The sequence below is a fragment of the Ralstonia sp. UBA689 genome (assembly GCF_002298975.1).
Lineage (GTDB): Bacteria > Pseudomonadota > Gammaproteobacteria > Burkholderiales > Burkholderiaceae > Ralstonia.
The window spans coordinates 57,672-114,191 of record NZ_DBMV01000010.1 but is presented as its reverse complement, the minus strand read 5'-3'; the positions used below and the strand labels follow the sequence as shown (position 1 = coordinate 114,191).

Genomic DNA, 56,520 nt, shown 5'->3' with positions numbered 1-56,520 from the left:
CCAACCGCTTGATGATCCGGCTCAGCGCGGGCTGGGTGACGTGCAGGACTTCCGCCGCACGCCCGAGGCTGCCGGCGGAAACGATGGTGGTAAAGGCGCGCAGCTGGCGCAGATCGAAAGTCATGCCAAAAGGTAATGACTTTAACGAAATAATTCAATATCGCGTTAAGAACTACGGATTCCATACTGGCAGCCTGTTTCAAGGAGACTGCCCGTATGACCCGCACCTCGCTCGCACTGACCACCGTGCGCGACGCCACCATCGAGCTGCTGCGCCGGCTCGGCATGACCCACGTCTTTGGCAATCCCGGCTCGACCGAGCTGCCGATGTTTCGCGATTTTCCGGAGGACTTCCGCTACATCCTGGGCTTGCAGGAAGCCGTGGTGGTCGGCATGGCCGATGGCTACGCGCAGGCAACGGGCAACGCCGCGCTGGTGAACCTGCACTCGGCCGCCGGTGTCGGCAACGCCATGGGCAACATCTTCACGGCCTTCAAGAATCGCACGCCGCTGGTCATCACGGCCGGGCAGCAGGCGCGCTCCATCCTGCCATTCGATCCATTTCTTGCCTCCAACCAGGCAACCGAGCTGCCCAAGCCGTATGTGAAATGGAGCATCGAACCGGCACGCGCTCAAGATGTTCCGTTGGCGCTGGCCCGCGCGTATCACATCGCCATGCACGAGCCACGTGGGCCAGTGCTGGTGTCGATTCCCGTCGATGATTGGGACCACGTAACGGAGCCGGTGGCCGAACACGAAGTTGCAACAGTGGTACGGCCGGACGCGGTCACGCTTGCTCGCATTGGCGACGTACTGGACGCGGCGCAGCGGCCGGCGTTCGTAGTGGGCGCTGCAGTGGACCGCGCGGGGGCCTGGGATGCCGTCGTGCAACTCGCCGAGGCGCATCACGCGCGGGTGTTCACTGCACCGATGGCGGGGCGAGGCGCATTTCCGGAAGACCACCGGCTGTTCGCCGGCTTCCTGCCGGCGATGCGCGAGAAGATCGTCGCGCTGCTGCAAGGGCATGACGTGGTCTTCGCGCTTGGCGCTCCGGCGTTCACGTATCACGTGGAAGGACACGGCCCGCACGTGCCGGCGGGCGCAAAGCTGGTGCAATTGATCGACGATCCGGCCACGGCCGCGTGGACGCCTGAAGGCATCTCTGCCGTCGGCAACATCCGCCTGGGCGTGCTTGACCTGCTCGCCAGATCCGCACCGCCAGCCCGGCCGCTGCCGCCGCCGCGCGCCAAGTCGCCGCGCGCCGAGCCGGGTTCGCCCATGTCGGCAGCCTTCGTTTTGCAAACGCTCGACGCCGTGCGTGGCCCGACAGACATCGTCGTTGAAGAAGCGCCGAGCGCCCGGTCCATCATGCAGGCCTATCTGCCGATGCGCCGTTCGGGGGCGTTTTACACCATGGATAGCGGCGGGTTGGGGTACGGCATGCCCGCTGCCGTGGGTGTCGCTTTGGCCAAGCAAGGCTCGCGGGTGATCGGCCTGATTGGCGATGGATCAAGCATGTATTCGATCCAGGCGCTGCGCAGCGCCTCGCTGCTTGAGCTTCCCATGACATTCGTGATCCTGAACAACCGCCGCTACGCTGCCCTGCAGGAGTTTGCGCCGGTGTTCGGCTTTGCCGCCAACGATGTGGTGCAGGGCACCGACTTGAACGGCATCGACTTCGTTGGTCTGGCTCGCGCCATGGGCTGCACTGGCGAGCGCGTGACCGACCCACACATGCTGGAAGCGACGCTGCGCACCGCGCTGCAATCCGCCGGCCCCACCCTGATTGAAGTGGAGATCGCCTGATGACGAATACGACCGTTGCACCGCTGGAAGCGGCGCAGACCATCTCGATGCTGATCAACGGCGAGCGTGTACAAGCAGCCGATGGCGAGGTTTTCGAGCGACGCAACCCGCTTGATGGCACCGTGGCAACGCGTGCACCGGCCGCCACGGTTGATGACGCACGTCGTGCCGTCGATGCAGCGGCCGCTGCATTTCCCGCCTGGGCCGCAATGGGCCCGACCGAACGCCGTGCGCTGCTCATGCGCGCTGCGCAGGCGCTCGAAGCCAAGGGCGCAGCCTTTGCCGCCGCCATGGCCGCTGAGACGGGCGCCTCTGCGTTGTGGGCCGGCTTCAACGTGCATCTGGCTGTCGGCGGCCTGCAGGAAGCCGCCGCCATGATCACGCAGATCGCGGGCGAGATCATCCCGTCCGACGTGCCGGGCAGTCTGGCCATGGGCGTGCGCCAGCCTGCAGGCGTAGTGCTGGGGATCGCACCGTGGAATGCACCGGTCATCCTTGGGGTGCGAGCGATCGCGTTGCCGCTGGCATGCGGCAATACCGTCGTGCTAAAGGGCTCGGAAGTTTCCCCTGCCACGCATGGCCTCATCATTGAAGCGCTGCAGGAAGCCGGTTTGCCAGACGGCGTCGTCAATTTCGTGACGAACGCGCCGGCCGATGCGGGCGCCGTGGTGGAGGCCATGATTGCGCACCCCGCCGTGCGGCGCGTCAACTTCACGGGATCTACGCGCGTGGGTCGCATCATCGCGCAGACGTGCGCAACGTATCTCAAGCCCGCAGTGCTCGAGCTGGGCGGCAAGGCGCCACTGCTGGTGCTGGCCGATGCGGACATCGATGCCGCCGTGGCCGGCGCAGCCTTCGGCGCATTCGCCAATTCGGGGCAGATCTGCATGTCCACGGAACGCATCATCGTGGACGAATCCATTGCCGATGTGTTCGTCGCCAAGCTCGCGGCGAAGGCAGCGTCGCTGTCGCTGGGTGACCCGCGCAAGGGGCCGGCGGTGCTGGGTTCGGTGGTCGACATGAGCACGGTGGAGCGGTGCAACCATCTCATCGACGACGCGCTTGCCAAGGGCGCCACGCTGCTGTGCGGTGGCAAGGCCACCAGCACGCTGATGCCCGCCACGCTGCTCGACCACGTTACGGCCGGCATGCTGATCTACGCGGAAGAGTCGTTCGGCCCCGTCAAGTGCATCGTGCGGGTGAGCGGCGACGATGCCGCTGTGGCCTGCGCAAATGACAACGCGTATGGCCTGTCCTCCGCCGTTTTCAGCCGTGACGTGGCCCGCGCCATGATTGCGGCGCGACGCATCGAATCGGGCATCTGCCATATCAATGGCCCGACTGTGCACGACGAGGCGCAGATGCCGTTTGGTGGCGTCAAGGCGAGCGGCTTCGGCCGTTTCGGTGGCCGCGCTGGCGTGGCCGAGTTCACCGAGTTGCGGTGGATGACCGTGCAGACCACACCGCGCCATTACCCGTTCTGAGCCGATGATGGAGATTGCGATACTCGGCGCCGGCGCAATGGGCTCGCTGTTCGGTGGGTTGCTGGCCGAAGCGGGCGAACGCGTCACGCTGCTCGATATCAACGATGCGCATATCGAGGCGATCGGCATGCACGGCTTGCGGCTCGATACCGACACGGGCGAGCGCCACATCCGCAACCTGCACGCCATGCGTCCTGGTATGGCGAAGCAGACGCCAGACCTGCTCATCGTCTTCACCAAGGCGATGCACACGCGCGCCGCGCTTGCGAGCGTACGGCATCTCGTCGGGCCATCAACGCATGTGCTGACGTTGCGGAACGGCCTGGGCAATGTGGAGGCGCTGGCTACGACGGTGCCGCGCGAGCGGATCTTCGTCGGCGTGACGACATGGCCGGCCGACCTAGCAGGCCCCGGCCACGTGCGTTCGCACGGTGCCGGCGCGATACGCATGATGGCCGCCGATGGCGCCAAGGGGCCCGCGCTTGCACGGGCGGTGCAGGCGCTGACGCAAGCCGGCTTGAATTGCCGCGCTGATCCGAACGTATGGGGCGCGGTGTGGGAAAAGGTCGCCTTCAATGCTGCGCTCAATCCGCTTTGCACGGTATTGAATCGACCCGTCGATGCGCTCGGCGCGTCGGAGGATGGCCCGGCGCTTGCGCTGGCCATCGTGGATGAAGTGCTGGCTGTGGCGCGCGCGAGTGGCGTCGCCGTCGATGCCGCCACGGTGAGCGACAACGTGCTGCATGCCATCGTCGCGCATCGCGGGCACAAGCCCTCCATGTTGCAAGACGTTCTGGCGGGCCGCCCGACCGAGATTGAATCGATCAACGGCGCCGTAGTGGCAACCGCGCGCCGGCATGGCGTGCCCGTACCGCACACCGAGACGCTCATGCAGCTTGTGAGGTTGGTACAGGCGCAGGCCGTGAGGCCGCAAGCCCCGTAGCGCCGCGGCTGGAACACGCCCGGCCTCGTCAATCCAACGGCGCGCAGACGCCTGCTCAAAGGAGACAACCACATGATGTGCAATTCCAGATTGGAGGCTGTACCCGGCATTTGCGTCCGGGCGCTTCCATGGTGTCGGGCGTTCGAGCTCGCGACATTCCCACGGAGGCCGGCATGAGTCAGAACCAGACCATCGTAGACATCGGCACCGTGCTTGACGACGGACTGTTCTCGTTGGCGCAGAAGGCTGCGGTGCTGCTGGCCGCCTTCGCCATCGTCATGGACGGCTTTGACGGCCAACTGATCGGTTTTGCCATCCCGGTGCTGATCAAGGAGTGGGGCATCACACGCAATGCATTTGCGCCGGCGGTGGCGGCCGGGTTGATCGGCATGGGATTCGGCAGCGCGCTGGCCGGTTTGTTTGCCGATCGCTTCGGGCGGCGCTGGGCGTTGATCGGCAGCGTGTTCGTGTTTGGCGTGGCGACGTGTTCGATCGGGTTTGCGCCCAACGTAGCGACGATTGCCGCACTGCGGTTCATCGCGGGCCTCGGCATTGGCGGCGCACTACCGAGCTCGACAACCATGACGGCCGAGTTCACGCCCGCCCGCCGGCGCACGCTGGCGGTGACGGCAACCATCGTCTGCGTGCCCTTGGGCGGGATGCTCGCGGGGCTGTTCGCGGGTCACGTGCTGCCGCTGTATGGGTGGCGCGGGCTGTTCTGGATCGGCGGCGCGCTACCACTGCTGCTGGGCGTTGTGCTGATGGCTGCGCTTCCGGAGTCGCCGCGTTTCCTGGCGCGTCGACAGTCGAACTGGCCGCAACTGGCGCGTTTGCTGGCGACGATGGAGCGTGATGTTCCGGCCAACGCCGCCTTCACGGATCTGGCAGGGCAGAAGGTCATCCAGCACGCGAGTTTCGGTTCGTTGTTTGCGCCGGGGCAGGCCCGCGACACGGTGGCGCTCTGGGCAGCGTTCTTTATGTGCCTGCTGGCGGTGTACGCGGCGTTCAGCTGGCTGCCGACCATGCTGGCGTCAGAAGGATTGAGCGTAGGCGTTGCGGGTTCCGGGCTGACGGCATACAACCTGGGCGGTGTGGTCGGCGCGTTGGTGTGCGCTGTTGCCATTGCCCGATGGGGCTCGCGCTGGCCCATGGCCATCTGTTGCGTGGGCGCTGCCGCGAGCGCATTTGCCCTGCAAGGCGTGGACGCCAAGCTGAACACCAATCTGCTGATCCTGGGTCTGTGCTTGCACGGGTTGTTCGTCAACGCCGTGCAGTCGACGATGTATGCGCTATGCGCTTATGTCTATCCGACGGCGGTGCGCGCCACGGGCACGGCCTCGGCTGTGGCCTTTGGGCGCCTCGGCGCAATCCTCAGCGCATTTGCCGGCGCAGTCGTCATCACGGCGGGCGGCGCCTCAGCCTATCTGGCGATGCTCGGGACTGCGATGTTGGTGGTGCTTGCCGCGCTGCTGGCCATGCGCGAACAGATACAGCGTCTGACCGAGCGGGCGGCTCGATCGAGGGCTGGCACCCCAGTCCCGCACGGCAGCCCTGTCAAGCCGTAACGGCCGTGTTCGCCGGGAGCGGTGCTACATCAGAATGATGTCGTACTGCTCCTGGCTGGCAGCCGACGACTCCACCTGCAGCGAAATCGGCTTGCCGATGAAGTCCCCCAGCATCGCCAAGTGCTGGCTTTCTTCTTCCAGGAACAGGTCGATCACCGCCTGCGAGGCCAGGATACGGAACTCGCGCGGGTTGAACTGCCGCGACTCGCGCATGATCTCGCGCAGGATGTCGTAGCACACCGTGCGCGGTGTCTTCACCTGGCCCTTGCCCTGACACACCGGACACTGCTCGCACAGTACGTGCGCGAGCGATTCGCGCGTGCGCTTGCGCGTCATCTCCACCAGGCCGAGTTGCGAGAAGCTGTTGACCGTGATCCGCGTGCGATCGCGCGCCAGCGCCTTGCGCAGCTCAGCCAGCACCGCGTCACGATGCTCGGACGACTCCATGTCGATGAAGTCGATGATGATGATGCCGCCCAGGTTACGCAGCCGCAGTTGTCGTGCGATTGTATGCGCGGCTTCCAGGTTGGTCTTGAAGATCGTGTCGTCGAAGTTGCGTGCCCCCACGTAGCCGCCGGTGTTGACGTCGATGGTCGTCATCGCCTCGGTCTGGTCGATCATCAGGTAGCCGCCCGATTTCAGATCGACCCGGCGCGACAGCGCGCGCTCGATCTCCGCCTCGATGTTGTACAGGTCGAAGATCGGCCGCTCGCCGGTGTAGTGCGTCAGGCGCCCCACCACGGCGGGCGTGTACTCCTGCGCAAACTCGATGAGCTTCTGATGGTTCTCGCGCGAATCGACCTGGATGCTGCGCGTTTCGTCGGTCACAAAGTCGCGCAGCACGCGCTGGGCGAGGTTCAGATCCTGGTACAGGATCGATGGCGCGGGCAGGGTGGTGGCGTTATGGCGGATGGTCGCCCAGATCTTGCGCAGGTAGGCAACATCGTTGGCAAGCTCTTCATCCGTCGCTTCTTCGGCGATGGTGCGCACGATAAAGCCACCGCGCTCGTCGGCTGGCACCATGCCGGTCACGCGCGCACGCAGCGCCTCGCGTTCGGTCTCGTTGCCGATCTTCTGCGAGATGCCGATGTGCGGGTCCTGCGGCAGATACACCAGCGTGCGGCCCGCAATGCTGATCTGCGTGGACAGTCGCGCGCCCTTGGTGCCGATCGGGTCTTTGATGACCTGCACCATCAGGGCCTGGCCTTCGAAAAGCGTTTTCTCGATGGCAATCTGCGGCGTGGGCGGCGCGTCCTTGGCATCGCGCGGGTGCCAGATGTCGGCCACGTGCAGGAAAGCCGCGCGCTCCAGGCCGATGTCGATAAAGGCCGACTGCATGCCCGGCAGCACGCGCACGACCTTGCCGAGGTAGATGTTGCCGACCAGGCCGCGCGTAAGCGTGCGCTCGATGTGGAGTTCCTGAACGGCGGCCTGCTGGACGATGGCCACGCGCGTTTCTTGTGGCGTGATATTGACGAGAATGTCTTCGGACATGGAGGGACACCAGGAGAGCGGGTTTCAGCACCCGCCTCTGGGCTGGTCATGCTCGCCCGAAGCGTGTCTTGGAACCGGCCCTCGCACACCTGTTGGCGTGCGGGTTATAGCGTGATGCCGGCTTGCGCGAGCAGTGCGGCGGTCTCGAACAAGGGCAGGCCCATGATACCCGAATAGCTTCCCGAGATATGGGCGATGAAGGCGGCTGCGCGGCCTTGGATGCCGTAGGCGCCAGCCTTGCCGAAAGGCTCGCCGCTGGCGATGTAGCGGGCGATGTCGGTATCGGTTAGCACGGCAAAGCGCACGTCGGAGATGGACAGCGCGTGCATCGGCGTGCCATCGGCCGTGACGACCGTGACGGCGGTCAGTACGCGGTGTTCGCGGCCGGACATGCCGCGCAGCATGCGGTGGGCGTCGGCAGCGTCGGCAGGCTTGCCAAGGATCTCGCCGCCCAGGCAGACCGTGGTGTCGGAGGTGAGAATCGGCAGGGCGGGGAGGTGGCGCGCGATGCGGCGGCGTACGGCGGCCTGGGCCTTGAGCGCGCAGACGCGCTGGACGTAGTCGTCGGGAGTCTCGTCGGGGAGCACGGTTTCCAGCGCTTCGGCATCTTCATCGCCGTCAGCCAGCAGCAGCTCGAAGCGTGCGCCGATCTGGCGCAGCAGTTCCTGCCGGCGCGGGCTTTGCGAGGCGAGGTAGAGGTGCGGGCTGCCCGGCGTGTCCATGGTCATACGCGGTGGTACGGATGGTTTTGCGTGATCGACCACGCGCGATAGAGCTGCTCGGCCAGCAGCACGCGCACCATGCCGTGCGGCAGGGTCAGGCTCGACAGGCGCATCAGCATGCGCGCTTTTGCCTTGAGCGCCGGGTCCAGTCCATCCGCGCCACCGATCACGAAGGCGACGTCGCCGCCTTCCTGTTGCCAGCCGGTGAGGGATTCGGCCAGCGCGGCCGTGGTCAGGTCCTTGCCGCGTTCGTCCAGCGCGATCATGCGGCAGCCCTTGGGCAGGGCCGCTTCGATGCGCCCGGCTTCGAGCTGCATGACCGTGGCGGCAGTGCGGCTGCCGGAGCGCTGCTCGGGCTTGATCTCGCGCAGTTCGATGCGCAGCTCGGGCGGCATGCGCTTGGCATATTCAGAGAAGCCGTCCTCAATCCAGGACGGCATCTTGTGCCCGACGGCAATGATCAGCAACTGCATGGCAAGACTGCCCGCGTGATGTTACGAAGCGCGCTTGGCCGGAGCGCGCTTGGTAGCCGGCTTGGTGGCCGTTTTTGCGCCGGTTTTCGTAGCCGGTTTGCCCGTGCCGGTAGCGCGCTTGGTGGCGGGGCGGCTGGTGGTCTTTTTGGCGGAGGTTTTCGCCGGCGCGGCGGCCTTGGTCGGACGCTCACCGGCCAGCTTCGGCTTGGTGGTGCGGCGCTTGGCAGGTGTGATCTCCTCGGCACTGTCTTCGTCGTCGAAGCCTTCGCTGGCCTTGGGCAGGCCATGCCCAGCACCCGTGCCGCCGAGTTGGACGCGCACCGGCTTGTCGCCCCAGATTTCTTCCAGGTTGTAGTACTGACGCAGTTGCGGCTGCATGATGTGGACCACGGCGTCGCCGCAGTCGACCAGCACCCATTCGCCCACGTCTTCGCCCTCCACGGCGATGACGTGGCCGCCGGCTTCCTTGACGGCGTCACGCACGGACGCTGCCAGTGCCTTGGTCTGGCGGTTGGACGTGCCGCTGGCGATGACCGTGCGGTCGAACAGTTCGGTCAGGTGGGTCGTGTTGAAGACCTTGATGTCCTGCGCCTTGACGTCTTCGAGCGCGTCGACGATCACGCGTTGTAGTTTGCGAATATCCATACTGATTGAGAAGAACGTTGAGGGCGAGAAAAAGGTCAAAAAAAGGCGCTTGCTTGCTTAAGCGCGCGGTGCAAACACTAAGCGCTGACCGTGCCATTGGCACGGCGGTACAGCGAATGCGATTGGATCAGGTCGGCCACGCCAGCGGGCAGATCGGCGTCGCAGCGCTCGCCGGCGGCGAGCTGCTGGCGCAGGCGGGTGGACGACAGGTCGACGGCCAGGGTCTGGTCGATCCACATGCGGCCGGCGGGTGCGCATTGTATCAATGCTGTGTCGGCGCGGCGCGCATCGAGTTCTTTCTGGACGGGCACATGCAGCGCGTGCAGGTCGAAGCCGGGGCGTGTGGCCACGCACAGGTGCACGTATTCGAACAGGTCTTGCCAGCCGTGCCAGGTGTCCAGGCCGACGAGCTGGTCGGCGCCCATGAGCCAGGCCATCGATGTTTCCGGGCCGTAGAGGGCGCGCAGTTCGCGCACGGTGTCGATGGTGTAGCTTGGGCCGTGGCGCTCGACTTCCATGGGGCTGACATGCACGCGTGCACGGCCTGGCCGCACAGTCTGCGCGGCCAGTTCAGTCATGGCCAGGCGCAGCGGGGCAGGCGTGACCTCCGCGCTCTTCTGCCACGACATGCCGGTCGGAATCCACAGCAGCTCATCCAGGTCGAGCTGGGCGATGCACAGTTCGGCCAGGGCGATGTGGCCGACGTGCGGCGGGTCGAAGGTGCCGCCCAGCAAGCCGAGGCGATAGGGTCGGCCAAGGTTGGGATGCGTCATACCCACTCGCGCGCCGGCAGGAAGTCGGTATACAGCGCCGCTTCCGGCGAGCCCGGTTCGGGCTGCCAGTCGTAGCGCCAGTTGGCTGCAGGCGGCATCGACATCAGGATCGACTCCGCGCGGCCACCGCTTTGCAGGCCGAACAGCGTGCCGCGGTCAAACACCAGATTGAATTCGACATAGCGGCCACGGCGATAGGCCTGGAAAGCGCGTTCGCGCTCGCCGTACGGGGTGCCGTGGCGCCGCTCGGCGATGGGCAGCCAGGCGGTGAGGAAGGCGTCGCCGACGGAGCGCATCATCGCGAAGCTGCGCTCGAAGCCGAGTTCGGCAAAGTCGTCGAAGAAGATGCCGCCGATGCCGCGCGCTTCCTTGCGGTGCTTCAGATAGAAATAGTCGTCGCACCACTGCTTGAAGCGGGGGTACAGCTCGTCGCCGTACGGGGCGAGAGCGCCCTGGCAGGTGCGGTGGAAGTGTGAGGCGTCTTCGGCAAAGCCGTAGTAGGGCGTGAGGTCCATGCCGCCACCGAACCACCAGACGGGCTCGGCATCGGGGCGCACGGCGACGAAGCAGCGCACATTCATATGCACCGTCGGCACGTAGGGATTGCGCGGATGGAAGACCAGCGACACGCCCATTGCCTCGAAGCCGCGTCCGGCCAACTCGGGCCGGTTGGCGGTGGCCGACGGGGGCAGTGTGTCGCCCATCACGTGCGAGAAGCCGACGCCGCCGCGTTCGAGTAGCGCACCGCCTTCCAGAATGCGGGTGCGGCCGCTGCCACGCAGGCGTTCGGTGGGCGGCTTCTCCCACGCGTCGGTGGCGAACGTGCCGCCATCGAGCGCGCCGGCGGCAGTGGTGATGCGGTCCTGCAGGTCCAGCAGGTAGTCGCGGACGGCTTGGGTATCCATCAGGTCGGGAGGAGCCGCTGCGGCGGCAGAGTCATGCGGTTGTCACCATTGTAGCGGGCGGGCCGCTCGGGCAAGTCGGGGATCACCCGGGGTGACGACTGCCGCGCCGCCCCAAATTGGGGCATCGGCGCGGTTTCGAAGTGATTGATGTTAGCGGCGGATGGCGCGGTGACCGATATCGGTACGGTACTGGGCGCCGGCGAATTGAATCTGCTCGACCACGCCGTACGCTGCACGTTGCGCCGCCTTGACGGTGTCAGCCAAGCCCACCACGCACAGCACGCGGCCGCCAGTGGTGGTCAGCTCGCCGTCCTTGAGCGTGGTGCCAGCATGGAATGTGACGCTATCTTCCGTCTCCTTCGGGATGCCGGTGATGACGTCGCCCTTGCGCGGCGCATCGGGGTAGCCGTGGGCGGCCATCACCACGCCCAGCGCGGTGCGGCGGTCCCAATCGAGTTCCATGCCGTCGAGCTTGCCGTCGATGGCGCGATCCATCACGTCGTACAGGTCGGTCTTCATGCGCGCCATGATCGGTTGCGTTTCCGGGTCGCCCATCCGGCAGTTGAATTCGAGCGTCTTGGGGTTGCCCTCGGCGTCGATCATCAGGCCGGCGTAGAGGAAGCCGGTGTACGGGATGCCGTCTTTTTCCATGCCGCGGATGGTCGGCATGATGATTTCGCGCAGCGCGCGGGCGTGCAGCGTGGGCGTGACCACCGGCGCGGGTGAGTAGGCGCCCATGCCGCCCGTGTTGGGGCCGGCGTCGCCGTCCAGGAGGCGCTTGTGGTCCTGGCTGGTGGCCAGCGCCACGACGTTCTTGCCGTCGCACACGACGATGAAGCTGGCTTCTTCGCCGGCCAGGAATTCTTCGATCACCACGCGCGCGCCGGCGTCGCCCAGGCGGTTGTCGGCCAGCATCATGTCGATGGCGCCGTGGGCTTCTTCCGGCGACATGGCGACGACCACGCCCTTGCCCGCGGCCAGCCCGTCGGCCTTGATGACGATCGGCGCGCCTTCCCGGTCAACATACGCATGCGCCTCGGCGGCGTTGCTGAAGGTCTGGTACTTGGCGGTCGGAATACCGTGGCGATGCATGAACGCCTTGGCGAAATCCTTGGACGATTCAAGCTGTGCCGCGGCCTTGGTCGGCCCGAAGATGCGCAGGCCCTTGGCGCGGAACAGGTCGACGATGCCGGCGGCCAGGGGCGCCTCCGGCCCGACCACGGTGAAGTGGATGCCTTCGCGCTCGGCAAACGCGGCCAGCACTTCCGGATCGGTGATCGGCACGTTCTGCAGGCGTTTGTCGAGTGCCGTGCCGCCGTTGCCCGGGGCCACGTACACCACTTGTACCTTGGGCGAGCGTGCCAGCTTCCATGCCAGGGCGTGTTCCCGACCGCCCGAACCGACCACCATCACTTTCATGCTGTACCTGCTTAAAAATTCAAAATCCGATTCGAAATCTGGAAAACAAAAACGGCGATCGGTAAGATCGATCGCCGTTATGTACGCGGCCCGGTGTTATTCCCCGATGACCGCGTTGGTGAAGACTTCCTGCACGTCGTCCAGGTTTTCCAGGGCGTCGAGCAGCTTCTGCATCTTGAGCGCGTCGTCGCCAGTGAACTCGACTTCGGTCTGCGGTTTCATGATGACTTCGGCCAGTTCCGCCTTGAAGCCGGCGGCTTCCAGCGCGGTCTTGACCTTGGCGAAATCGTGCGGCGGGCAGATGACCTCGATCGAGCCGTCTTCATGGGTGACCACATCGTCGGCGCCAGCCTCGAGCGCGGCGTCCATCAGCTTGTCTTCGGGCGTGCCTGGCGCATAGATGAACTGGCCGACGTGGTCGAATAGGAACGCCACCGAGCCCTGCGTGCCCATGTTGCCGCCGTGCTTGTCAAACGCGTGGCGGACTTCGGCCACGGTGCGCGTGCGGTTGTCGGTCATGCAGTCGACGATCACGGCCGCACCGTTGATGCCGTAGCCTTCGTAGCGGATTTCTTCGTAATGCGCGCCCTCCAGTCCACCCACGCCGCGCTGGATGGCGCGCTGGATGTTGTCCTTGGGCATGTTGGCGTCGGTGGCCTTGTCCATGGCCAGGCGCAGGCGCGGGTTGGAGTCGGCATCGCTACCGCCCAGTCGCGCCGCCACGGTAATTTCCTTGATCAGGCGCGTCCAGACTTTGCCACGTTTGGCGTCGGCTGCGGCTTTCTTATGTTTGATGTTGGCCCATTTGGAATGACCGGCCATGAAACTCTCCGAGCGGAATGCGGTGGAATCTGGCGCGCAGATGGCGGTCTGACGCCACCTGCACACTCTATAATCGATCGTCAATTTTAGCATGCTGAACCCGCCGGCCGACCCGTCCATCCGGTCGAGCGCGGGCGCCGCCCCCGAAGAGTTTGATCCCCGCCAAAACGCCATGACCGATCCCATCCTCGTTGCCAAGAACTCAGAAGCCGAACTGGTGCTGCTGCCCCAGCTCGCCAACCGGCATGGCCTGATCACCGGTGCCACAGGCACGGGCAAGACCGTCACCCTGCAGACGATTGCCCAAGGCTTGTCGAAGATCGGCGTGCCGGTTTTTCTGGCCGATGTGAAAGGTGACCTGACCGGCATCTCCCAGCCTGGTCAGCCGAACGACAAGCTCAAGACGCGTCTGGAAGAGCGTGGCTTGCCCGAGCCGCAATGGGCCGGTTGCCCCGTCACCCTGTGGGATGTGTACGGCGAGAAAGGCCACCCGGTGCGCGCAACTGTGTCCGACATGGGCCCGCTGATACTCGCGCGCATGCTGGAACTCAACGACACCCAGACCGGCGTGCTCAACCTCGTCTTCAAGATTGCCGACGACTCGGGCCTTGCGCTGCTCGACGTGAAAGACCTGCGCGCGATGCTGCAGCATGTGGGCGAGCATTCGGGGGAGTACACGACCCAGTATGGCAACATTTCGGCAGCCAGCATCGGGGCCATCCAGCGCAACCTGATTGCGCTGGAATCCCAGGGCGCCGATCAGTTCTTTGGCGAGCCGATGCTCGACATCAACGACCTGCTACAGACGGTGGGCGGGCAGGGGGTGGTGAACATCCTGGCCGCAGACAAGCTGCTGAACGCACCCAAGCTGTACGCGACGTTCCTGCTGTGGATGCTCTCCGAGCTGTTCGAGCATCTGCCCGAGGTGGGCGATCTGGATAGACCTAAGCTGGCCTTCTTCTTCGACGAGGCGCACCTGCTGTTCAACGACGCGCCGCCGTCGCTGCTGCAGAAGGTCGAGCAGGTGGTGCGGCTGATCCGCTCCAAGGGCGTGGGCGTGTATTTCGTTACGCAGAATCCGGCGGACGTGCCCGACACCGTGCTCGGTCAGCTTGGCAACCGCGTGCAGCATGCGCTGCGCGCCTTCACGCCGCGCGACCAGAAGGCCGTCAAGGCGGCGGCCACCACCATGCGCGCGAACCCCGAGTTCAGCATCGAGCAAGCCATCGGCGAGCTGGCTGTGGGTGAAGCGCTGATCTCCATGCTGGATGAGGGGGGCCGCCCTGAGATTACGGAGCGCGCCTTCGTCGTGCCGCCTGCATCGCGCATCGGGCCGATCTCGGACGACGAGCGTCGCGTGCTGATCGCCAACTCGCTGGTGGCAGGCCGCTACGACACGGCAATCGATCGCGAATCGGCCTACGAAAAGCTGACCGGGCGCGTGGCAGCAGGCGGGGCCGCACCTGCGCCCGCACCGGGGTCCATCGGCACCGATTTCGGCGCCTCCTCAAGCTCGGCTCCCGCTCCCGCCCCCGCGTCTGCACAGGAGGACGGTGGCTGGCTTGGTGAGGTTGGCTCGATCCTGACCAAGGGCACTGGCCGTACCGGCCGAGGTGATTCGATTGTCGAAACGCTGGCCAAGTCGACCATGCGCACCATCGGCTCGACGGTCGGGCGTGAGATTGTGCGCGGGGTACTGGGAAGCATCCTCGGCGGGTCGAAGAAGCGCTGACCGCTTCTGACGCACCAAAGCAAACAGCCGGCAATGCCGGCTGTCTTGGTTTGCGCAAAACGACGTCCGTTCAGTTTTTCGTACCAAACAGGCGGTCACCCGCATCACCCAGGCCGGGGATGATGTAGGCGCTCTCGTCAAGATGCGAATCGAGCGAAGCGACAAACAGCTTTACCCCCGGGTGCGCCTTCTGGAACACCTCCACGCCTTCCGGCGCGGCCACGAGGGCGAGGAAGAGGATGTGTTCATCCGGCACGCCGCGCTTCTTCATCACGTCGATGGCGTGCACGGCCGAGTAGCCGGTGGCGACCATCGGATCGCACAGGATGAAGGTGCGCTCTTCCAGATCCGGCAGGCGCACGAGGTATTCGACCGGGCGGTGGTGCTCGTCGCGGTACACGCCGATATGGCCGACGCGCGCCGACGGGATCAATTCCAGCAGGCCGTCGCTCATGCCCACGCCCGCGCGCAACACCGGCACCACGGCCAGCTTGCGGCCGGCGATGACGGGCGCGTCCATCGGGCCCATCGGCGTGTCGATATGGCGGGTGGTCAGCGGCAGGTTGCGCGTGATCTCGTAGCCCATCAGCAGCGTGATCTCACGCAGCAGCTCGCGGAACGTGCGCGTGGACGTGTCCTTGTCGCGCATGTGCGTGAGCTTGTGCTGGATCAGCGGGTGATTGAGGATGAACAGGTTCGGAAAGCGCGGATCTTGTTTCATGACGAGGCAGGATGCTCGGTTCGGTGTTGGGACGCATTGTACCGGCGCGCCCCTCGGTTCGATTGTCAGAGGATGTCTGGCTCTAGCGGCGGCCGCGCATCAGGATCACGTACACCACTGCGGAAATCGCCAGCCCGACGAACCACGCATACGTGTATAGCGCCTCGAACACGCCCGGCACGCTGGCAACGAAGCCCGCCTGCTTGAAGAACCCCGGCAGATTGGGCAGTACACCGATTACCAACGCGGCAATTGCGCGGCCATTCCAGCCGTTGCCGTAGCCGTACTGGCTGTCCAGGCGGAAAAGGTCGCCGGTTTTGAGCACCGTGCGGCGCACCAGGAAGTAGTCGACCATCATGATGCCGGCCACCGGGCCCAGCAGCGCCCCGTAGCCGACCAGCCACGTGAAGATGTAGCCCTTGGTGGTCTCCAGGATCTTCCACGGCATCATCGCCAGGCCGATGCCTGCCGTGATGTAGCCGCCAAGGCGGAACGAGATGCGGTGCGGCGCCAGATTCGAAAAGTCATACGCCGGCGACACCACGTTGGCCGCGATGTTCGTCATCAGCGTGGCGGTGATCAGCGCCAGCAGCGCGACGATGACCGACGGCCCCGTCATCTTGCCGGCCAGCGTGACCGGGTCCCAGATGGCCTGGCCGTAGATGACCACGGTGGACGAGGTGACGAGCACGGCCACCAGCGCCAGCAGGCCCATCGGCCCCGGCAGGCCGATGGCCTGGCCGACGAGTTGGTCGCGCTGGCTGCGCGCGAAGCGGGTGAAGTCGGGAATATTCAGTGCAAGCGTGGCCCAGTAGCCCACCATGGCGGTCAGCGACGGCCAGAAGAAGCCCCAGAACTGGCCGGCACGCTTGCCGCCCTCGGCAAACGCGGACGGCGCCGACAGCATCGGCCCGAAGCCGCCCGCGTTGACGTACGCCCACCAGACCAGGCCCAGCGCGGCCAGAATCAGCAGCGGAGTGGCCAGCGCCTGGAAGTGCTTGATCGATTCAATGCCCTTGGTGATCAGCCAGATATGCAGTGCCCAGAACAGCACGAAGCAGAACGCCTGGCCCGGGTTGATGCCGAGGCCCGGAATCGCGTTGCCCACCAGTGCATTGCCGGTAATGACGTTGAGGATGGTGTAGATCGCCTGACTGCCCAGCCACGTCTGGATGCCGAACCAGCCGCATGCCACGATGGCGCGCAGAATGGCCGGCAACTGCGCGCCGCGCACGCCGAATGAAGCCCGCACCAGCACGGGGAAGGGGATGCCGTACTTGGTACCGGCGTGGCCTACCAGCACCATCGGCACCAGCACGATCAGGTTGCCCAGGAACACCGTCAGCACGGCTTGCCACCAGTTCATGCCCTCGCTCATCAGGCCCGAGGCCAACATGTAGGCCGGCACCGAGACCACCATCGACACCCACAGTGCGGCGTAGTTGGCGGACGTCCAGGTGCGTGCGGCGGGCTGGGTCGGGTTCAGGTCTTCGTTCCAGAGGGACGGGTCGGGCGTATCGGCGGCGCCCGCGGAGAAGGCGGGGGAAATGGCTTGGCTCATGGGATGTGGAATCCGCTGCTTGTCGCAGATTGTTATAGGTATTCGGAACATTCGAAATGCAGGCGCGATTGTACGGCGGTCGGGTGCGGGGCCAAACGAAAGCCGCGCCACGTGCAGCGCACCCCGCGTCGGAACGAATGACGGAATTCACATACAATCGACGCGCTCTCCCACTCACCATCGCGCGCCTCACGCCCGTCCGCGCCTTCCGCTGTGACTACCGCGTCTTCTGCGTCTTCTGCGTCTTCCGCCCCCACGAGCACCACCGACACCGGCGGCCTGGTGCTCGCCTCCGTGGGCGCCGTGCTGTTTTCGGCCAAGGCCATCGTCGCCAAGCTGATGTACCGCTACCAGGTGGATGCGGTCATGGTCATCACGCTTCGCATGATGTTGGCCGCACCCTTGTTCATGGCGATGGGCTGGTGGCAGTCGCGCCGCGCGGCCCCGCTGGCGCCGGCCGATCGCTGGCGCATCGTCGGCCTCGGCATCATCGGCTATTACCTCTCCAGCTTTCTCGATTTTCTCGGCCTGCAGTACATCACGGCGGGGCTGGAGCGGCTCATCCTGTTTCTCACGCCGTCGTTCGTGCTGCTGATTACGGCAACGGTGTTCAAGCGCAGCATCACCGGGCTGCAATGGCTGTCGCTGGCTCTTGCCTATGCGGGCATCGTGCTGGTGTTCGCGCACGACCTGAATCTGGGCGGTAACTACGTCTGGCTGGGCGGCGGACTGGTCTTGGCCAGCGCCATCAGCTACGGAATTTATTTGCTGGCCAGCGGTGAGCTGGTCAAGCGCGTCGGTTCGATGCGGCTGGTGGCCTACGCAATGTGCGTGTCGACGGTGGCGTGCATCGTGCAGTTCCTGGTGCTGCGGCCGGTATCCGCGCTGGTGTTGCCGTGGCAGGTGTATGGGCTGTCGGCCATCAATTCGGTGTTCTGCACGGTGGCCCCTGTCACGATGACGATGATGGCCGTGGCGCGCGTGGGCGCGCCGGTGGCGTCGCAGGCGGGCATGATCGGGCCGGTATCGACGCTGCTGCTGGGCTGGTGGTTGCTGGGCGAGCCGATCACGCTGTGGCAGATTGCCGGCAGTGCGCTGGTGCTGGCCGGCATGGCGCTGCTGTCGCGGCGCGGGCAATCCAAATAGCGGCACAAAACAACCACGAGGAGTCAGACTGGATGGACCTGGGCTTGAAAGGCAAGCGCGCGCTGGTGTGCGGCGCGAGCAAGGGATTGGGCCTCGCTTGCGCCGACGCGCTAGCCGCCGAAGGCGTGGACGTGGTGATCGTGGCGCGCGGCGCTCAAGCGCTGCTGGCTGCGGCCGAGCGCATCCGCTCCGCACGTGGCGTGCGCGTCGAAGCCGTGGCCACTGATATCACCACGCCGGAAGGCCGCGCCGAGGCGCTGCTCGCTTGCGAGCGACTGGGCGGCTCGCCCGACATCCTTGTCAACAACGCCGGTGGCCCGCCGCCCGGCAGCTTCCGTGACTGGGACCGCGAGGCGTGGATGTCCGCGCTGAACGCGAACATGCTCACGCCCATCGAACTCATCAAGGCGACCATCGACAAGATGATCGAGCGCCGCTGGGGTCGCATCGTCAACATCACCAGCGGTGCGGTGAAGGCGCCGATCGACGTGCTGGGTTTGTCCAACGGCGCGCGTTCGGGCCTGACCGGCTTCGTCGCGGGGCTTGCGCGCGAGGTGGCCAAGCATGGCGTGACCGTCAACAATCTGCTGCCCGGCCAGTTCGAGACCGACCGCCTGACCAAGACGCTGGAAGCGGGCGCCAAGGCTGCCGGAATCAGCGCGGAAGAGAACTTGGAGCGCAAGCGCCAGGGCAACCCGGCGCGGCGCTTTGGTCAACCGGCCGAGTTTGGCGCTGCTTGCGCCTTCCTGTGCAGCCAGCACGCCGGCTACTTGAACGCGCAGAACATCCTGCTGGATGGCGGCGCTTATCCTGGTACGTTCTGAACGAGGCTTCTTCATGGCATCTCAATCCCCGGCCACGCGCCGCCGCATCGCACTGATCGCGCACGACCACAAGAAGGACGACATGATTGCCTTTGCGCAGACGCACCAGGCCTACCTCGCACAGTGCGACTTGTTGGCCACCGGCACCACCGGCGGCCGGCTGGAGAAGGAAGTCGGCCTGACTGTGCAGCGCATGCTGTCCGGCCCGTGGGGCGGCGACCTGCAGATCGGCGCGCAGCTGGCCGAAGGCCGTGTCGACGCCGTTATCTTCCTGCGCGACCCGATGACGCCACAGCCGCACGAACCGGACATCAATGCGCTGGTGCGCGCGTGCGACGTCCACAACATTCCCTGTGCCACCAACCTGGCAACCGCCGATCTGGTGATGGCCGCCCTGCAACAGGTGCAGCCCGACCCGAAGGAGATTCACGCATGACACAAGCGAAAGCCATCCGCATCTTTGAAACCGGCGGTCCGGAAGTGATGAAGCTCGTCGATGTCGACGTGCCCGCGCCCGGCCCCGGCGAGGCCACCGTCAAGCAGCACGCCATCGGCCTGAACTACATCGACGTGTACTTCCGCACCGGGCTGTATCCGCAGCCGCTGCCAGGCGGCATCGGCATGGAAGCCTCGGGCGTGGTGGAGGCGGTGGGCGAGGGCGTGACGCACGTCAAGCCTGGCGACCGCGTTGCCTACGCTGGCCGCCCGACCGGCGCCTATGCGGCGATGCGTACCATGCCGGCTGATATTTTGGTGCGCCTGCCCGACACCATCGACTTCGAGACCGGCGCAGCGATGATGCTGCAAGGCATGACCGCGCAATACCTGATCCGCGACAGCTATCGCGTGCAGCCGGGTGACACGGTGCTGTTTCACGCCGCGGCCGGCGGCGTGGGCCTGATCGCCTGCCAGTGGCTCAAAGCGCTCGGCGCCACGGTGATCGGCACGGTCGGCAGTGACGCCAAGGCGGAACTTGCCCGCGCGCACGGTTGCGACCACACCATCGTCTATACGCGCGAGAACTTTACCGAGCGCGTGGTCGAGCTCACCGGCGGCAAGGGTGTGCCGGTCGTCTATGACGGCATCGGCAAGGACACCTTCAAGGGGTCATTGGATTGTCTGGCGCCGCGCGGGATGATGGTCACCTACGGCAATGCGTCCGGTCCGGTGCCGCCGGTGGATTTGAGCCTGCTGAGTGCGAAATCCCTCAAGCTGACGCGCCCGACCCTGATGACGTACACGGCGCGGCGTGACCTGCTGGAGCCGATGGCAGCCGAACTGTTCGATGTGGTCGCCAGCGGCAAGGTGAAGATCGAGATTCACCAGCGCTACGAACTGCTGGACGCGGCGCAGGCGCACCGTGATCTGGAGAGCCGCAAGACCACCGGTTCGACCATTTTGCTGCCGTAAGAAGAGGGGAAGTCGCAGCTTGCCCGGCTATATACGCCGGGCGGCGGCAAAGCGTGCGTCTTCGCGCACGCGTTCGGGCAGGGCGCGCAGCAGCGCGTGCAGAGCCAGCGGCACCAGCACGATGTCATCCACCCAGCCGATCACCGGGATGAAATCCGGGATCAGATCGATCGGCGACACCACATAGCCCACCAGCAGGAGCGCGGCGGGCGCCAGCCACCACGGCGCGTTCGGGTGGCGCAGTGCAAACCACAGCAGGCGCACGTCGTTGCGCACCACGCTCCACAGGCGGAAGAGTCGTCCGAACATGGCAGGGTCCTTGATGAAAGGCCGGCTTCACATGAGGCAGGTTGGCCGGCAAAGCATCGTATCAGCTTGGGCAAACGGCGCCGTTTTCAAGTGTGGCGATGAAAAAAGCCGGCCCTCTTGCGAGGCGCCGGCTTCTTGCTGCAACGGGTAAGACTTAGCCCGGAATCTTGCCTTCCACGCCTTCGACGTAGAACTTGATGCCGTGCAGGAAGCCGTCGTCGGCGACCTTGTCGGCGGGCAGGACTTCCTTGCCGGTGTTGTCCTTGAGCGGACCCTTCCAGATCGGGGCCGAGCCGTCGATGATGCCCTTCTTGCGGGTCTCGACCAGCGCCTTGACGTCTTCCGGCACCACGGCGTTGTAAGCGCCCAGATCGATCGCGCCTTCCTTCAGGCCCCACCACACGGTTTCCGGCTTCCACTTGTTTTCAAGCACGTCGCCGACGACCTTGGTGTAGTACACGCCCCATTTGTTGATCGAGGCGGCCAGGTGGGCCTTCTCGCCGAACTTGGTCATGTCGCTGTCCCAGCCGAGCGCGTAGACGCCTTTCTCTTGCGCGGTCTGCACGACGGCGGCGGAGTCGGTGTTCTGCATCAGCACGTCGACGCCCTGCCCGATGAGGGTGGTGGCAGCCTCACGCTCCTTGCCCGGATCGAACCACTTGTTGACCCAAACCACGCGGGTGGTGGCCTTCGGGTTGACGCTGCGTGCGCCCAGCGTGAACGAGTCGATGTTGCGGATCACCTCGGGGATGGGCACTGAACCCACCACGCCCAGCTTGCCCGACTTGCTCATCTTGCCAGCCACCACGCCCGCCAGATACGCGCCTTCATACGTGCGCACGTCGTATTGGCCGAGGTTGTCGGCGGTCTTGAAACCGGTGGCGTGCTCGAACTTCACGTCCGGGAATTCCTTGGCGACCTTGAGCATCGACTCCATGAAACCGAAGCTCGTGCCGAAGATGACCTTGTTGCCCTGGGTGGCCAGGTCGCGGAACACGCGCTCGGCGTCAGCCGCGCTCTCGGGCACGCTTTCCACGAACGAGGTCTTTACCTTGTCGCCGAACTTGGCTTCGACTTCCTTGCGACCGGCGTCGTGGGCGTACGTCCAGCCCGCGTCGCCCACCGGGCCGACGTAGACGAACGCGACCTTCAGCGGCTCATTGGCTGGTGCCGGCGCGGCAGCGGCCGGTGCCGAGGATGCGGCCGGCGCGGCGGTCTTGTCGCCTGCGCCTTCGTTGGACTTGCCGCAACCCCAGAGGGTCAGGGCAGCGCCGGCGGCCAGGGCGGCCAGCGTGATCCTGCGGGTAACGTTCATCAATTTCTCCTGTTGTGTGGCTCGTTGACTGTGATGAAGCAAAGAAAAGCGGAATGCAGAAAGCTTAGGCAGAGCCCGGTCGGAATGGCTTACCGAGCGACGCCGGCATGTTCAGGCGAATCCAATCCGGGTTGCGCGAGATGATGGCCAGCACGACGATGGTGGCGGCAAATGGCGCCATCGACAGAATCTGCGACGGCATCGACACGCCCATCCCCTGCAGGTAGAACTGCAAGATCGTCACACCGCCGAACAGCAGCGCGCCGAACAGGATGCGCAGCGGGCGCCAGGTGGCGAAGGTGGTCAACGCGAGGGCAATCCAGCCGCGCCCGGCGACCATGTTCTCGACCCACATTGGCGTGTAGACCAGCGACAGGTACGCGCCCGCCAGCCCGCAACACGCGCCACCGAACATCAGCGCGCCAAAGCGGATGGTGCGTACCGGATAGCCCAGCGCGTGCGCGGATTCCGGCGATTCGCCAATCGCGCGCAGCGTCAGCCCCGCACGCGTCTTGAACAGGAACCACGCGATGGCGCCGCACAGTAGCAGGCTGAAATAGACCATCCAGTGGTGCGCAAACAGTGCCGGGCCGATGAACGGAATCGATTCCAGCCCTGGAATGCCATGCGCCTGCGCCGGCAGCGACATGCCGACAAAGCGCTGGCCCATGAAGGCCGATAGCCCTGTGCCGAAGATCGACAAGGCGAGACCGGTGGCGACCTGATTGGTCACCAGCACCAGCGCAAGCCAGGCAAACAATGCGGCCATGACCATGCCGGCAATCGCGCCGGCGGCAAAACCCAGCAGCGGAATCTGCGTCTGGTAGCCGACCATGAAGCCGGCTACGGCGGCCACCAGCATCATGCCCTCGGCGCCGAGATTCAGGACGCCGGAGCGCTCGTTCATCAAGAGCCCGAGGGCAGCCAGCAGCAGCGGAGTGCCGGCGTTGATCGACGCGGCGATCAGGGGAGCGAGACTTTCCATATGTGCGGCCCGATCAGTGGTGCGCGCGCCAGCGCAGGCGGTATTCAATCAAGGTGTCGCAGGCCAGCAGGAAGAACAGCAGCATGCCCTGGAACACCCCGGTGATGGCGGACGGCAGCCCCAGGCGCGATTGCGCGAGTTCACCGCCGATATAGAACAGCGACATCACGATCGCGCCCAGCACGGTGCCCACCGGATGCAGGCGCCCGACAAAGGCCACCACGATGGCGGCAAAGCCGTAGCCGGGGGAGATGGAGGGCAGCAACTGCCCGATCGGCCCCGTCACTTCAAATGCGCCGGCGATGCCCGCCAGACCGCCCGAGATCAGCAGCGCCGTCCACAGCGCCTTGCGCGACGAGAAGCCCGCGTAGCGCGCCGCTTGCGGCGCCAGCCCGCCCACCTGCAGCCGATAGCCTGCGAAGCTGCGGAACACGAACAGCGTCATCGCCGCCGTCATCACCAGCATGAACAGGAAGCCGACGTGCAGGCGCGTGCCGGCCACCAGCGTTGGCAGGACGAACGCAGCGTCGAACACCATCGATTGCGGGAAGTTCATGCCGTTCGGGTCCTTCAGCGGCCCGTTGACCATGTACAGCAGCAGCAACTGCGCGATGTACGTGAGCATCAGCGAGACGAGGATCTCGTTGGCATGGAAGCGGTCGCGCAGCAGGGCGGTGATCGACGCCCACAGCGCGCCGCCGATGAGCCCGGCGACGATGGCGAGCACCAGCGCGAGGCCCCCCGGAATGGCCGGCGTGGGCGTATCGAAACAAATGATGGTGGCCGCCGCAAAGATGCCGCCGACGATGAGCTGCCCCTCCGCGCCGATGTTCCACACGTTGGCGCGGTAGCACACCGACAGCCCCAGTGCGCACAGCACCAGCGGCACGGTCTTGAGCAGCACCTCACCAATCGCGCGCTTGCTCGCCAGTGGCTCGACCACGAACACGCGCAGACCGGCCACCGGGTCTTTGCCCAGCAGCGCGAACAGCAGCAGGCCGAACACCATGGTCAGCACCAGCGCGATCAGCGGCGAGGCGTACGCCATGGTGCGCGACGGGATCGCGCGCAGTTCCAGCGAAACCGGCAACGCCAGGCGGCTGCCGTGCATGACTTCAGCCATGGGCCACCTCCGAGGATGCGGTGGCAGAGGCCGCGCCGGCTCCGTTCTTGTCCCACATGCCGCTCATCCACAGGCCGATCTGTTCGCGGTCGGTGGCGTGCGTGGGGGTGGAGGGCGAGAGGCGTCCGTTGGCGATCACGTGCAGGCGGTCGCACAGGGCAAAGAGTTCGTCGAGTTCTTCCGACACGATGAGGATGGCGCACCCCGCTGCCTTGAGCGCGAGGATTTCGTTATGGATCTGCGCCGCCGCACCCACGTCCACACCCCAGGTGGGTTGCGCGACGATCAGCACGCGCGGCGCGCATTCGATTTCGCGGCCGACGATGAATTTCTGCAGGTTGCCGCCCGACAGGCTCTTGGCCAGCGCGTCCGGCCCACCGGCCTTCACGCCGAACCGGCTGATGATGCCGGCAGCCAACTTGGCGGCGGCTTTCTTATCGATCAGCCCGCCGCGCACCTGTGGCGCGCGTTGGTGCGTGAGCAGCGTATTGGCCGTCAGCGAGAGCGACGGCACAGCGCCGCGCCCCAGGCGCTCTTCCGGCACGAACGACAGCCCGCGCTTGCGGCGCGCGCGCGGGTCCAGTTTGGCAACCGGCTCGTCGCCGATGCTGATGGTTTGGGCCGGCGCGCGCGTGTCTTCGCCCGACAGGGCGGCCAGCAGTTCCTGCTGCCCGTTGCCCGACACGCCCGCAATGCCGACGATCTCGCCGCTGCGCAGTTGCAAGGCGATGTCACGCAGTTCCGTGGCAAACGCGTGTGACTTGGGCAGTGACAGGCCAGCTACCTCCATGCGCACTTCGCCCGGAGTGGTCTGCGGGCGCAGTTCGCGCGGGGGCTCGCCGCCGATCATCATGCGCGACAGCGACGCCGCCGTTTCCTGGCGCGGGTCGCACACGCCCGTGACCTTGCCCGCGCGCATGACCGTGGCGGTGTGGCACAGCGCCTGGATTTCGTCGAGCTTGTGGCTGATGTAGAGGATGCTGGTGCCTTCCGCTGCCAACTGGCGCAGCGTGACGAAGAGCTTTTCGACGGCTTGCGGCGTCAGCACCGAGGTCGGCTCGTCGAGAATCAGCAGGCGCGGGTGCGTGAGCAGCGCGCGCACAATCTCCACGCGCTGGCGCTCACCTACCGACAGCGTATGCACATGGCGATGCGGCTCCAGCGGCAGGCCGTATTTATCGCCGGTGGTGCGCACCTGTTCGGCCACGTCGTGCAGGTCGGTGCCGGCGGGCAGGCCGAGCAGGATGTTCTCGGCCACCGTCAACGTATCGAACAGCGAAAAGTGCTGGAACACCATGGCGATGCCCAGCGCGCGTGCCTGATGCGGGTTGGCGATCTCGACGCGCTGGCCGTCGAGCTGCATCTCGCCGGCGTCGGGCTGCACCGCGCCGAAGATGATCTTCATCAGCGTCGACTTGCCGGCGCCGTTTTCGCCCAGCACGGCGTGGATCTCGCCCGGCGCGACGGCCAGGCTCACGCCGTCGTTGGCGACCACGCTCGGGTAGCGCTTGGTCATGCCCGTCAGCGACAGGCGCGGAGGATGTTGTGTCACAACAGATTGGCTCGTGGTTTCCGTGCCGCTCACCGCGCGCGCAACGCGCTGCGGAGGCGGTCTTTTATGGGCGTTGACGACACTTCACAGATTGCAATGCCGATGCAGATTCGCCTCGACGCATTGCAGCAATCATCATGGTTGGGTGATGCTTTTCATCAAGCGCGGATTATATCGTCCGGCACCGCGCTGGACGCCGATTTCAGCGGGTTTGCACCTGCCTCGTACGAGGAGTGCGGGAGTGCAAATCCCGTGCCGGCCTGATTGGGTCGATTTGCAGGTCTCTGCTTGTCATGCCGGGGTATGCAGGTTGCATGTATGTCCCTCGTCTGGGGCGGATTGGAGGGGGCGACCATCGCGTGCACCTGCCCGGTGCCTGGGCGCGGTTCATCACTTTGCGCTACAGTCTGCCGTTTGCTTCGGCGCGGATGCCAAGCCCGCTACCGCGCTGCATTCCCTCCCATGACTGCTCCCGCTTCCGAACGTTTCCGCTTGCCCGGCCTCATTCCCGGCTGGCTTCTGCTGCTTGGCATGCTGACCGCTGTCGGCCCGTTGTCGGTCGACATGTATCTGCCCAGCTTGCCCACCATCGCGCGCGACCTGAATACCTCGTCGGCCGCGGCGGGGCTCACGCTCACGGTTTTCCTGATCAGCCTGGCGATCGGCCAACTCATCTACGGCCCGGCCAGCGACCGTTTCGGGCGCAAGCCGCCGCTGTATATCGGTCTGGCGCTGTATGTGGCGGCCTCCGTCGGCTGCGCGTTTGCCAAGGACGCGACGATGCTGGCCGTGCTGCGCGGCGTGCAGGGCTTCGGAGGCTGCGCGGGCATGGTCATCGCGCGCGCAGCGGTGCGAGATCGCATGGACCCGGCCGGCGCCGCGCAGGCGTATTCCACGTTGATGCTGGTGATGGGCGTGGCGCCCATCCTCGCGCCGATGATCGGCGGTGCGGTGCTGCAGGTGGGGTCGTGGCGGATCATCTTTGCGCTGCTGACGGGGTTTGGCGTGCTGTCGCTGCTGGCCGTGCATTACCTGATGCGCGAGACGCTGGCCCCGGAAAACGCTCGCCGGCTGGCGGTCGGCCACGTGCTGCGCGATTACTGGGAGCTGCTGCGCGACCACCACTACGCCGCCTATATGTGGTGTGGCGCGGTGTTCCTGTCGGGCATGTTCGCGTACATCACCGTGTCGTCGTTTGTGCTGATCGACGGCTATGGGCTGACGCCGTCGCAGTACGCGTGGGTGTTCGGCAGCAACGCGGCGGGGATGATTGCGGCCTCGCGCGTGAACGTGCGGCTGGTGCGCCGGCGCTCTCCTGCGCGCGTGCTGCGGCGGGCGCTGTGGATTCCGGCCGTGACCAGCGTGCTCGCCACGGCGGCGGCAGCGGCCGGCTTTACGCCGCTGCCGCTCGTGCTGGCAGCGTTGTTCTGCTACATCGCATCGATCGGCTGCATCTCGCCCAACACGGGCGCGCTGGCGATGGCCGGGCAGGGCGCTCGCGCCGGCACCGGTTCGGCGCTGATGGGCGCCATGCAGTTCGGGCTGGGCATGGTGACGGGCACGGTGGTGGCCGCCATCGGGCAGAGCGCGCTGCCGCTGCTGGGCATGATGGCTGTTTGCGCCGTGGGAGCGCTTGTCGTGGGCTTGCGTGCAACGCGCGAAGAGCCTGCAGCCTGACCCCCGCATGGCCTCGCGCCTCTTGTTCCAGAGGGCGTCTTCATCGTTTCATATGACTTTGGCATAACATGCCTGTCACGTCCGTCGTGTCCGACGCCTATGATGAGGGCAGCCGGGCGGCGATCGAATGTGGCCTGACCCTGCCAAACCTAGGGTTACTTCTTATATAGAATTTATCAACGTTTTATTAACGTATCGCTTTCGTTTTCAATCGCGCTTCGTTTGGTCGGCATCTTTCCGCCAACCGCGCACACGAGACGGGGGTTAAGTTGCAGTGCACGATTCACCGGCTGGGCGAACTGGCGCTGTTGTGCGAGGTGTCGCCGCCGGCGACCCTGAATTGCCAGCAGCGTATCTGGGCCATGGCCTCGCGCGCGTCCCACTGGGCTGGCGTGATCGACGTGGTGCCCGGCATGAACAACCTCACGCTCGTGTTCGGGCCGCTGGCCGACGCGCGCTTGCTCGAAACCCTGCTGCGCGAAGCGTGGGAGGAGAGCGAGGCGCTGGTGGCCGACGGCAAGCTGGTCGACATTGAAGTCGCCTATGGCGGTGACGATGGCCCCGACCTGCGCGAAGTCGCGCGCCACACTGGTCTGACGCCGGCCGAAGTCGTGCGCCGCCACACCGCGCCTGAATACATCGTCTACTTCCTCGGCTTCCAGCCGGGCTTTGCCTACATGGGCGGCCTGGACAAATCGCTCGCCACGCCGCGCCGCGCGGAACCCCGCATGGCGGTGCCTGCCGGTTCGGTCGGCATCGGCGGCGAGCAGACGGGCATCTACCCGGCCGCATCCCCCGGTGGCTGGCAATTGCTCGGCCGCACGGAGGCGGCGCTCTTCTTGCCGCAGCGCGACCCCCCGGCGCTGCTGGCACCTGGAGACCGCATCCGCTTCGTCGCCTCGAAGGTGCGCGCATGAGTTCGAAACCCCAAGCCATGATCGAGATCGTGCGGGCCGGCGTGCTGGCCACCGTGCAGGACCTGGGCCGCACCGGCTATCGCCGCTTTGGCGTGTGTACGTCGGGTGCGCTGGATCCTCTGTCGCTGTACGTGGGCAACCGCCTCGTCGGCAACCGCAGCGATGCGGCGGGTATCGAGTTCACGCTCGGCAACGCCACACTGCGCTTCCAGGCCAACGGCCTCATCGCGCTGACGGGCGCCGATTGCCGCGCGACGCTCGACGGCGAGGCCGTACATGCCTGGCGCGCCATTCCCGTGCAGCGCGGGCAGACGCTGACTTTGCGCGTGGCGCAGGGCGGCGTGCGCGCCTACCTGTGCGTGGCTGGCGGCATCGACGTGCCGGAGATGATGGGCTCGCGCAGCACCGACCTGAAAGCCGGCTTTGGCGGTTTCGAAGGCCGGCCGCTGAAAGACGGCGACAAGCTCCCCGTGCTGCCTGCCGACACGACATACGCGCCCGACATCAGCGGCGATGCCGTCGCCGTCAAGGCCGCGCGCTGGACGTTCGACCGTACGCAAGGCGATACACCCGTGATGCGCGTGCTGCCCGGCCCGGAGTACGACGATTTCCTCGCCGAATCGCAGGCTGCGTTCTGGGAATCGGATTGGACGCTGACCCCCAACAGCAACCGCATGGGCTTCCGCCTGCAAGGGCCGGAGCTTCAGCGCAAGAAGCAGCGCAGCGGCGATCTGCTCTCGCATGGCGTGGTGCCGGGCGTGATCCAGGTGCCGCCGTCGGGACAGCCCATCGTGCTGATGGCTGACGCGCAGACCACCGGCGGCTACCCCAAGATCGGCAGTGTGATCCTGGCCGACCAGTGGCGTCTGGCGCAAGTGCCGCTTGGCACGCGCATCCGCTTCGAGCGCGTGACGTTGGAAGAGGCCGAGAGTGCGCGCGCTGATGTGGCACGCTATCTGCAGCAAATCGAAACCGCGCTGGATTGGCAGCGACAGGGCATTCTCTCCACCGCGCGGCGCACCGCCAAGACGCGGCTGAATGCCTGAGCACCGGAAGACAACATCATGACGACGATTGATCTGAACGCCGACCTTGGCGAAGGCTGCGACAACGACGAGGCGCTGCTCGCGCTGGTGAGTTCCGCCAACATCGCCTGCGGCTGGCATGCCGGCGACGTCAGCACGATGCGCCAGACCACCGCGTGGGCGCTGCGCGAGGGCGTGTCGATCGGCGCGCATCCGAGCTTTCCTGATCGCGAGAACTTTGGCCGCACCGAGATGCACCTGCCGCCCGAAGAGATCTACGCGGGTGTGTTGTTCCAGATCGGCGGCCTGTCGGCCATCGTGCGCGCGCAGGGCGGCAAGCTGGCCCACGTGAAAGCGCACGGCGCGCTGTACAACCAAGCCTCGCGCGACCGGCCGCTGGCCATGGCAATTGCGCGTGCGGTGCGTGATTTCGATCCGTCGCTGGCGGTGTTTGGCCTTGCTGGCGGCGAACTGGTCAAGGCGGCGCGCGAACTCGGCCTGCAGGCCAAGGAAGAGGTGTTTGCCGATCGCGGCTACAACGCCGATGGTTCGCTCGTCAAACGCGGCACGCCCGGCGCGCTGATCGACGACGAAGACGCCGCGCTCGACCAAACGCTGACCATGGTGCGTGAGCAGCGCGTAAAAGCGATTGATGGCACGTGGGTTCCGATCCACGCGCAAACCGTCTGTCTGCACGGCGACGGCGCGCATGCGCTGGCGTTCGCGCGACGCATCCGGGAACGGCTCGGCAGCGAGGGGATCGCTGTTGGCGCCGATGCCTGAAGCACGCCCCGCAACTTCCATGCGGGGCTTTTTTGAACCTGCTTACGATCGCGATGCGCAGCAGGATCGTGGGCAGGTTCGAGTCACTTGGGGGGGGAAGCACCATATGAGTACGGCAGTGAATCTATGGCCGCTGATCGGGGTGGTCGTCATCATCGCGGGGTTCATCCTGCGGTTCAATCCGATGCTGGTGGTGGCCGTGGCCGCCATCGCCACCGGTTTTGCGGCGTCGATGTCCATCGACCAAATCCTGACGGCGATCGGGACGGGTGTCATCAAGACGCGGACGTTGCCGCTGATCATCCTGCTGCCGCTGGCGGTGGTGGGGCTGCTTGAGCGCCACGGCCTGCGTGAGCACGCACAGAACTGGATCTCGCGCATTCAATCGGCCACGGTGGGTCGTCTGCTGATCGTCTACCTCGCCGTGCGCGAGCTGACGGCTGCGGCAGGTCTGACGAGCCTCGGCGGCCATCCGCAGATGGTGCGTCCGCTGCTGGCCCCGATGGCCGAAGGCGCCGCCGAGAACCGCTTCGGCAAGCTGCCGGCGCCGGTGCGCGAACGCCTGCTGGCCTTCTGCGCCGCCACCGACAACGTCGGCCTGTTCTTCGGCGAAGACATCTTCGTGGCCTTTGGCGCCATTGCTCTGATGCACACGTTCCTGCTCGGCTCGGGCATCGACATAGAGCCGCTGCATATCGCGGTGTGGGGCATCCCGACCGCCATCTGCGCGTTCCTGATCCACGCTGTGCGCCTCAAGCGCCTGGACGGCTGGCTGGCCCGTGAAATGGGTAACCAGCGGGGCGCTGTCGGCAACACCAACACGGCTGCGGCCAAGCAGGGGTAAGCCATGATTCTGTCGATCAACTATCTGTACTGGCTGGCCGGGATCATCCTGACGATCACCGCGCTGATGACCTTTGCCGACAAGGACCACCCGCGCCGCTGGACCACGGGCCTGTTTTGGGCGATCTTTGCCGTGATCTTCCTGGTCGGCGACAAGATCCCGCCGATCGTGGTGGGCTGCGGCGCGGTGCTGATGGCGCTGCTGGCCGGCACGGGCGGCGTGACGCTCGGCAAGCACGGCGAGCTGCCGGCCGAAGAGCGCCGCGCTTCGGCCAAGCGCCTGGGCAACCGCCTGTTCATCCCGGCGCTGACCATTCCGGTGGTCACCGTCATCGGCAGCGTGTTCCTGAAGGACATCAAGATCGGCAGCGATCTGCTACTCGATCCGAAGAACCAGACCTTCGTCTCGCTGGGCCTGGGCTGCATCATCTCGCTCGCGCTGGCTTGCTGGCTCACGCGTGATACGCCGGTGCAGGCTATGCGCGAATCGCGCCGCCTGACGGAATCGCTCGGCTGGGCGCTGGTGCTTCCGCAGATGCTGGCCATGCTGGGCCTGGTCTTCGCCGACGCCGGCGTGGGCAAGGCTGTTGCGCACCTGACCACCGCCTACATCAACATGGACTATCGCCTGGTCGCGGTGATTGTCTATTGCGTGGGCATGGCGCTGTTCACCGTCATCATGGGCAACGGCTTTGCGGCTTTCCCGGTCATGACGGGCGGGGTAGGGGTGCCGATCCTGGTGGGCGTGTTTCATGCCAACCCAGCGGTCATGGCGGCGATCGGCATGTTCTCGGGCTACTGCGGCACGCTGATGACCCCGATGGCGGCGAACTTCAATATCGTGCCCGCCGCGCTGCTGGAGCTGTCCGATAAGAACGCTGTGATCAAAGCGCAAGTCCCCACCGCGCTACTGTTGCTTGCAGCCAATATCGTGCTCTTGTACTTCCTGATGCTCCACTAATCGTGTTTAATGCGTCGCGTGCGGTGTGCGTCACGCGGGCGGCTCTTAGCCGGCCGACGCCACCAAGCGCGATCGCTGCCCGCGAGACAAGGGCATGCGGTCGTAGACCTCGCATCGTGCTCTTCTCCGGGGGGATTCATGAGCAGCCAGATGACGAGCGGCCGTTCCATGTCGGGACGCCGCTTTTTTTGTGTTCTTGCAGCCAGCGCGCTGTCGCTGCTGTCGGCCGCCCAGGTGCGTGCTGAAACGTTCCGCGTGGCCACGCCGTATCCGGCCGTCAATTTCCATACGCAAAACCTGCAGGCCTTCGCCACCGCTGTAAGCGCCGCAACCAACGGCGGCCTTAAGCTCGACGTCTACCCGAACGGCTCGCTGCTCAAGCCCGCCGCCATCTTTGACGGCGTGAAGGACGGCAAGGCCGAGGCGGGCGAGGTGATGCTCTCCACGCTGGCCCAGCGCGATCCGCTCTTCGGCGTGGATTCGATTCCCTTCGTGGTGTCGGGCTACAGCGATGCGCGCCTGCTGTGGGATGCCTCGCGCAGCCACATCGAAGCGTTAATGAAGGCCAACGGATTGCGCCTTTTGTACGCCGTGCCCTGGCCGCCGCAGAACCTGTATTCCGAAACACCGATCGCCCGTTTGTCCGACCTGAAGGGGCATCGTTTGCGCACCTATAACGCGGCGCAAAAGCGCATTGCCGAGCTGTACGGTGCGCAGGCCGTGCAGGTGGAAGCCGCCGATCTGACTGCCGCGATTGCCGGCGGCCGGATCGACACGATGGTCACCTCGCCGTCTACCGGTCTGGAAACGAAGGCTGGCCAACGCATGACCTATTACTACAAGGTTAACGCGTGGATCCCGAAGAACGCCGTGTTCGTCAACGAGGCGCGCTTCGCCAAGCTCCCGCCTGCGATGCAGCAGACCGTGCTCAAGCTCGCCAAGGATTACGAGGCGCGCGGCTGGGACTCGAGCCGCCAGACGTATGAGCGCGATGAAGCCGAGCTCGCCAAGACCGGCGTGCGCGTGCTCAATCCCGACGTGACCCTGCAGGGCGACATGCGCCGCCTGGGCGAGCGCCTGACGCGCGAATGGCTGCATACCGCGGGCACGGAAGAAGTCGACATCCTGTTGAACTTCGAGAACAAGCGCAGCAAGGCAAACTGACGCCGCAACGCACTTGGGCATGATGTTCGACGGACGTTTATCATCGTTTTAGTCTTACGCAGCAAGCAGGAGAACGTCATGCCTACCGTCCTCGTCACCGGTTTTGACCCATTCGAGAATGAACCCCTCAACCCGTCGTGGGAAGCCGTGCGCACCCTCGACGGCCAGGGAATCGCCGGTGCCGACATCATCGCGCGCCAGTTGCCGACCATCTTCGGCGAATCCAACAAAGTGCTCGGCAAGTTGCTGCAGACGCTGCAGCCGGATGTTGTGATCGCAGTGGGGCAGGCCGGCGGCCGCGCCGAGATGGCCATCGAGCGCATCGCCATCAATGTCGACGACGCGCGCATTGCTGACAACGCGGGCAAGCAGCCGATCGATATCGCCATCGCGAGTGACGGGCCGGCCGCGTATTTTTCAACGTTGCCAATCAAGGCCATCGTGCGCGAGCTGCGCGCGGGCGGCGTTCCAGCCTCAGTTTCGCAGACGGCAGGCACCTTTGTCTGCAACCACGTGTTCTATGGGCTGATGCATGCCATCGCCCGTCAGAATCTGCACACGCGCGGCGGCTTTATCCACATTCCGTATCTGCCGTCGCAGGCAGCCAAGCACCCGGGGCAACCGAGCATGGCGCACGATACCGTCGTGGCCGGCCTGCGCATCGCCATCGAGACAACGCTGCGCACGCTGCACGACGTACGCGAAACCGGCGGTCAGCTCCACTGAGCCAGCGCGGCGGCGCGCGCTGGTCAGTCCGTGAAGCGCGTATGCCGTTGCAGTTCGATGCGCACCGGCGTGCCCGGTGCGGCATAGCCTGATGCGATTGGCGCCGTGTCGGCCGTTGCCAGCTCGATTTCGATGGCCGCAGATTCATCGTCGTGCAGTGTGGGCGTGGGCTCCAACTTGGGCGGCGTCGGTGCGGGCTCGTCTGCCTGCAAAAGTGCTCGCGGCCGCATCGGTTTTACCGGCAATTGCGCCAGGGCCGGCCTTGCAGCACCGATGACCCGCGCGGCGACTTCCGTTTCGTTAAACGCAATGTCGGGCGCCCGTGCAACCGCCGCTGCGGTAACGATTTCGGATTTCGCGGCTTCTTCGTGGGTTTCCATTGACGCGATCCGCTCGGACGGCAGGTTTTCGAGCGGAACGGGCGATGCGATCGGCTGGGCGATGGCGGCCACGGGCGTTTGATCAAGCTCCGCGGCTGGCAGACGATGCTGCCCCGTGTGCCAGCCAAGCAGCGCGGCGGTCAACGTGCAGGCCGTGCCAACCGACAGCGCGGTTACGCGTTGACGCCACAGCTCATGGCTCGCTGTACCGGCCTCCCCGCACCGTTTGGCGGCAGAATCGGTGGGCGCAGTGTCCTGCTGCGCGTCGACGATGGCCTGTGCGCTGTCGTCCGGTGGCCCGAAGGGCGGCGGCATACGCACCAGGCCTGGTAGGCGCAGGTTTCCGTCGATGATGAAGTTGGGGGATTCCACATCCGTCTCCACTGATGGCCGCAGCGGACGTTCAAGCCGGCTGCGCAAGCAGGCGCCATGCTAAGCGGTAGATGGGCGGTGGTCGATCGGATTACTCTTAAGTCGATGCAGGCAGCATCAAGGGCCGGGTGGTCGCTGGCCTGCCGCTTCCGCGCCAGGCCAGGAAGGTGGAGTTCAAAGAAATTTACGGTGCCGGCGACCAGTGCGGATCGTTGAGTTGCTTTTCCAGCAGGCGGATCTGCTGCTGCAGCGATTCGACCTGCGTCTGATACGCACGGCGCTCGATGTCCAGCGCCTTGGTCTCCTGACGCATGGTCTGCTGCTCGGTCAGCATCTTCTGCCGCTGCGCCTGCATGATGCGGACTTCCTCTCTGAGCGACGCTGCGCGCTGTTGAGCCGCCTGGGCTTCGCGCTCCAATTGCGCTTTCTGGCCGGCCGTGACGGCGCGGCGCAGATCATCTTCGGCCCATGTCCGGGTCTGGCTGGCCAGTGTCTCGTATGCGCCTTCGGCCGGAGCGACCGACGCAAACTTGTACACACGCCACAGTTCTTTGCGATACGACAGGGCAACGTAGGCCGTGGTGTCTTCGTTGACGAGTAGCAGGCTGGTACCGTAGTCGCCGTTGTAGGTGGTGCGCAATTCGGCCAGGCGTTTTTGCGCCAGCAACTGCTGCAGCTCAGCCACTGTGCCGCCCGATGCGGCCGTGGAGGCTGCCGGCGCTTGCGGTGCGTTGGCTTGTGCGCGGGCCAGCCCGGCGCCCGCAACGGAAGCCGCGGCGATGAGCGTGAGAACGGTTCGGCGGAAGACGAAGGACATCGCAAGAATCAGAAATCGGAGCCGACGCGACTATATCAGCTTTGCCTGCTGGCTTCGGCCGGATCAGTCACATCGTGTCGGCGGATGCGATGCCGGACGCCTCGCGCCGACCGAAGTAGCGGGCGGGCGATAGCCCGAAGTACTGGCGGAACATGGCGATGAAGTTGCTGGGCGAGGCGTAGCCCAGCGCATCGGCCACGTTGGCGACCGGTTCGCCGGCGGCCAGGCGTTCGAGCGCGTGCACCAGCCGCGCCTGACGCCGCCATTGCGCGAAGCCGACGCCGGTCTCCGCCAGAAACAATCGGTTGACCGTGCGCGGTGATACGCCGGCCCATTCTGACCAGGCTTGCAGCGTGCGCGTGTCGCCGGGGGCGTCGACCAGGCCTTGGGCGATGCGCGCAAGGCGGCGGTCAGTCGGCAGCGGCAGGTGCAGCGGCTCGCGCGGGGCGTGGCGCAGTTCGTCGAGCAGCACCGCGGCGATGCGCTTGCATTCCGGATTGAGTTGCTCTTCCGCCGGCCAGGTCACGGCGCGCTGCACCAGTGCGCGCATCACGTCGCTGATGCCAACCACGCACGGGCGGTCGGGCAGGTCGGCGCAGCACGCGGGTGTGATCAGCACGAACCAACCGCTCATCACGCCGCTGATGGTGGCGCTGTGCATCTCGCCGGGTGGAATCCAGCCGGCGCGATGCGGCGGCAGTATCCACGAGCCGTGTCGCGTGCGCACGTGCATCAGGCCACTGTCTACGCAGAAGATCTGGCCGCGCAGATGGCTGTGCCAATCGACCTCGCGTGTGCCGAACTGAAGCCTCTCGTTGCTGTCGGCGGTGCCGACGACGGCGACGATCTCGGGGCCGTCCGTGCGTTCGCTGTAAGCCTTGAGGGCCGCCAGTTCGGCTTGGGGCCGGGCGGGCATGGCATCGCAGGTGCGGGTGGATGCGCGCATGAGCGGATGGCGGGATTTCAATAGTTTCTGTCCAAACCACGTTATCACGTCTTTGCTGCGGTGCGCGATAGTGACCTCACGGCGCGCAGGGCGTCGCTCATGTATTGCAATCCGAGCAGGGGGAAACATGACAGAAGGATTGGGCGGATTCCGCATCTACGATGTCTCGGCATGGCCTATCGTGATGCTGCGCAGCGGCGCGCAGGCGCCGGGATATGCCGCGCAGTGGGTGCGCGAGATGAACGCATTGCTGGCACGCAATGAGCCATTCGTGATGCTGCACGGCGTGCAAGGCGAGGACGAGGCGCACGAAGATCGCCGCGTGCGCGCGGTCTGGCTCAGGGAGAACAAGTCGGCGCTGGCGGCACAGTGTCGGGTGTTGGTGCATGTCGAGCCAGACCCGGAGCGGCGTCGGGCAGTGCGCGCGCAGGCGGCGATTGCCGTGCAGGCGTTCAAGGTGCCGATGGAGGTGGTCGCCAGCTTTGAAGAGGCGCTGGCGGCGGCGCAACGCGCGCTGGCCGGCCGAGCGGATCAGCCATGGCAGCTTGCGGAGCCGACCCATGCCTGAGCCGCTGCATGTGACGATCATCGGTGCGGGACTGGGCGGACTGTGCCTGGCCCAAGGGTTGCGGCGCCGTGGCATTGCCTTCGATGTGTTCGAGCGCGACGCCACCATGGGAAGCCGTCCGCAGGGCTATCGCATCCGCATCGATGCCGCCGGGCAGCGCGCGCTGCAGGCCAGTCTGCCGCCGTCGCGCTATGCGCTGTTCCGCAAGACCTGTGCGGTGCCGGCGCGCCGCGTGCACGTGTTCGATCCGCATCTGCGGCCAGCCGAAGGCCGCTGGGTGGATTCCTGGCGCGACGACGATGCCGCCGAGGCTGCCGACCTGAATGCCCATCGCCAGACACTGCGCGAGGTGCTGCTCGACGGTATCGGCAACTGGGTGCACTTTGGCAAAGGGCATGTCCGCCATCGGCCGCGCGGCGATGGCCGCATCGAGGTGACGTTCGACGATGGCGCGGCACTCGTCACTGACGTGCTGGTCGGCGCTGACGGGGTGCATTCGGGCGTGCGCACGCAGCGTCTGCCGGATGCCGCGCCCGAGTTGACCGATGCTTCGGTCATTTACGGCAAGACGTATCTGACGCCCGCCGCGCTCGCGCGTGTCGACGATCGGTTGTTGGGCAACACGACCGTCGTTTTTGGCGACGGGCTGGCGGTGATTGTCGACGCGATGCGCTTTGTGGTGTCGCCTGCGCAGCTTCGCGCTGGGTTGAGCGACGTGGAGCCTTACCTCTACTGGGCGGTGATCGGGCAAAACCAGCGGCTCGGCGTGGATGCGGCCGCCGCGCAGGCGAGCGCGGATGCCTGCGTCGCGGCGCTGTCTTCCGGCTGGGCACGCGGCCTGCGCGCGTTGTTCGCCTATGGCGATGCGGCGTCGACGGTCATCTTGCCAGTGCGCACCGCGCGGCCCTTGGCGCATTGGGCGGGCACGCGTGTCACGCTGCTCGGCGACGCCATTCATGCCATGAGTCCGGCCGGTGGTCTGGGTGCGAACACCGCGCTGGCCGATGCGGCCAATTTCGCCGCCTGGATCGGCGAGGTGCGGCAGGGGCGGGTGGGGCTCGATGCGGCAATCGCCGGATATGAGACGGTGCTGAGGGAGACGGCCGCACGGGCGATCGAGGCGTCGCGCAAGGGCACTGATGTGCTGCTGGGGGCGTTGGCCTGAGGGGGAGAAAAAAGACTGGCGGAAGCGGTGAGATTCGGCGTCTGAAGGAAAAAAGTCGCTCAAACTCAAGGAGTTTCAACGATGCTCGTAACGTGATGTGTACCAGTCGTGTAGACCGCAGACTGTACCACCGTGCCGGCATGCGGTGGCACGTCTGTCTACCCGTGGGAGCTCGATGGGCCGTTCAAGATTCGATGTGGTGAGGGCTCCCGTGATGCTCAAATGTCGTCCTCATCGGCGTCCATAGGCCGCTTCGGGGCAGACGCCCGGGACCTGGACGCCTGCGGTCCAGCCTCAATACGGTGTTATCTACACGCTCATACCCCAGGTGGGTCTGCATTTTGTGCAAATTAACGCATTGGAGCTTGAGGTTTGGCCCAGCCCGGAGCAGACGCACGTTGTAGAAACGTTTGATTCCAGTCGGTGCTGACACGCGCAATGCCGACGCCTTGGTTATGCCGATCGACGTGCTGACCGTCACTCTGAAACCCTGAGATCGATTCCTGCGACGCAATCACCATTCGCACGCCATCGCGTCAATTTCAATTGAGAAGGCACATGCGCACATGCGAGCATTGGTGAATGGTCGACCGGTTACGAACCCGATCAGGTTTGATACCGAGCTGTCCAGCAGTTACCTCGACACGGCCTCCGCCGCCAGAAGCGGAGTCGGTAAGAGGGGTCGGAAAACACCGCCATTCTGTGTGGTTATGAGGTATCGGATGAGGGGAATCAAAGCGCAGTCGTTCGCCCGGAAGCCGTTTTGCGACGGCAAACATTCTGTTCCGAGCAAAGGTTGTTGGACCCACTATGCCTTCACTGAGGTCGGAGCGCGCGTCCCCGCAGGCGATCTTCATTGGCATGGTGCGATTTGTGCAGGAGCCGGGAGCTATCTCTTACGTCGTTGCCAATCCCGGGTGGAAGCCACTCACACGGTTAGGTATGAGCACGCAGGATTGTCTGGCAACGATATTGTCGTTGGCCTGATTCACGAAGGAAGTCATACCGTCGAGTTGCCGGACGGTCGCCAAATGTCCTTTGGCGCGGATCAGCTATTTGCCCTCGATTGCGCCCAGCAAATACGTCATCACTGGCGCGATTCGGCTGTCAGCTACCTATGGCTCCCGCGCGGCTTGGTACATGAAACGATGTTGCCGGATCCGGCTGGCGTCAGCGCCGTCGCAGTCGCGCTGGGCAACGCCAAGCTTGCACCGTTTTTGGCCGCGCAACTGAACTTGCTACGCACGCAAAGCACCGAATTGGCGCCCAACACATTGCACCACGTCCTCAACGCGACGATCGATCTCGCCAACCTGACCGTCCGATCGGAACTTTTGAACTCTGTTAATGCGTCAGCGCGACGGATGGACGGCAGGATGTTCGCGGTCTGGCGTTATATAGAAGAGAATCTGCACAAGCACGATCTGGCACCCAAGGAAATCGCCCAGGCCATCAACTGCTCACGCGCGCAACTCTATCGGCTCTTTGAGACGCAGCCATTCACTGTCAGGGAAGCCGTCAAGGAGGCTCGGCTCAAAAGAAGCCTTCACTATCTGGTTCGGTCGGATCGAAAGTTCGACCTTGGAGAAATTGCCGCCGTTTGCGGTTTTACCGATCAATCGGCCTTTGGTAAGCAGTTTCGTCAACGGTTTGGCCTGGCGCCGGGCAAGGCGCGGCGAACGGGTGCGTGCGCAGCATTATTTGCGCGATTAGAGGCTGGCGAAAATACTCCCCTTGGCTAACGCGTTCTTACATGGCGCAACTGCGCGTCGGCTGCCTTGTGGCAGCGATGGCTCAGTATTCATGACTCGGAGCTGTGAGCGTGGTTTGGCCCAAGCTGATGTGCCAGTCAGGGCATGTGCCAAGGACTGAGAGGTGGATCAACGCATGTGCGCTAACCACGTTCGCCAATCCCCATCTTGTACGAATGGCAGTGTAGCGGCGCGACCCTCTTCCGCCAGTGCACGGGTTTCACGCGGCGACATGCCGATGGCCCGTCGGTACGCGCGTGTAAAGTTGGATGCGTCGGAATAGCCGTACGTCCGCGCAATTTCCGCGATCGGCCGGTGGATTTGCGAGCGATCCGCCAATATGGCGTAGCACTGGCGCAGGCGCTGCGTGCGCACATAGTTGAGGAACCCGCCTTCCCGCTCGAAGAGCCGGTACAGCGTCGCGCGTGAAGTGCCGAAATGGAAGGCAACGCTCTCGGGCGATATTGTCAGATCAGCAAGGTTGCGATTGATATGTCGGCAGACCGCCGCGAACAAGCTTTCGTACACCGCGCGGACGTTGGATTCCGTCACCTGACTATTCACGGCGGCTGCCGCCAATTGCAACGTACCTGGTATGACGGCTTGGGCTTCGGCATCACTCAGTTGGCCGACGCTGTGATATAGCGAACAAAGATGGTCACGAAGCAGGCCGATCATCGGAGCGTCGCCGCGCAGCACGCGCATGCTCAGCTCATCCGGCGATTGCAGTAGCGGCGTCAACAGTCGACGCGGTACCACCAAGCTCAGGAAGCGGCTATCGGTGGTGCTGGTGGTCAACGGCTGTGCGGCGTCTACGATAAAGAGATCGCCTGGCCGCGTAGCAGTTTCGATGCCACCGTCGCGCCGGATACAGCTGCCTTCCAGGTAATACTGGAGGACATAGGTGTCCATGCCATCGCGGCCAAGCTTGTACCGAGAGCGGTCATAGTGTTGCGCTTGCGCGTCGATCATGCCAATGCCCGTCTCGCCACAAAGATAGGCATCCACACGCGCCTGAAAGCCGTGCTCTCGTGGCACAGCTGAGCGTGTGTCGAACAGAACACCGATGGCTTCCTGCCATGCACCGAACTGGTGTTCGCGTGGCAATACACTCGTGTCGAACTGGGAGTGTGGAGGCTTGCTCATGGTTACATTCCTTTGACAATTGCCATTGTGCCGAAGCGCGGCAATTCTCCGGAATCCCTTCTGATGGGGGGGTAAGATCTTCCCGAAACTGTAAGGGAGGTATGGTATCGACGTGCAATGCGGTGTTGTCAAACGTCAAAGGAAACGCCCCGCGCGAGGGCGGGGCGTTCTGTTCAGCGCCGGACAGGCTTAGCGGACGACAGGCTTGGCGTATTGGATCGGAATATCGACCCGTGCCTGTGGCAGCGCTTTCTTTAGCTGCGTGCGTGCATCGGCGGCATCCTTTAATGACGCAAAGCGTAGCGTGCTGATGTTCATGTGACCGTAGTACTCCGCTGACACGGGCGCGGTCGTGAGGTTTGCCGCGGCTTGGCGCACGCTGTCGACCGATACCTGCGAGACGACCACCTTGTTGTGGCTCTCGCCTACCACGCCGCGCTCGTTGGCGACTTGCGTGACGGTGCTGGACGCCGCGCCCGCTGCCTTGGCTTGGGCACGGGTGGAGAGCACCTTGAACGACTGCGTGTCGATCTGCACTACCTGTGCGCTGGCGTACTGCGACAGCTCCTGCGTCGACAGCTGCTTGCCCATCACCAAGTCAGCCGCAGCTGCTTGGCCCGCCACGGCAACCGAAACCAGCGCCCCCAGCGCAACAGTCTTGAAAAAGGACGAAATGATCATGTTGAGAAATCTCCAGAGGGCTTACTTGGCCGCGATCACGCGAAACTGTACGCTCAGCGGCGTGGCGAGCGTCACGGTATGCGTGCCGCCTTGCGGTTGATACGTCGAGCAGGCGTTGGTGGGCACGCCGCTGACGGCGTAGACTTCCCACGTGCCAGCGGCGTTTTCACCGTAGAACGCGTAGCTGCCCAGACCGTAGTTGCTGGCGCTGTTGACACCACTGTTGTAGTAGCCGTTGTACGGCAAGGACAAGGCTGACACCGTGCCCGACGGCGACTTCACGAAAAAGCCCACGCTGCCAATGCACACCGAACCCGAGACACGTAACTGCAGCGCATCCACCTTGTCGGCGCCCGTCACGTTGAACTGGCCCAACTTCTGCACCGAACCGTAGGTCAACTGGTTGACGTTGCTAAAGGCGGCCACGAAGTCCGGCACGGACAGCGCGGCCGGCTTGTAGGTGACAGTGGCCTTGGCCATCTTCACGGCGGCCGAAGCATCCACCAGGCCGAAGCCGTACCACGTGGAATACGCATAGCCGGCACCGTTGGTTTGCCATCCGTAGTCCAGGCGCGCGGTCGTTGCGCCGTCGACCAGGGTGGTGCTGGTGTCGGCGGTGGCCGCCATGCTGGTCAGGTCGATCTTGGCGTTGCGGCCGTCGCGGCTGCCATAGTCGGGGTCGATCTTGCGGGCGGTGGCGCGCAGGATTTCGCGCACGTCGCGCCAGGTCAGGTTGGGGTTGGCGGCCAGCATCAACGCTACCACGCCCGACAGCGTGGGCGTGGCCGCCGACGTGCCGTTCATGCTGGAGTAGTTGCAGTTGGCGTTGTCCTTGGTGTTGGTGGCCGAGCCGCCCACGGCAAAATCATTGGGGCCAGAGATGCCGTTGCGGCTGTAGCCGCGCGCACAGCCAGACAAGTCAGTCGAGAAGATCATTGGGCCGCTGCCGGTTTCACCGTACTTGCCGCCGTCGCCAAGTTCGCCGCCCAGGCCCGTCACCCAGTTGACGGCGCCGGCATTCGAGTAGCTCGATTTGATGCCCTTGGCATTGGCCGCGCCGACCACGATTACGCCGGGCTCGAGCCTATCGGGGTCGTTGGCGGGGTTTTCACAGGCGATCATGCCGGTGCCGCTGCCCACCGTGGGGCAGGTTCGGGACGGGATGGTGGGGCCGTCGTTGATGTACTCGTACTCGTTGCCGGAGGCCCTCAGCATGACAAGCCCACGGCCATTGCGCAGGTTCGGGAAGGCACGCACAGCTGCTTGCGTTGACGTCGCCGTGTCGTACTCCGCGGGCGCCGTCGGATTTGCGCCATACGATGCGTTGATGAGGTCGGCGTTCTTGGACCAATCTGCGCCGCCATAGGCCGCCTCCTCGTCTGCATTGGTGCCAATGAAGCGTGCGCCGCCCAGCGTCGCCCGCGGGGCGATCCCCATCACGCCTTTGCCGTTCTGTGCCGCAGCGATGATGCCAGCCACGTTGGTGCCGTGCGCCGCCCTGATATTGGCGGGAATATCCGCTGGCGTCGGATCGTTCGAGCCGTCATCAAAGTTGTGCGTCATGGACGCATTGACGTTGGCGGCCAAGTCTTCGTTGTGGATGTCGATGCCATCGTCGAGCACCAGCACGTTCGCGCCCTGGCCCTTGATGCCGGCCCTGTGCGCGTCTTCTACGTTGATATCGGTCGTGCCGTTGGCGACAAGGCCGAAAGCGGCAAAGAAGCTGGTGGCCTGCTTGAGTGCCCACTGGTAGGCGTACAGCGGCTCCGTGCTGCCAGTCTGGCAGGCGTACTTGGCGTCGATCCCCGTTTCAGCACAGGTTGAGGTCGGCGTGACGTTGGCGTTGCTGCTTGAATCGCCGCCGCAGGCGGCTAGCACCACACTGGCCAGAAGCGTCAAGGAAAGCGTCTTTCCCGTAATCAGTTTCATCGGACTACCTTTCTGTTGTTTTGCATGACGGATCGACTGGTCGGCAATCCCCCTCTCGCTCTCGATCTGTCTGGTGAACAGATCAGAGCGGATGCTCGCACGCACACTTTGGTGGTTCAACGAAAAGCAATGGCACGCACGAGCGATTGGTGCGGCCATTGCAGGAAGCTGTCTTTGCGTCTCAAGCAGCGCAGTGCTCAACGGTCGGTGAAAGTGTTCGTGCGGTGTCCTGATGCATCTCTTCGCTGTCGTGCACAGGCGTGTTGTGCTGAGAACAGAGAAGCCCGGCTTAACGGGAGCCTTCATGACTTACGGCGGACGGAGCGCAAGGCTGGTGCTGGCGAGATTGCCAGCATTTGCGGATTTTCCGATTGGTCAGCAATGCAGCAGCTGCGCTAACAGTTCGACGTGATGCGCAGAAAGGTTCGAAGAGTCGCCTGTGGGTTTGAGATCGTCTGACAAAAACAAGAGACGAATCAACTAACGCTCAGCTGACGTTAAGCGGAGAATTCAACACATCGCGCGTGCTTGACGTGCCCATTTCTATGATGGGCCCGCTTGCGAAAAGTGCCGCTCGGTTCCGGGTTGCCTTCTGCGGGTTCGCGCTTGCACCGCACAGCTCAAGGAGAACGTTATGGCAGCCGATGGATCGGTAGCACCAAAGGAACGCGTCAACATCGTATATCGGCCCGCAACCGGTGGCGCCAAGGCGGAGGTTGAACTACCGCTCAAGCTTCTCGTGCTGGGTGACTTCACGCTGCGCAACGACGACACTCCAATCGAGGAGATGAAGCCTATCAATGTCGATAAAGACAACTTCAACGACGTGCTGAAAGGGCAGAAGCTATCGCTGGATCTGACCGTTCCAAACAGGCTCGAAGCCGGGGTAGATGCGGATGCCGTCCTGGCGGTGAACGTGAAGTTTGACTCGCTCGACGATTTTTCGCCCGATGCGATCGTCGACAAGGTGCCCGAGCTGCGCCAGATGGTCGAGTTGCGCGATGCGCTCAAGGCACTGAAAGGCCCGCTGGGAAACATTCCCGATTTTCGCAAGAGAGTTCAGGAGTTGATCGGGAACGAGGCGGTTCGGGCGCACCTGCTTGGTGAGTTGGGTATCAACGATAAATAAATCCGCGTACGGGGAGCTCATATGAGTGACGAGCAAATTCAGTCGGTCAACTCAGGCGAATCGGTAGCAGATGTCGAAGCCGGTGGATCGCTGCTCGATCAGTTGATCGAAACGGCCCGCATCAAGCCTGGCGATGACGCTTACGCGATCACCCGTCAAGGTATCCAGGCGTTCATTTCGCAATTGCTGGAGCCGCAGAACGCGATCGAGCGTGTTACCCAGGCGACCGTCGACAACATGATTGCCGACCTCGACAAGAAGCTGTGCGCCCAGGTGGATGCGATCCTGCATCATCCCGACTATCAGAAGGTGGAATCCGCCTGGCGGTCGCTGAGGTTTCTTGTGGATCGAACGAATTTTCGCGAGAACGTCAAGATTCAGCTGCTGAGCGTGAGCAAAAGCAAACTACTCGACGATTTTCAAGACGCTGCGGACATCACCAAGTCGGGGCTCTACAAGAATCTGTATACGGCTGAATATGGCCAGTTCGGCGGTCAGCCGTTCGGCGCCATCGTTGCCAATTACGAATTCGGCCCAGGCGGACAGGACGTCAAGCTGCTGCAGTTTGCGGCGAGCGTATCCGCAATGGCGCATGCGCCGTTCATTGCTGCGGCAGGGCCGCAGTTCTTCGGTGTCGATACATTCGACAAGCTGCCCAACTTGAAGGACTTGGCCTCGGTTTTTGAAGGCCCGCAGTTCGTGAAGTGGAATGCGTTTCGAGAAACAGAAGACGCGCGCTATGTCGGGCTCACGCTGCCGCATTTTCTGTTGCGCGTCCCATACGGGGCAGACACAGTTCCCGTACGCAAATTCAATTACACAGAAGACGTTGCGGGCGGTAACAGCGAGTTCTTGTGGGGTAATGCGGCGTTTGCGTTTGCGTCTCGCTTAACCGAGAGCTTTGCGGACTACCGCTGGTGTGCCAACGTGATCGGCCCACAGGGCGGCGGCGCCGTGAGGGATCTGCCCGTGTACACCTATGAGTCGATGGGGGAATTGCAGAACAAGATCCCCACTGAGGTGCTGATTTCCGAGCGGCGCGAATTCGAGCTGGCAGAGCAGGGCTTCATAGCGCTGACCATGCGCAAGAACAGCGACAACGCGGCCTTCTTCTCGGCCAATTCCGCACAGAAGCCGAAATTCTTCGGCAACAGCAAGGAAGGCAAGGAGGCCGAGCTCAATTACAGGCTGAGCACTCAGTTGCCCTATATGTTCGTGGTCAGCCGACTCGCGCACTATATCAAAGTGATTCAGCGCGAAAGCATCGGTACCTGGAAGGAACGCGTCGATCTGGAAAGTGAGCTGAACGCGTGGATCCGACAATACGTCGCGGATATGGACAACCCTGTTGAGGGTGTGCGCAGCCGGCGTCCACTGCGCCAGGCAGAAATCAAGGTGGCGGATGTTGACGGCGATCCGGGCTGGTATCGCGTGGATCTGAAAGTCCGTCCGCACTTCAAGTACATGGGCGCTTCGTTCACGCTGTCGCTGGTCGGTAAGCTGGACAAGAAATGAGCCGTCGCACGTGAGGCGCCGGGTCGAATGGCGTTGTTGTCAGGATTTGTGTTTCAGCTGTAACCGGGCGGCGGGCTTTTGAAACACTTAGGTGACAGAGCGTGGCCAGAATGTTCTCCATGCGCAGTGCACGGGGTACTGGGCAGATTCACCGGGCGATAGCGCCCTTGAAAAGAATCGAATCGGAGAAGCGCGATGCGCGCTTCCCGATCATTTCACCAAACATTGTTGCTTGAGGAAAGAACACCATGCCGATGCCATGCTATCTCATCCTGGAAGGCGAGACTCAAAAAGAAATCAAGGGCTCCAGCAAAGCCCAGGGCCACGAAGGCAAGATTCTCGTACAGGCGGTCGACCACACGATTGAGATTCCGAAAAGCCCGCAGACCGGTCTGCCAACCGGAAAACGCGTGCACGGTCCAATGACGCTCACCAAGGAGATCGACGTGGCCTCGCCGAAGCTCTTCCAGGCGCTGACTTCGGGTGAGCAGATGAAGCACGTCACGCTGGAGTACTACCGCATTTCTCCCAAGGGTACGGAAGAGAAGTACTACACGGTCAAGCTTGAGAACGCGATTCTGACCAGCGTTCGGGCATGGACCCCGAACTGCCTGTCCAGCGCCAATCAGCAGATGGGGCACATGGAGGATGTGTCGTTCACCTACGAGAAGATCTCCTGGACGTTCGAGCCGGAAGGCATCGAGACACAGGATTCGTGGCTTGCGCCCAAATCGTAATGTGCCAGCCGTAGCGCGAGGCCACGGTGAGGGAGCGCCGGCTGCTTGAGCGGATCTCGAGCTGGGAGGAGGGGGAGGAGCGGACAAGCCAGATCCGGGTCGACGTTCTCATGCGATCGGTGATGGACCACCTTGTCCGCCTGCTCAACACCCGGCGCGGCAGTGTGCAGATCCATCCGCTGTTCGGCGTGCCTGACTTCACCAATCTTGCTGGCGGCATGGCGGCAGGCTCGACTCGGGAGATCGAGGAGGAGATTTGCCGCATGGTGGCCCGGTACGAGCCGCGCATCAAGCAGCCGAAGGTCAGGCTTGATCGCGAGGGAACGGACATGCTATCGATCCGGTTCACGCTTGATGGCTCACTCGACGTGGACGATCGCGATATTCCGTTGAAGATCGCCACAACGATCGCCGCCAGCGGAAAGATCGACATTTCATCGTCGCGTGGATAGCTGGGCTTCTTGTTCTGTGAACATGCTGAATCGTTACTACGAAGAGGAACTCAACAAGCTGAAGGGACTGGCGGTTGAGTTTTCGCAGAACAACCCGGCGCTGGCGCCGATGTTGTCCGGCGCCTCGGCCGACCCCGATGTCGAGCGACTGCTCGAGGGCGTGGCGTTTCTCATTGGCCTGACCCGCCAGAAGCTCGACGACGAGTTTCCGGAGTTCGTCCAGGAGCTCGCGAACCTGCTGTTCCCGCACTATTTGCGGCCGGTGCCCGCGTCCACGTTGATCAGTTTTACGCCAAAGAGCCCGCTGGGTGAGGTTGTGCGTGTGCCGCAAGGAACTGAACTGGCATCGCTGCCGGTAGACGGTACGTCCTGCAGGTTCCGAACGATTTGCGACCTCGACGTGCAGCCGCTTCGCCTTGTTGACGCGAACCTGCTATCCACTGCAGGAGTGGCACCGGTTCTCGTCATGGATTTCGAGGTCGACGGGCTTGCGTTGTCTCAATGGGAGTCCGACAGCCTGCGTCTTTTTCTTGGAGGCGGCTACAGCGAGGCCTCGAAGATGCTGCTGCTGTTGACTCGTCATGTCACGCAAGTGCGCGTGTCTAGTGACGGCGGTGAGCGGCTGGAACTGGATGCGCTCAGCGTTCGTGCTTCTGGTTTCGACCACCGGTTGCTGCCGTATCCAGGCAACGCATTCGATGGCTATCGTGTGCTGCAGGAGTATTTCTCTCAGCCTGAGAAATTTCTTTTCGTCGATATTGAGGGGCTGGGGCGTTGGACCAACCGTGGGCGCGGTTCGGCCTTCAGCATGTTCTTCTCGCTCGATGAACTGCCTGACTGGATGCCGGAAATCCGGTCAGACCGCTTCGGGCTGAATGTGGTGCCGGCAATCAACCTCTTCGAGCATACGGCTGAGCCAGTCAATCTTGACCATCGTGCAAGCGAGTACCGGGTGAGTCCGGAAGGTCGGAACCGCACGCATTATCGGGTGTACTCCGTCGATCAGGTGACAGGCTATCAGCAAGGCGCCGCGCGCGAACGAACCTATCTACCATTTGGCCTGTATCGGCACGATGGACGGAGTGCAAAGCTCAGTTATCGGACGACCCTGCGCGAGGCGACAGTGATGCGCGGCAACGAGACATTCCTGTCGGTGAACTATCCGCCCGGTGATACTCCGGTGCCGGAGACGCTGTCGATCCGCATCACCTGCACCAATGGCTCGCTGCCGGAGAGCCTCAAGCTTGGTGATATCAGTCAGCCGACCAGCACTTCGCCAGAGCGAATCCATTTTCAAAACATTCGCCCGGTGACACCGGCGTTGGAGTCGCCGATTGGCGAGGCGCTGCTTTGGCGGCTGATTTCGCATGTGTCCCTGAATTACTTATCGATCGCGCAGACCGCAAACTTGCGGACCCTGCTTGCGCTGTATGCCCAGGTGGGGCAGCAGGACCAGGGTACGGAGGCAGCCAACCGGCGCCGTATCGACGGCATTCAGGAAGTGATTGCAATGCCGGAAACGCGTTTGGTCGGGCGAGGCAGCGTGCTGCGCGGTCAATTCGTGCGGATCCGATGTCGGCAAGACCACTACGCTGACATCGGTGACATGTATCTGTTCGGTTGCGTGCTCGAACGCTTTCTCGCCGATTACGCAAGCATCAATGCCTACACGCGCGTCGAACTCGAAGACGTGCTTTCAGAGACTATATTCAAATGGCCGCCGAGACTCGGACAGCAGACACTGCTGTGAAGTCCTCGCTGCTCGCCCACGGTGAGAGATATGCGTACTTCCAGGCGATTCGCCTGTTGCGGTTGTTCGACCGCCGCGTTGGTGCTCGCCACGAAAACTTGCGTGTGCGTCCGAAGCTCGGGCTTGACTTTCCGGAAAGCGACATCGATCGCATCGAAGTATTGCCGCAAGGCGGCTACCGTATTTCTGCGAACTTCTTCGGGCTGTACGGTGTCGCATCGCCGCTGCCGGCCTACTACACCGAAGACCTATTCGAGGAAGAGCGCGAAGACCGCCACGCTGTCCGCGAGTTTCTCGATATCGTCCACTACGCGGTCTATCCGCTGCTGTTTGATGCCTGGTCGAAATACCGGCTTGAGCAGCGCGTTGTCGAGGACGGCGACACAGACTTGCTCGGCCGCCTCTATGCATTCGTCGGACTCGACGATGCGGATCTGCGGGCCGACCTGCTGCCGGGCAGCGCGCTGCTGCTGCGCTATGCCGGCTTGCTCAATCAGCGCCCTCGCAGCGCGCTTGGCCTACGCACATTGCTGGCCGATGCCTACGGCGAGGCGAAGGTCGATGTTGGCTGCTGCGTGGCGGACACCGTACCGATTCCAGACAACCAGCGTTGCCGCCTTGGTGTGCAGGGCCATTGCCTGGGTGTGGAGGCGTGGCTGGGGTGTGAGATCGACGATTGTTCCAACCGCATACGCATCACGTTCAAGGATGTTCCCGAAGCATTGTTTCATCACCTGCTTCCCGGCGCGGCGGGGCATGAGCAACTGTGCCTGTTGATTCGGTTTTACCTGACCGATCCGCTGATCGTCGATGTTGAGATGCAGCTTCGGCATGAAGATACAAAAGCCGCGCGGCTGACGCGCGGGCTGTGGTCGCGTCTTGGGGTGGACAGCTGGGTCATGCCAGAGCGAGCAGACCAACCCACGCAAGTTCGTTTCAGGCTGCAGCCGCCCCTTTCCGCCACCCTGGCGATTCGATAACGCGCCGATTCAGAGGAGAGCCTCATGTTGTTGGTCCAACTCAAGTCCCTGGTGAGCCGTCTCAATGCCCGCTGCAGGCAGGCATTGGAAGACGGTGTGGGATTGTGCGTGGCGCGTGGTCATTACGAAATCACCATCGAGCACTTTCTCGTCAAGCTGTTCGCAGACGTGCAGACCGATACCGATATCCCATTGCTGCTGCGCCAGTATGATGCCGATGCAATTCGCATCAAGCGAGGGCTTGATCTTGCCATCGACCAGATGCACGCCGGCAATGCCGGGCGCCCGGCCTTTTCTCCGCTTCTGCTGGAGCTGTTGCAGGATGCCTGGCTGATTGCCTCGGTTGACCTGCAGTGCTCCGAGCTGCGTTCAGGGGCGGTTCTGCTCGCACTTCTTGCTCGCCCCACGTACTACGCCACAGGCGAGTATGCGACGACGCTGCGAACGTTGAACCGTGAAACACTGCTGAGCGCGTTTGACGATATCTGCAGCCAGTCGATCGAGGCTAACGCACGCGGTGCTGCGGACGGTGAGAGCGCAGGGATTAGGGCATCCGCCGCAGAGGGCGGCGCGATCGCCAAGTTCTGCGAGAACTTCACTGAGAAAGCGCGCGCCGGCAATATCGACCCGGTATTCGGGCGCGATGCAGAGATTCGCCAGATGGTCGATATTCTCGCCCGCCGACGCAAGAACAACCCGATCTGCGTGGGCGACCCTGGTGTTGGCAAGACCGCCGTGGTGGAGGGTTTGGCCTTGCGCATCGTTGACGGTGACGTTCCGGATGCCTTGAAAGACGTCACCGTTCTTGGGCTGGATATGGGCCTGCTTCAGGCAGGCGCCAGTGTGAAGGGTGAGTTCGAGAACCGGCTTAAGAGTGTGATTGCCGAGGTGAACGCATCTGCCAAGCCGATCATCCTGTTCATCGATGAAGCCCACATGCTGGTCGGCGCGGGCGGCCAGGCAGGTACATCCGATGCGGCTAACCTCTTGAAACCCGTGCTTGCGCGCGGCGAGCTGCGTACGATCGCCGCGACCACCTGGACTGAGTACAAGAAATATTTCGAGAAAGACGCAGCGCTTGCTCGGCGCTTTCAATTGGTGAAGCTCGCCGAACCAGATCAGGAGACCACGGTACTGATCCTGCGCGGCCTGAAGGGGCGGTACGAAGACGTGCACCGCGTTGTGATACGTGACGACGCGATTGTTGCCGCCGCCGAGCTATCGAGCCGTTACCTCACCGGTCGTCAATTGCCCGACAAGGCGGTCGATCTGCTCGATACCGCGTGCGCGCGTGTCAAGGTTCTGCAGAGCGCGAAGCCGGATGTGCTGGAGAGTAGCGAGCGCCGCATCCAGGCGTTGCAACGCGAAAAGAGCGGCCTTGAACGCGATTACGACAATCAGCAGCCGGTCGATCCAGCGCGCATCGACGAGATCAATCGGGAACTGGCAATGCTGGAAGCCGGGTCGGAGGCCTTGCGGATAAGGTGGTCTGCCCAGCAGGCGGCCGCACAGGCATTGCTGCAGGCGCGCGCGGCGCGTCAGCGTGCCAAGAGTGATGGCGCGTCACCGGCTGAACTTGACGGGCACACACAAGCCGTCGCCCGGGCCGGCGAGGCCTTCAAGCTGGCTCAGGGAGATGAACCATTAGTCCGTATCGACGTTGACCCGGATGTCGTGGCCAAGGTCATCTCAGACTGGACCGGCGTTCCTGTGGGCAAGATGCTGCGCGACGAGGCGCATAGCATCATGCATATGGCCGATGCGCTCAAGGCGCGTATTCGAGGGCAGGACCACGCGCTTGAGCAGATCTCGGAAGTGCTGAAGACGGCAAAGTCGGGATTGAAGGATCCGCAGCAACCGATGGGTGTGTTTCTGCTGGTGGGCCCGTCCGGCGTTGGCAAGACGGAGACTGCGCTCTCGGTGGCGGACATCCTGTTCGGCGATGAGAAGTCTGCCACCGTCATCAACATGAGCGAATTCCAGGAAAAGCACAACGTGAGTCGGCTGATCGGATCCCCGCCGGGATACGTCGGATACGGCGAGGGTGGCGTGCTGACCGAAGCTGTGCGCCAGCGGCCGTATTCGGTGGTTTTGCTCGACGAGGTGGAAAAGGCGCATCTGGACGTGATGAACCTGTTCTATCAGGTCTTCGACAAGGGCACGCTTTCGGACGGCGAAGGCAAGGAGATCGACTTCTCCAACACGGTGATCTTCCTGACCTCCAACCTCGCCACCGATGTGATCGCCGAGATGACGGGAGGGGCGCAAGCTCCCGACACGGCCACGCTGCTTGGGGCGGTGCGCCCGATTCTGTCGAATCACTTCAAGCCGGCTCTGCTTGCGCGGATGACGGTTATTCCATATTTCGCGTTGGCGCAGGACGCGCTTGCCGGCATCGTGCGGCTCAAGCTCGACAAGATCGCGAAGCGGCTCGCGCGCAACAACAAGATGCGATTCACCTATAGCGATGAGGTGGTCCAACAGATCGCCGTGCGATGCACCGAGGTGGAAACCGGCGCGCGCAATATCGACTTTATTCTGCGCGGCAACGTCATGCCGCTGATGTCGCAGGAGATTCTGGCTCGGATGAGCTGCAGCATGCCGCTTGCCGATGTTGCCCTTCACGTTGATGAAGACGGCGCATTCTCCGTGCGCTTCTTGGACTGAGTGTTTCGGCGGTGGGGGCGACCACCGCCGTTGTAGATGGGGAAAAGGGGAGCGGAGATGCCACACGCAACGCGATGGAGCAGCAGCATCAGACAACCAGAGGAGGTTGTGTGACGCTGGAGCAAATATTGGCTGCGCTACAGGCTGACCGGCGGATTGCAGGTGTCGACCTGTCGGGTCTGGACCTGTCTGGCCTCGACCTCTCGGCGTGCAGCTTCCGGGATGTCAATCTGTCGAGCGCGAATCTGAGCGGGGCGCGGCTCGTGGATGCGGATTTTCAGAACGTCAATTTGACGGACGCCAGTCTGCGAGGCGCAACAGCCCGCAGGGCGGCGTTCCGGCATGTCGAGTGGAGTCACGTAAGCGCAACGCAGGCAGATCTTTCGCAAGCATTTTTTAGCAACTGCGATCTGGCAAAGGCGTTGTTTATCGGCGCTTTGCTCGTGCGTGCGGACATGCACGAATGCCGCTTCGTCGGTACCGATTTCACGCGCGCCAATCTGACACGCTGGACGGCGATGGGCGCCGATCTGCGGAGTGCGATCTTTGTCGGAGCGTCGTTGCAGACAGCGTATTTGAAGGGCTGCGTACTGACTGCACAAGACTTCCGCGAGTGCGATCTCACGATGACCGTCATGAACGAAGCGCAGCTCCAGCAAGCGAACTTCAGCGGGGCGATGCTCGATCGCACCAGCCTGATCGGTGCGCAGTTGCAGGGCGCAATTCTGACAGGCGTACATGGCACGTATACGGCGCTGATTCGGGCTGAGCTCGAACAAGCGGACTTGAGCGGTGCCAGCTTCGAGATGGCTGACGCCAGCGAGGCGAATTTCAACCGGGCCCAGGCTGAGGGCATGCGCTGGCGTCAATCCGTGCTGCGTGGCGCCAACTGGCAGCACGCGTCGCTGAAAAGAACGAGGTTGACCGAGTGCGATTTGTCGCACGCCGACGTGTCGGGCGCCGATTGCTCGTACTCGGACTGGCGCGGCACCAACATCCACGCGCTCCAACAGGACCAAACACGCTGGGATGGTGCGAACCTGACTGGCGCCCGCCCAACTGACCGAGAGCTGGAGCGCGCCGAACACTGGCGCCCCAGCGTTGTGAAATGACGCACATGCACGAAGTCCGATCATGCAAAGCAATCTGATTTCCATATCGCGCCCTGGGCACGATCATCCAGTCGGCGTGGCTCACGCGCTCGTGACAGGCCGCGCTGGCCAGTGGTTCTTTGTGAGCACTGCCGATGCTTCAGTAGATCGCGCGCTGCGTGCCGACAGTTGCCTGATCGAGCCTGGCTGCGGCGATACCGTGCTGGTCTGCCACGGTGGCGAAGGCGGCGTGTGCGGGCCCGCCTACATCCTCGCTGTGCTGGCGGGGGCCGATTCCAATCGCGCGACGTTGGCTCTGCCTGGAGGCGTGGCAATGCATAGCGAGGCAGGCGCGCTGCAGGTCGAGGCCGCACGCATCGGGCTGAGTGCGACTGACAGCCTGGATCTTGCGGCCCAGACGGTCGCAATGTCGGGTATGCGCGGCGATCTGGCCTTCCATCGGCTGCATGCGTCGATCCAGGAAACGCATGCGCGGCTCGGCGTGGTGAGCACGATCGCCCATCACGTGACGTCGACGGTTGGCCGCTTGGTACAGAAGGCGCGTGACAGTTTTCGCTGGACCGAAAACGTGGACGAGACTCGTGCAGGACGTATGCGCCTGCAAGTGAAGGAACGCTTGCATATGTCAGCTCAGGATGCAGCTCTGCTGGCCGAGCGGCAAGTCAAGGTCGATGGCAAAACGATCGATCTGGGTTAAGGGGAGCAAGACGATGTTTGCGGTCACCAAACAAGCTGGGCAATGCATGGGTGTGCCCGATGTATGCCTGACACCGGCGCCGCCCGGCCCGCCGGTACCTACGCCCTATCCGAACATCGCCATGCCGATGATGGGCAATCCGGCGACCACCAAGGTGCTGGTGTGCGGCATGCCGGCGCTGACCAAGGCGTCGACGATTTCCATCAGCAACGGCGACGAAGCCGGTGCAAACGGCGGCACGGCGTCTGGCACGGTGATGGGCACCGTGGAGTTCACCATGAGCAGCCAGAAGGTCAAGTTCGAAGGGAATTTCGCAGTGCGCCTGAGCGACAGCACGAAGCATAACGGGGGCAACGCTGTCGGAGCCGTGCTGGTGCCAAGCCAGTCGGTTGTGATGGTGATGAGCTGAGCCTTGCGGCGTTCAAGAGGAGAGTCAAGATGGTTGCATTAGCCGATCGGCTGTTGGCCAACAAGCGTTTCGAATTCATATCAACCGCCACAAGGGCAGACGACGGCAAGCCATATCAGTTCGCGGTAGTTGAGATGGAGGGGTTCGAGGCGATATCCAAGCCGTTCCGCTTCACGCTGACACTGGTGTCGGACGACGCGTCGATCAATTTCGATGCCATGCTGCGCTATCCGGCAACGTTCGTGATCCACGGCCCCGAGGGCAACATGAAGACGCCTTATCACGGGGTGCTTGCCGAGTTTGAACAATTGCACCGCGCAGATGGCTACGTGTTTTACCGGGCCGTGCTCGTGCCGCGGCTGTGGCGGCTTTCGCTGTACCGCATCTCGGAGGTGTACCTGGATGAGCAGCCGATCACCGCGACGCTGGAATCGGTGCTCAAGGGCGCGCAGCTCAGCCCCGCCGACTATGAATTCCGGCTGACCGGTAGTTATCGGCCGCGCAGCTTCGTTTGTCAGTACGAGGAGACACACCTCGACTTTGTTTCGCGCTGGCTGGAAAACGAAGGCATCTACTACTACTTCGACCACGACGGCCATGCAGACAAGCTGGTCGCGGTGGACAGCCGTGCCATGCACGAGGCGCAGGCGGTCCCCGTTGACTATCGCCCCGACGACGAACTCGATACCGGGGTGTCGGGCCGTTCGGTAAGGGACTTCGTCAGCCGGCAAAAGCCGCTGCCGAAGGAAGTGATCCTGCAGGACTACAACCACCGCAAGGCCGCCCTGCAATTGAAGGCGAGCGCGGTGGTGTCGGAAACCGGCTTGGGCCAGGTCATGCTGTACGGCGAGAACTTCCGCGACGAGCCAGAAGGCAAGCACTATGCCAAACTGCGCGCGGAAGAGATCGGCTGCACTGGGCGGGTGTTCTCGGGTGAGGGGACTGCGGTGGGGCTGCGCAGCGGCCGGTTTGCGGAGCTGTCGCATCACTACAGGGAAGACTTCAACGGGCGCTACCTGGTGACCGAAGTCCACCACCAAGGCTCGCAGGCGGGCGCGCTGCTCAGCGGCATCAAGAGCCCTTACAGTGGCCACGGCGGAGGCGCGGAGACGATCTATCGCAACAGCTTCCGCGCGATTCCGGCGGCCATGCAGTATCGCCCGGAGCGCACGACGCCCAAGCCGCGCGTGGCCGGCACGATGAACGCCACCATCGATAGCGAAGGCAGCGGCGAGTATGCGGAGCTGGACGAGTATGGCCAGTACAAGGTGCAACTGCCGTTCGACCTGAGCGACAAGCGCGCCAACAAGGGCTCGGCCCGGGTGCGCATGGCCACGCCGTACTCCGGCAGCGACCATGGCATGCACTTCCCGCTCCTCAAGGGGGCCGAGGTGCTGCTGTCCTTTACCGACGGGGACCCAGACCGGCCGGTGATCGTGGGCGCGGTGCCAAATTCGGAAAACCGCAACATCGTCAGCCAGGCCAACGCCCA

Annotated in this window: 54 protein-coding genes (2 of these 54 running past the window's edge); 32 read left to right on the top strand and 22 right to left on the bottom strand. The window is 63.9% G+C overall.

All coding sequences use genetic code 11. The features are described from left to right. Nucleotides 1–124 carry the start of a LysR family transcriptional regulator gene (locus B4F51_RS05200; RefSeq protein ID WP_296224029.1) on the bottom strand. It extends 776 nt beyond the left edge of the window, so only the first 124 of its 900 coding nucleotides appear in the window; its start codon is at nt 122–124; its stop codon lies off the left edge, out of view. A gap of 92 nt (nt 125–216) precedes the next feature. Here B4F51_RS05200 and mdlC point away from each other — a divergent pair, with 92 nt between their 5' ends. The 4 genes from mdlC to B4F51_RS05180 all read left to right on the top strand — a co-directional run bounded on the left by mdlC (nt 217) and on the right by B4F51_RS05180 (nt 5,798). Beyond that, complete coding sequence (gene mdlC / locus B4F51_RS05195) at nt 217–1,806, top strand: benzoylformate decarboxylase (RefSeq protein WP_296224028.1); 1,590 nt, start codon at nt 217–219, stop codon at nt 1,804–1,806. Continuing rightward, complete coding sequence (locus B4F51_RS05190; RefSeq protein WP_296224027.1) at nt 1,806–3,290, top strand: aldehyde dehydrogenase family protein; 1,485 nt, start codon at nt 1,806–1,808, stop codon at nt 3,288–3,290. The genes mdlC and B4F51_RS05190 overlap by 1 nt, the downstream gene beginning before the upstream one ends. 7 nt (nt 3,291–3,297) lie before the next feature. Further along, nucleotides 3,298–4,233, top strand: coding sequence for a ketopantoate reductase family protein (locus tag B4F51_RS05185; protein WP_296224026.1), 936 nt, complete (start codon nt 3,298–3,300; stop codon nt 4,231–4,233). 173 nt (nt 4,234–4,406) lie between these two features. Then, on the top strand, nt 4,407–5,798 hold the full coding sequence (locus tag B4F51_RS05180) for an MFS transporter (protein ID WP_296224025.1): 1,392 nt from the start codon (nt 4,407–4,409) through the stop codon (nt 5,796–5,798). A 24-nt stretch (nt 5,799–5,822) separates the two neighbouring features. Here B4F51_RS05180 and rng read toward each other — a convergent pair whose 3' ends face one another. From rng to B4F51_RS05140, 8 genes are all read right to left on the bottom strand, one after another. Beyond that, nucleotides 5,823–7,292: a ribonuclease G gene (rng, locus tag B4F51_RS05175; RefSeq protein ID WP_296224024.1), complete on the bottom strand. Its 1,470-nt coding sequence runs from the start codon at nt 7,290–7,292 to the stop codon at nt 5,823–5,825. 104 nt (nt 7,293–7,396) lie between these two features. Then, nucleotides 7,397–8,020, bottom strand: a complete 624-nt coding sequence (locus B4F51_RS05170; protein WP_296224023.1) for a Maf family protein — start codon at nt 8,018–8,020, stop codon at nt 7,397–7,399. Further along, entirely contained in the window at nt 8,017–8,487 is a 471-nt protein-coding gene (rlmH, locus tag B4F51_RS05165; protein WP_296224022.1) for a 23S rRNA (pseudouridine(1915)-N(3))-methyltransferase RlmH, read from the bottom strand. Before rlmH ends, B4F51_RS05170 begins: the two co-directional genes overlap by 4 nt. Before the next feature lie 21 nt (nt 8,488–8,508). Next, complete coding sequence (gene rsfS / locus B4F51_RS05160; RefSeq protein WP_296224021.1) at nt 8,509–9,132, bottom strand: ribosome silencing factor; 624 nt, start codon at nt 9,130–9,132, stop codon at nt 8,509–8,511. Between the two features lie 77 nt (nt 9,133–9,209). Next, on the bottom strand, nt 9,210–9,905 hold the full coding sequence (locus B4F51_RS05155) for a nicotinate-nucleotide adenylyltransferase (protein ID WP_296224020.1): 696 nt from the start codon (nt 9,903–9,905) through the stop codon (nt 9,210–9,212). Then, on the bottom strand, nt 9,902–10,810 hold the full coding sequence (gene hemF / locus B4F51_RS05150) for an oxygen-dependent coproporphyrinogen oxidase (protein WP_296224019.1): 909 nt from the start codon (nt 10,808–10,810) through the stop codon (nt 9,902–9,904). Before hemF ends, B4F51_RS05155 begins: the two co-directional genes overlap by 4 nt. A 150-nt stretch (nt 10,811–10,960) precedes the next feature. After that, nucleotides 10,961–12,229: a phosphoribosylamine--glycine ligase gene (gene purD, locus B4F51_RS05145; RefSeq protein ID WP_296224018.1), complete on the bottom strand. Its 1,269-nt coding sequence runs from the start codon at nt 12,227–12,229 to the stop codon at nt 10,961–10,963. 96 nt (nt 12,230–12,325) lie between these two features. After that, on the bottom strand, nt 12,326–13,051 hold the full coding sequence (locus tag B4F51_RS05140; protein ID WP_296224017.1) for a YebC/PmpR family DNA-binding transcriptional regulator: 726 nt from the start codon (nt 13,049–13,051) through the stop codon (nt 12,326–12,328). A gap of 172 nt (nt 13,052–13,223) precedes the next feature. On the opposite strand from B4F51_RS05140, the gene B4F51_RS05135 reads away from it, so the two are divergent. Beyond that, nucleotides 13,224–14,783 carry a helicase HerA-like C-terminal domain-containing protein gene (locus B4F51_RS05135; RefSeq protein ID WP_296224016.1) on the top strand — a complete coding sequence of 520 codons (1,560 nt, stop codon included), beginning with the start codon at nt 13,224–13,226 and terminating at the stop codon, nt 14,781–14,783. Nucleotides 14,784–14,853: 70 nt separating this feature from the next. On the opposite strand, the gene upp is transcribed toward B4F51_RS05135, so the two are convergent. Continuing rightward, on the bottom strand, nt 14,854–15,504 hold the full coding sequence (gene upp / locus B4F51_RS05130; RefSeq protein ID WP_296224015.1) for a uracil phosphoribosyltransferase: 651 nt from the start codon (nt 15,502–15,504) through the stop codon (nt 14,854–14,856). A gap of 82 nt (nt 15,505–15,586) precedes the next feature. Beyond that, complete coding sequence (locus B4F51_RS05125) at nt 15,587–17,065, bottom strand: NCS1 family nucleobase:cation symporter-1 (RefSeq protein WP_296224014.1); 1,479 nt, start codon at nt 17,063–17,065, stop codon at nt 15,587–15,589. Between the two features lie 213 nt (nt 17,066–17,278). On the opposite strand from B4F51_RS05125, the gene B4F51_RS05120 reads away from it, so the two are divergent. From B4F51_RS05120 to B4F51_RS05105, 4 genes are read left to right on the top strand one after another with little or no spacing between them, the layout of a single operon-like run. Then, nucleotides 17,279–18,211 carry a DMT family transporter gene (locus B4F51_RS05120; RefSeq protein WP_296224013.1) on the top strand — a complete coding sequence of 311 codons (933 nt, stop codon included), beginning with the start codon at nt 17,279–17,281 and terminating at the stop codon, nt 18,209–18,211. A gap of 32 nt (nt 18,212–18,243) precedes the next feature. Beyond that, nucleotides 18,244–19,035: an SDR family oxidoreductase gene (locus tag B4F51_RS05115; RefSeq protein ID WP_296224012.1), complete on the top strand. Its 792-nt coding sequence runs from the start codon at nt 18,244–18,246 to the stop codon at nt 19,033–19,035. Nucleotides 19,036–19,048: 13 nt separating this feature from the next. Beyond that, nucleotides 19,049–19,471 (top strand): methylglyoxal synthase, encoded by a 423-nt coding sequence (locus tag B4F51_RS05110; protein WP_296224011.1) that lies wholly within the window; start codon nt 19,049–19,051, stop codon nt 19,469–19,471. Further along, nucleotides 19,468–20,445, top strand: a complete 978-nt coding sequence (locus B4F51_RS05105) for a quinone oxidoreductase family protein (RefSeq protein WP_296224010.1) — start codon at nt 19,468–19,470, stop codon at nt 20,443–20,445. Before B4F51_RS05110 ends, B4F51_RS05105 begins: the two co-directional genes overlap by 4 nt. A gap of 27 nt (nt 20,446–20,472) precedes the next feature. On the opposite strand, the gene B4F51_RS05100 is transcribed toward B4F51_RS05105, so the two are convergent. From B4F51_RS05100 to B4F51_RS05080, 5 genes are all read right to left on the bottom strand, one after another. Next, a complete protein-coding gene (locus B4F51_RS05100) occupies nt 20,473–20,754 on the bottom strand; it encodes a YkvA family protein (protein WP_296224009.1) in 282 nt (93 codons plus the stop codon). A gap of 154 nt (nt 20,755–20,908) precedes the next feature. After that, nucleotides 20,909–22,069: a BMP family ABC transporter substrate-binding protein gene (locus tag B4F51_RS05095; RefSeq protein WP_296224008.1), complete on the bottom strand. Its 1,161-nt coding sequence runs from the start codon at nt 22,067–22,069 to the stop codon at nt 20,909–20,911. Between the two features lie 64 nt (nt 22,070–22,133). After that, on the bottom strand, nt 22,134–23,054 hold the full coding sequence (locus B4F51_RS05090) for an ABC transporter permease (protein WP_296224007.1): 921 nt from the start codon (nt 23,052–23,054) through the stop codon (nt 22,134–22,136). 13 nt (nt 23,055–23,067) lie between these two features. Then, nucleotides 23,068–24,177: an ABC transporter permease gene (locus tag B4F51_RS05085; protein WP_296224006.1), complete on the bottom strand. Its 1,110-nt coding sequence runs from the start codon at nt 24,175–24,177 to the stop codon at nt 23,068–23,070. Then, the gene (locus B4F51_RS05080) at nt 24,170–25,693 is read right to left on the bottom strand and encodes an ABC transporter ATP-binding protein (protein WP_296224107.1); all 1,524 of its coding nucleotides are present in this window, start codon (nt 25,691–25,693) and stop codon (nt 24,170–24,172) included. The genes B4F51_RS05085 and B4F51_RS05080 overlap by 8 nt, the downstream gene beginning before the upstream one ends. A gap of 102 nt (nt 25,694–25,795) precedes the next feature. Between B4F51_RS05080 and B4F51_RS05075 the strand changes: the two genes are divergently transcribed. The 9 genes from B4F51_RS05075 (at nt 25,796) to pcp (ending at nt 33,825) form a co-directional block, all read left to right on the top strand. Then, nucleotides 25,796–25,993 carry a hypothetical protein gene (locus B4F51_RS05075; RefSeq protein WP_296224005.1) on the top strand — a complete coding sequence of 66 codons (198 nt, stop codon included), beginning with the start codon at nt 25,796–25,798 and terminating at the stop codon, nt 25,991–25,993. Between the two features lie 198 nt (nt 25,994–26,191). Then, a complete protein-coding gene (locus tag B4F51_RS05070; RefSeq protein ID WP_296224004.1) occupies nt 26,192–27,406 on the top strand; it encodes a multidrug effflux MFS transporter in 1,215 nt (404 codons plus the stop codon). 269 nt (nt 27,407–27,675) lie between these two features. Then, nucleotides 27,676–28,323, top strand: a complete 648-nt coding sequence (pxpB, locus tag B4F51_RS05065) for a 5-oxoprolinase subunit PxpB (RefSeq protein ID WP_296224003.1) — start codon at nt 27,676–27,678, stop codon at nt 28,321–28,323. After that, nucleotides 28,320–29,369, top strand: a complete 1,050-nt coding sequence (locus tag B4F51_RS05060) for a biotin-dependent carboxyltransferase family protein (protein ID WP_296224002.1) — start codon at nt 28,320–28,322, stop codon at nt 29,367–29,369. Before pxpB ends, B4F51_RS05060 begins: the two co-directional genes overlap by 4 nt. 18 nt (nt 29,370–29,387) lie before the next feature. Further along, complete coding sequence (gene pxpA, locus B4F51_RS05055) at nt 29,388–30,131, top strand: 5-oxoprolinase subunit PxpA (protein WP_296224001.1); 744 nt, start codon at nt 29,388–29,390, stop codon at nt 30,129–30,131. A 106-nt stretch (nt 30,132–30,237) separates the two neighbouring features. Further along, entirely contained in the window at nt 30,238–30,975 is a 738-nt protein-coding gene (locus tag B4F51_RS05050) for a DUF969 domain-containing protein (RefSeq protein WP_296224000.1), read from the top strand. A gap of 3 nt (nt 30,976–30,978) precedes the next feature. Continuing rightward, entirely contained in the window at nt 30,979–31,935 is a 957-nt protein-coding gene (locus tag B4F51_RS05045; RefSeq protein WP_296223999.1) for a DUF979 domain-containing protein, read from the top strand. A gap of 138 nt (nt 31,936–32,073) precedes the next feature. Next, complete coding sequence (locus B4F51_RS05040; RefSeq protein WP_296223998.1) at nt 32,074–33,099, top strand: TRAP transporter substrate-binding protein; 1,026 nt, start codon at nt 32,074–32,076, stop codon at nt 33,097–33,099. Nucleotides 33,100–33,177: 78 nt separating this feature from the next. Beyond that, entirely contained in the window at nt 33,178–33,825 is a 648-nt protein-coding gene (gene pcp / locus B4F51_RS05035; protein WP_296223997.1) for a pyroglutamyl-peptidase I, read from the top strand. Nucleotides 33,826–33,848: 23 nt separating this feature from the next. On the opposite strand, the gene B4F51_RS05030 is transcribed toward pcp, so the two are convergent. The 3 genes from B4F51_RS05030 to B4F51_RS05020 all read right to left on the bottom strand — a co-directional run bounded on the left by B4F51_RS05030 (nt 33,849) and on the right by B4F51_RS05020 (nt 36,310). Further along, a complete protein-coding gene (locus B4F51_RS05030; RefSeq protein ID WP_296223996.1) occupies nt 33,849–34,577 on the bottom strand; it encodes a ribonuclease E in 729 nt (242 codons plus the stop codon). A 184-nt stretch (nt 34,578–34,761) separates the two neighbouring features. Then, nucleotides 34,762–35,394 carry a DUF2968 domain-containing protein gene (locus B4F51_RS05025; RefSeq protein WP_296223995.1) on the bottom strand — a complete coding sequence of 211 codons (633 nt, stop codon included), beginning with the start codon at nt 35,392–35,394 and terminating at the stop codon, nt 34,762–34,764. Nucleotides 35,395–35,461: 67 nt separating this feature from the next. Further along, nucleotides 35,462–36,310: an AraC family transcriptional regulator gene (locus B4F51_RS05020; protein WP_296224106.1), complete on the bottom strand. Its 849-nt coding sequence runs from the start codon at nt 36,308–36,310 to the stop codon at nt 35,462–35,464. A gap of 157 nt (nt 36,311–36,467) precedes the next feature. Here B4F51_RS05020 and B4F51_RS05015 point away from each other — a divergent pair, with 157 nt between their 5' ends. From B4F51_RS05015 to B4F51_RS05005, 3 genes are all read left to right on the top strand, one after another. After that, nucleotides 36,468–36,908, top strand: a complete 441-nt coding sequence (locus B4F51_RS05015; RefSeq protein WP_296223994.1) for a hypothetical protein — start codon at nt 36,468–36,470, stop codon at nt 36,906–36,908. Then, a complete protein-coding gene (locus B4F51_RS05010) occupies nt 36,901–38,073 on the top strand; it encodes an FAD-dependent oxidoreductase (protein ID WP_296223993.1) in 1,173 nt (390 codons plus the stop codon). Before B4F51_RS05015 ends, B4F51_RS05010 begins: the two co-directional genes overlap by 8 nt. A gap of 956 nt (nt 38,074–39,029) precedes the next feature. Then, entirely contained in the window at nt 39,030–39,815 is a 786-nt protein-coding gene (locus B4F51_RS05005; RefSeq protein WP_296223992.1) for a helix-turn-helix domain-containing protein, read from the top strand. A 138-nt stretch (nt 39,816–39,953) separates the two neighbouring features. Here B4F51_RS05005 and B4F51_RS05000 read toward each other — a convergent pair whose 3' ends face one another. The 3 genes from B4F51_RS05000 to B4F51_RS04990 form a co-directional block, all read right to left on the bottom strand. Further along, nucleotides 39,954–40,970 (bottom strand): helix-turn-helix domain-containing protein, encoded by a 1,017-nt coding sequence (locus tag B4F51_RS05000; RefSeq protein ID WP_296223991.1) that lies wholly within the window; start codon nt 40,968–40,970, stop codon nt 39,954–39,956. A gap of 189 nt (nt 40,971–41,159) precedes the next feature. Continuing rightward, complete coding sequence (locus B4F51_RS04995; RefSeq protein ID WP_296223990.1) at nt 41,160–41,651, bottom strand: hypothetical protein; 492 nt, start codon at nt 41,649–41,651, stop codon at nt 41,160–41,162. A gap of 21 nt (nt 41,652–41,672) precedes the next feature. Beyond that, nucleotides 41,673–43,580, bottom strand: coding sequence for a S8 family serine peptidase (locus tag B4F51_RS04990; RefSeq protein WP_296223989.1), 1,908 nt, complete (start codon nt 43,578–43,580; stop codon nt 41,673–41,675). 634 nt (nt 43,581–44,214) lie between these two features. On the opposite strand from B4F51_RS04990, the gene tssB reads away from it, so the two are divergent. The 11 genes from tssB to B4F51_RS04935 form a co-directional block, all read left to right on the top strand. Continuing rightward, the gene (gene tssB, locus B4F51_RS04985; protein WP_296223988.1) at nt 44,215–44,709 is read left to right on the top strand and encodes a type VI secretion system contractile sheath small subunit; all 495 of its coding nucleotides are present in this window, start codon (nt 44,215–44,217) and stop codon (nt 44,707–44,709) included. 21 nt (nt 44,710–44,730) lie between these two features. After that, a complete protein-coding gene (gene tssC, locus B4F51_RS04980; RefSeq protein WP_296223987.1) occupies nt 44,731–46,224 on the top strand; it encodes a type VI secretion system contractile sheath large subunit in 1,494 nt (497 codons plus the stop codon). A 248-nt stretch (nt 46,225–46,472) separates the two neighbouring features. After that, on the top strand, nt 46,473–46,961 hold the full coding sequence (locus B4F51_RS04975) for an Hcp family type VI secretion system effector (RefSeq protein WP_296223986.1): 489 nt from the start codon (nt 46,473–46,475) through the stop codon (nt 46,959–46,961). Between the two features lie 26 nt (nt 46,962–46,987). Beyond that, nucleotides 46,988–47,413: a type VI secretion system baseplate subunit TssE gene (tssE, locus tag B4F51_RS04970; RefSeq protein ID WP_296223985.1), complete on the top strand. Its 426-nt coding sequence runs from the start codon at nt 46,988–46,990 to the stop codon at nt 47,411–47,413. A 22-nt stretch (nt 47,414–47,435) separates the two neighbouring features. After that, entirely contained in the window at nt 47,436–49,163 is a 1,728-nt protein-coding gene (tssF, locus tag B4F51_RS04965) for a type VI secretion system baseplate subunit TssF (RefSeq protein ID WP_296223984.1), read from the top strand. Next, entirely contained in the window at nt 49,160–50,143 is a 984-nt protein-coding gene (gene tssG / locus B4F51_RS04960; RefSeq protein ID WP_296223983.1) for a type VI secretion system baseplate subunit TssG, read from the top strand. Before tssF ends, tssG begins: the two co-directional genes overlap by 4 nt. Before the next feature lie 24 nt (nt 50,144–50,167). After that, nucleotides 50,168–52,810 carry a type VI secretion system ATPase TssH gene (gene tssH, locus B4F51_RS04955; protein ID WP_296223982.1) on the top strand — a complete coding sequence of 881 codons (2,643 nt, stop codon included), beginning with the start codon at nt 50,168–50,170 and terminating at the stop codon, nt 52,808–52,810. A 74-nt stretch (nt 52,811–52,884) separates the two neighbouring features. Further along, nucleotides 52,885–53,922 (top strand): pentapeptide repeat-containing protein, encoded by a 1,038-nt coding sequence (locus B4F51_RS04950; protein WP_296223981.1) that lies wholly within the window; start codon nt 52,885–52,887, stop codon nt 53,920–53,922. Nucleotides 53,923–53,944: 22 nt separating this feature from the next. Further along, the gene (locus B4F51_RS04945) at nt 53,945–54,619 is read left to right on the top strand and encodes a DUF3540 domain-containing protein (protein WP_296223980.1); all 675 of its coding nucleotides are present in this window, start codon (nt 53,945–53,947) and stop codon (nt 54,617–54,619) included. 13 nt (nt 54,620–54,632) lie between these two features. Continuing rightward, nucleotides 54,633–55,028: a DUF4150 domain-containing protein gene (locus B4F51_RS04940; RefSeq protein WP_296223979.1), complete on the top strand. Its 396-nt coding sequence runs from the start codon at nt 54,633–54,635 to the stop codon at nt 55,026–55,028. 29 nt (nt 55,029–55,057) lie between these two features. Continuing rightward, on the top strand, nt 55,058–56,520 hold the 5' portion of the coding sequence (locus tag B4F51_RS04935) for a type VI secretion system Vgr family protein (protein ID WP_296223978.1). Its footprint extends 1,261 nt past the window's final position; only the first 1,463 of its 2,724 coding nucleotides appear in the window; its start codon is at nt 55,058–55,060; its stop codon lies off the right edge, out of view.

Excerpts from the sequence above, each read along its gene's own strand:
- mdlC (WP_296224028.1), top strand. The coding sequence starts at position 217 with ATGACCCGCACCTCGCTCGCACTGACCACCGTGCGCGACGCCACCATC.
- B4F51_RS05190 (WP_296224027.1), top strand. The coding sequence starts at position 1,806 with ATGACGAATACGACCGTTGCACCGCTGGAAGCGGCGCAGACCATCTCG.
- B4F51_RS05185 (WP_296224026.1), top strand. The coding sequence starts at position 3,298 with ATGGAGATTGCGATACTCGGCGCCGGCGCAATGGGCTCGCTGTTCGGT.
- B4F51_RS05180 (WP_296224025.1), top strand. The coding sequence starts at position 4,407 with ATGAGTCAGAACCAGACCATCGTAGACATCGGCACCGTGCTTGACGAC.
- rng (WP_296224024.1), bottom strand. The coding sequence starts at position 7,292 with ATGTCCGAAGACATTCTCGTCAATATCACGCCACAAGAAACGCGCGTG.
- B4F51_RS05170 (WP_296224023.1), bottom strand. The coding sequence starts at position 8,020 with ATGACCATGGACACGCCGGGCAGCCCGCACCTCTACCTCGCCTCGCAA.
- rlmH (WP_296224022.1), bottom strand. The coding sequence starts at position 8,487 with ATGCAGTTGCTGATCATTGCCGTCGGGCACAAGATGCCGTCCTGGATT.
- rsfS (WP_296224021.1), bottom strand. The coding sequence starts at position 9,132 with ATGGATATTCGCAAACTACAACGCGTGATCGTCGACGCGCTCGAAGAC.
- B4F51_RS05155 (WP_296224020.1), bottom strand. The coding sequence starts at position 9,905 with ATGACGCATCCCAACCTTGGCCGACCCTATCGCCTCGGCTTGCTGGGC.
- hemF (WP_296224019.1), bottom strand. The coding sequence starts at position 10,810 with ATGGATACCCAAGCCGTCCGCGACTACCTGCTGGACCTGCAGGACCGC.
- purD (WP_296224018.1), bottom strand. The coding sequence starts at position 12,229 with ATGAAAGTGATGGTGGTCGGTTCGGGCGGTCGGGAACACGCCCTGGCA.
- B4F51_RS05140 (WP_296224017.1), bottom strand. The coding sequence starts at position 13,051 with ATGGCCGGTCATTCCAAATGGGCCAACATCAAACATAAGAAAGCCGCA.
- B4F51_RS05135 (WP_296224016.1), top strand. The coding sequence starts at position 13,224 with ATGACCGATCCCATCCTCGTTGCCAAGAACTCAGAAGCCGAACTGGTG.
- upp (WP_296224015.1), bottom strand. The coding sequence starts at position 15,504 with ATGAAACAAGATCCGCGCTTTCCGAACCTGTTCATCCTCAATCACCCG.
- B4F51_RS05125 (WP_296224014.1), bottom strand. The coding sequence starts at position 17,065 with ATGAGCCAAGCCATTTCCCCCGCCTTCTCCGCGGGCGCCGCCGATACG.
- B4F51_RS05115 (WP_296224012.1), top strand. The coding sequence starts at position 18,244 with ATGGACCTGGGCTTGAAAGGCAAGCGCGCGCTGGTGTGCGGCGCGAGC.
- B4F51_RS05110 (WP_296224011.1), top strand. The coding sequence starts at position 19,049 with ATGGCATCTCAATCCCCGGCCACGCGCCGCCGCATCGCACTGATCGCG.
- B4F51_RS05105 (WP_296224010.1), top strand. The coding sequence starts at position 19,468 with ATGACACAAGCGAAAGCCATCCGCATCTTTGAAACCGGCGGTCCGGAA.
- B4F51_RS05100 (WP_296224009.1), bottom strand. The coding sequence starts at position 20,754 with ATGTTCGGACGACTCTTCCGCCTGTGGAGCGTGGTGCGCAACGACGTG.
- B4F51_RS05095 (WP_296224008.1), bottom strand. The coding sequence starts at position 22,069 with ATGAACGTTACCCGCAGGATCACGCTGGCCGCCCTGGCCGCCGGCGCT.
- B4F51_RS05090 (WP_296224007.1), bottom strand. The coding sequence starts at position 23,054 with ATGGAAAGTCTCGCTCCCCTGATCGCCGCGTCGATCAACGCCGGCACT.
- B4F51_RS05085 (WP_296224006.1), bottom strand. The coding sequence starts at position 24,177 with ATGGCTGAAGTCATGCACGGCAGCCGCCTGGCGTTGCCGGTTTCGCTG.
- B4F51_RS05080 (WP_296224107.1), bottom strand. The coding sequence starts at position 25,693 with ATGACCAAGCGCTACCCGAGCGTGGTCGCCAACGACGGCGTGAGCCTG.
- B4F51_RS05075 (WP_296224005.1), top strand. The coding sequence starts at position 25,796 with ATGGGCGTTGACGACACTTCACAGATTGCAATGCCGATGCAGATTCGC.
- B4F51_RS05070 (WP_296224004.1), top strand. The coding sequence starts at position 26,192 with ATGACTGCTCCCGCTTCCGAACGTTTCCGCTTGCCCGGCCTCATTCCC.
- B4F51_RS05060 (WP_296224002.1), top strand. The coding sequence starts at position 28,320 with ATGAGTTCGAAACCCCAAGCCATGATCGAGATCGTGCGGGCCGGCGTG.
- pxpA (WP_296224001.1), top strand. The coding sequence starts at position 29,388 with ATGACGACGATTGATCTGAACGCCGACCTTGGCGAAGGCTGCGACAAC.
- B4F51_RS05050 (WP_296224000.1), top strand. The coding sequence starts at position 30,238 with ATGAGTACGGCAGTGAATCTATGGCCGCTGATCGGGGTGGTCGTCATC.
- B4F51_RS05045 (WP_296223999.1), top strand. The coding sequence starts at position 30,979 with ATGATTCTGTCGATCAACTATCTGTACTGGCTGGCCGGGATCATCCTG.
- B4F51_RS05040 (WP_296223998.1), top strand. The coding sequence starts at position 32,074 with ATGAGCAGCCAGATGACGAGCGGCCGTTCCATGTCGGGACGCCGCTTT.
- pcp (WP_296223997.1), top strand. The coding sequence starts at position 33,178 with ATGCCTACCGTCCTCGTCACCGGTTTTGACCCATTCGAGAATGAACCC.
- B4F51_RS05025 (WP_296223995.1), bottom strand. The coding sequence starts at position 35,394 with ATGTCCTTCGTCTTCCGCCGAACCGTTCTCACGCTCATCGCCGCGGCT.
- B4F51_RS05020 (WP_296224106.1), bottom strand. The coding sequence starts at position 36,310 with ATGCCCGCCCGGCCCCAAGCCGAACTGGCGGCCCTCAAGGCTTACAGC.
- B4F51_RS05015 (WP_296223994.1), top strand. The coding sequence starts at position 36,468 with ATGACAGAAGGATTGGGCGGATTCCGCATCTACGATGTCTCGGCATGG.
- B4F51_RS05010 (WP_296223993.1), top strand. The coding sequence starts at position 36,901 with ATGCCTGAGCCGCTGCATGTGACGATCATCGGTGCGGGACTGGGCGGA.
- B4F51_RS05000 (WP_296223991.1), bottom strand. The coding sequence starts at position 40,970 with ATGAGCAAGCCTCCACACTCCCAGTTCGACACGAGTGTATTGCCACGC.
- B4F51_RS04995 (WP_296223990.1), bottom strand. The coding sequence starts at position 41,651 with ATGATCATTTCGTCCTTTTTCAAGACTGTTGCGCTGGGGGCGCTGGTT.
- B4F51_RS04990 (WP_296223989.1), bottom strand. The coding sequence starts at position 43,580 with ATGAAACTGATTACGGGAAAGACGCTTTCCTTGACGCTTCTGGCCAGT.
- tssB (WP_296223988.1), top strand. The coding sequence starts at position 44,215 with ATGGCAGCCGATGGATCGGTAGCACCAAAGGAACGCGTCAACATCGTA.
- tssC (WP_296223987.1), top strand. The coding sequence starts at position 44,731 with ATGAGTGACGAGCAAATTCAGTCGGTCAACTCAGGCGAATCGGTAGCA.
- B4F51_RS04975 (WP_296223986.1), top strand. The coding sequence starts at position 46,473 with ATGCCGATGCCATGCTATCTCATCCTGGAAGGCGAGACTCAAAAAGAA.
- tssF (WP_296223984.1), top strand. The coding sequence starts at position 47,436 with ATGCTGAATCGTTACTACGAAGAGGAACTCAACAAGCTGAAGGGACTG.
- tssH (WP_296223982.1), top strand. The coding sequence starts at position 50,168 with ATGTTGTTGGTCCAACTCAAGTCCCTGGTGAGCCGTCTCAATGCCCGC.
- B4F51_RS04950 (WP_296223981.1), top strand. The coding sequence starts at position 52,885 with ATGGAGCAGCAGCATCAGACAACCAGAGGAGGTTGTGTGACGCTGGAG.
- B4F51_RS04945 (WP_296223980.1), top strand. The coding sequence starts at position 53,945 with ATGCAAAGCAATCTGATTTCCATATCGCGCCCTGGGCACGATCATCCA.
- B4F51_RS04940 (WP_296223979.1), top strand. The coding sequence starts at position 54,633 with ATGTTTGCGGTCACCAAACAAGCTGGGCAATGCATGGGTGTGCCCGAT.